Below are 48,722 nucleotides of genomic sequence, written 5' to 3'. Positions count from 1 at the left end.
TGTAACTGGAGTTTCTTGTCTTTCTGCAAGTAAAGCCATAGGCACATCGGAATCTACAAAGTCTATCTGTGTTATTTGCAGTAAATCCCTAAGGCTCACTTCTGTTTCAGTATAAAGTATACCTACCTTGGTACTTAACCTAACAAATCTATGGTTAACTCCAAGATTAGAAAGTCCTGTTTCTATATCCCCTGTATAAGCTATGAAATACTTTGTTGTAGTAGGCGCTATGTATCTAGGTATCACTTTATCATCCCCTTCCGTATATGTATCATATATTATATATATGTTTTTTGAGGCGCTATAATAATAAGAAATTAAAAAGACTAGGATTTTATCCTAGTCTTTTCATAAATTACTTTTTCATCATATTTTGCATCATCATATTTTGATACATCCACATATAGTAGCAGTTCATCATATGGTTCATTTCATCCATATCCATATTCATTGGCATTGTCATCGGCATACTCATTGGCATATAGCCATTGCCATTACCACATGTTGGATATTTTTTATTCATTTCACCCATATAATGCATTGGTGCTAAGTTGTACATTGGTTGTACATATCCATATCCATTACAAGGACATATCATTGTATCAGGACATTCAGTTTCTGCTCCCATTACATCTTTATAATCACATTTATTATATTCTACTCCCATTACTCCTGGATAATCATTATGATGATTACATCCACACTCGTTATATTCTGCTCCCATTACTCCTGGATAATCATTATAATGATTTTTATGACATCCACAATGATCTTCTACTCCTAAAACTTCATCACATTCAATTTTGTAATCTTCTATACCAAGAACTTTATCTTTACATTCTTTAGCCTTTTTGCCACATTCCATCATCATATATTCACATTTTTTAGCTTTATCTTTAAATTCATTAGCTTTAACTAATGCTTCATCAAAACAATCCTTAGCTTTTTCGTCAAGGCATTTAGCTTCGTCGAATAAATCCTTAGCCTGTTCATTTAAATCTTTAGCTTTTTCAAATAAACATTTAGCTTTTTCACATGCTTTTTCAGCTTCAGCTCTTACAGCCTGTGCTTCTTCAAACAGACATTTAGCTTTTTCAGCTAATTCTTTAGCTGCACATTTTAATTGTCTAGCTTTCTCAAGATATTCTTCAGCTTTTACTTCATTGCACATAGCTTCTTTTTCTAATGCATTAGCTTGTGCCCCTAGTACTTTAGCTTTATCGTCAAATTTTTTAGCCTTATCAAAAGCTTCAGCTGCTAAAACTTCAGCTTCCTTAGCTTTACAGAATAACTCTTCAGCTTTAGCAGCTAAATCTTCACATTGTTCTACTCCCATAACTATTGGTGCAGGCTTACATTCGCAATTATTATAGTAATTTCCCTTAACGCCATTATCGCAATAATTAGCTTTAACTTTTTTCTTCTTCATATCATAACCCCTTCGCTGTCATATTAACTTAGTCAAGCTATAGGTGCTTGCCTACTATTAATATATGAAGTACATGCTTAGTGGTTACAACAAAATAGCTTTATTTTCTATAGAACTTCTCATACAAAGTTCTATAATACGTATAACATCTCTAGATTGTTTAGGGTCTACCTCTAGATCTTCTTCTCCCAATATAGCTTTATATATATTTTCATAAAAAGCTTTGTAATTTCCTTTTTCACTTTCTATTTTTCCAACAAAATGAATTCCATTAATATCACAGTCTAATTCTCCCCATGTGTCCTCTAATTCTTGACCAAAGGTGTCTAAGTTTTTAGGTGTATATCCTTGCTTTAATAAATCTTCTTGATTGTCAATTCCATACTTTATAAAAGATCCATTGCTACCTAATAATATATATCTAGGTAATTTTCCTCTTACAAGCATACCAGCCTTTAATGTAACTTTTAGATTATCATATCCTAATATTATTTCAAAATTTTCATCAGCCTGAGCTTCTTTTCTTTGTTTTCTAATATCAGCATATACTTCATTAGGAAGTCCAAATGCTACTAATGCTTGGTCTATAAGATGACTTCCTAAATCGTATAATATTCCAGATCCATCTGTGTTTTTTTCTCTCCAATTATCTTTTATAAAATTTCTATATCTATCAAAATGAGCTTCATATTCAACTATATCTCCTAATAACCTGTTGTTTATTACTTTTTGGACTGTTAAGAAGTCACTATCCCATCTTCTATTTTGATATACACTAAGAACTTTATTTTTTTCTTTGGATAGTTGTATCAATTCGTCAGCTTGCTGTGATGTTACAGTAAATGGCTTTTCTACAATTACATTCTTATCTGCCATTAATATCTGCTTTGCTAATTCATAATGATATTTATTTGGTGTACATACAAAAACCAAATCTATATTTTGATCATTTAATATCTCTTCTATATTATCTACTATATTTATTTTGGGATAAGATTTTAAGATTAATTCTTTTGTATTTGAGTTTGAAGTTAATATTTTTGAAAGATTAAAATAAGGTAAACTGTTTAACATAGGTCCATGGAAAATTTGACCAGAAGAACCAAAACCTACTATTGCTACATTTAATTTTTTTTCCATAATTTTTCCCCTTTTTACATACTTATTATGTTATGTAAATTATATATTATTTTACAAAAAATTTCCATTTAACTTTTCTATATCCATAAGTTGGGTTTACTATAATTTTTTACATACTATATTATTTCTTTAATTACACAACATAGAAATAAGATAAAATTATGAAATAAAATAAAGACAATGGATATCTAAAACAACAATATTTAGGAGGTATCACAATGGAAAATAAATATAATATGAATGAACAACTTAATAATTATGAAAATAAGGCAGAAAATGTTGTTCATAAAGGTCAAAACATGGCTAAGGATGCAGTAAGTAAAGCAGATAATGCAGCAACTAATATGATCCATTCTGCTAAAAATGCTGTTCATAATACTGTAAATAAAGCAGAGAATCTAGCAGAAGATATAATGAACAAAGATGTTATAGAAGAGGCTGAAGATATAGTAAATAATGCATATTCAAATGTGAGTTCAGCTGTTCAAAATACTATGAACTATGTTAAACAACACCCTATGTTAGCTGCTACTGCAGTTCTAACTGCTGCAACTATGATGAATACTACAACTAGACAAATGGCTAAACCTTTAGCTAAATATGCAGTAAAACATCCTGCAAAGTTAATTTCAAGTGCTGCTATGTTAGTTGCAACACAACAAATGGCTAAGCAAGCTACTAATTCCGCTATGAATCAAATGAATCAAATGAATTCAATGCAATAAGTATTACAAGCTGAGTTATACTCAGCTTCTTTTTTAATTACAAAGATATTATTGACATTTTACCATATAGTCCTTATAATTTACTCTGTAATTGTAGTTATTACAATTATTACAAAATAAGTTAGAAAGGAAATATATAATAATGAAAATGTCATACAAAACAACGGATACTTGTTGTAAAGAAATAATATTTGAAATAAATGAAAATAAAATAATAGAAGAAGTTCAATTTATAGGCGGATGTCCTGGTAATTTATTAGGGATGAAAAAATTGGTTGAAGGTGAAACGGTAGAAAGTGTAATAAATAAATGTAGTGGTATAACATGTGGATCTAAATCTACATCATGTCCAGACCAACTAAGCAAAGCTTTGAAAGAATTCTTACTACAGTTAGATAAAGCTATTTAGCAAAAAAGTAGGCATAATCATGCCTACTTTTTTCTTAAATATTAAAATTCTTCACTAAATATTTCAAAATAAGCTTGTGTAGCTTTGCATACAGGGCATATTAGAGGAGCACTTTCTCCAGTATGTATATAACCACATATTCTACATATCCACTCTTCTTTTTCATCTCTTGTAAATACTGATTTATTTTCTACATTATTAGCTAATTCTGAAAATCTTTGTTCATGATGAGCTTCTATAACTCCTATCATTTTGAAAGAAGCTGCTATTGCTTTAAATCCTTCTTCTTCTGCTATCTTTGCAAATGATGGATATACATCTGAATGCTCTTCATGTTCTCCTTTAGCTGCATATTGCAAATTCTGTACTGTAGTCCCTATACCAACAGGATATCCACCTTGTATATCTACATTATAAGGAAATTCTTCTCCTTCTAATCCATCTTTTAAGTGATTAAAGAATACCTGTGCATGAGCTCTCTCATTTTCAGCTGTTAATTTAAATACTTCAGATATTTGTTCATATCCTTCATCTGAAGCAATTTTTGAATACATAGTATACCTATTTCTAGCTTGTGATTCTCCAGCAAAACCTTTCATTAAATTCTCTAATGTTTTTGTACCTTTCAAACTTTTCATAAGAATCCTCCTTTTATTTAAAACGTATACCTTAAAATTATATTCATTTACTTACTTTTCCATACAATTATATAGTAAATCTAAGGTGTTAAATATAACTTACCTATAATGTATTTCCGAGAAATCGTCTCCTAAATGTTCAAATCCCCAATCAGCTTGGTCGTTATACATAAATTTAACTCCTTTAATCCATCCTTCTTTGTAATTTCTTTGCAAAAACGTCTCAATTAACTTAGTTGCTGTTTGTCTACCACCATAGGAGCCTTGGAAATAATAAGTTGACCAACTAGATTTATTATTAACATCTTCTTTTAAATTTATGAAAGCTATATTATCTTCTATCTTAACAACTTCAATAGGGAGGCTTGCAAAATATGATTTAGATAAATAATCTGCTATAGACTTTAATTTTTCTTCCATAGATGTATTTGTATATATCTGTATATAATCTTCTACCTCTATTATTTGATAATTATCTTCATTTATTGTATACACTGGCAACGATACTACTTCAGGCTGTTTATTTTCTTCCTTTAATAAAGTCACGTTATCCTGAGCATTGTAAGTACATCCTGTTAGCATAGTTATAATCACACTTATAGATATGATAATTGGCAATAATCTTTTTTTCACAAATATTCCTCCTTGAATTCATCTAAAATTAATATATAGTGCTATATAAGATTATTACCAAGTTTATGAAATAATATAAAAGAAATCTCTAGCATTAAATGCTAAAATAGAGTTTGATAATTTATTTATTAAATACAATGAAATCGAAGGTTTAACTAAAAATAAGCCTTCTTACTCTTAGTAAGAAGGCTTATTTATTTATCTTTATTTATCTTTATTTATCTTTATTTATCTTTATTTATCTTTATTTATTTTCCTTTAATAAATCTCTAATTTCTGCAAGAAGAAGTTCAGTTTTTGGTGCTGATTCCACTGTCACAACCTCTTCTGCTTCTTTTTTCTGCTTTAACTTGCTTAATACTTTAATAAATAGAAATATACAGAATGCAATAATTAAAAAGTCAAAAGTAGTTTGTATAAATTTACCATAGTAAATAGCTAACTCATTGTTATTTGCAGATGCTGGAGTTACAACTATTTTTAGATCTGCAAAACTAACTTTACCTATTATTATACCTACTAAAGGCATTATAATATCATTTACAAGACTTGTTACAATTTTACCAAATGCTCCACCTATTATAACCCCTACTGCCAAATCAATAACATTGCCTTTAACAGCAAAATCTCTAAATTCTTTAATCATTTCTTTCAAAACATACACCTCCAAAATTATGTCTATTACTATTCGTTCATTTCTATTTCTTCATTATTAACTTTTTTGTCAGATCTACCATTTAAAAACACTCCTGTTGCTATAAATAGTCCAGCAAATATTTTTATAAAACTTATATTTTCCTTTAGTATTAAAAATGCCAATATCATAGAAAATACAGGAACTAAATTTATGTATAAAGATGTTTTACTTGGTCCTATTTTTTTAATTGAGATTTGTTGAATTAGGTATCCGCCAACAGATGCAAATACAGACATATAAATTACAGATATCCATCCTGTTGCTGTTGTATTAGGTATATAAACCCAAGGTTTTTCCATTACAACAAATGGTATTAAAACTATTACACAAACTAAAAACGCATAGCTAGTTATTTTTATAGGGCTATAATTTACTGATGCCTTTTTTGAAATAACAGCATAAGATGCCCAACATATAGCAGCTATTATCATAAGTAAATCTCCAGAGTTTAACTTAAAGTTTAATAATATACTAAAATCTCCATTAGTTATTATAAGTATTACTCCAAAAAATGATATTAATATGGATAATACATTTCTAGCTTTTATATGCTCCTTTAAAAATATTATTGCCAAAATAGTTGTTATTATAGGATTAGTAGCATTTATTAATGAAGAATTAGTAGCAGTTGTATATTTAAGTGCTGAAAAGAAAAATATATGGTATCCTACCATTCCAATAATTCCAAGTGCTATAAATGTAGGTAAATCATTTTTACTTATTTTCCAATCTTCCTCTTTTTTTATCATTATTGCAAATATTAGTATAGTGGCAAATAAAAATCTAAAAAAAGTAAGTGAGAATACAGGAAACTCCCCTATAGAGAATTTTCCTGCAATAAAGGCTCCTGCCCAAAATACAGAAGCAATAACCATAAGGTACTTATCAATATTTATTTTCATATAATTCCCCCATTAGTTTTTATTTATATTAAGTTATTTCTATAAATCTATTTATTTCACCTTTTAATTATACACTATAAAAAGATACACAGTTTAATGTGTATCTTTTTATAGTGTATCTACTTAGTTTTTTTATTATTATTTTTATTTTCTTTGTCTTCTTTTTTATCTTCTTTATATTCTTTTTTATTCTTATTTTCTATATTACTATTGTTAATTTCAATTATCATTTTATTTTTAGTATCACTTTTATCATTTTTTTGTTTATTATCTTTTTCATCTTTTTTAACATCATTTAAAATATTATTGGAATTTTGATTTTCTTTATTATTTTGAATAGTTTTATCTATTTTATTACTATTTATATTTGAGTTTTTAATAGTTTTATTATCTTCTGTTTCTTTTTCTTTATTAATTTTCATTTCTTTAGTTTTGTTTTTTAAATTTTTTTCACTTTTGTTTTCAGTTTTTTTATCTATACTATAATCTATATTTTTTTCTTGCATATTTTCTTTGAATTTTTCTATATCTAATTTACTTTCAACTTTATTATTAGTTTTTATCTTAACGAATAAATTATTTTGATTATCAGTCCCTTTTGATGCATCAACTATTTGAGTTAAACCATCATTTATATCTCTATTCCTTAATTTTAAAGATTCTACCACAGGTTCAGATTCTTCTTTAGTATGTACTTTTATTATTTTATTAAACTTATTAATATAAATTTTTGTATCTATATTATCAAATTTAACAATTAATGAATTAACTGGTTTGTAATAAGCATATGAAGTACCTGCTAAGGCTACACATAAAAATACTGAAGCAGCAGAAACAAAGTATTTAATATTATTATGTTTCATATAAACCTCTCCAGTATATATCTCTCCTATAGAAGGTTGATAGCTTTTAATTTTAACTTTCTCAAATTCACCATTTTGTGTCATTATGTAGGTTACATTGCCTTTAATCTCCATGACTATACCAGTTTTAGTTTTCATTATCTATCACCTCACTCTCTAATTTTAAATTTAAATACGACTTAATATAATTATAATTTTCATTAGATAAAATTATTATTAAAGCTAGTATATATCTCCGCCACTTTTCTATATACTTTCTGTTTTTACCAGTTAAAATAATTATTTGTTTTACAGGCAATCTCTTTTTATTTTTTATATGCTCTACAATAGAATTATCTTTGATACATCTAAATACTATAGTCAAAATTTCATCTCTAGTGTCTCTATGAGATGGTGATGAGTTTACAAGGTCTGAAAAAGCAAGTTGATAATCTATAAGTTCAGCCGATAGCATTTTAATTTCTTCTTTCCTTAATTTATTTTCTATCTGTTTTTCATGTTCACTCAAAGATAATCTACTATCTATATAATTTTGCTCATTATCATCATCATTTGAAAAAACCAAATAATCGTTATTTTTTCCTTTTCTAAAAAAGTCTATAAGAGCATTTCTCATAACAACTTTTGCATATGAAAAGAAATTTCCTTTACTTTCTTTATAATTTTCACAAGCTGAATTAAATGCTATAAGAGCAATACTAAGTTCATCATCATTTTCCCAGCATAATCTTTTTTTACATATATTATTTGCTGTATTTTGGACAAATGTCTTATTTTCTGCTATAAATTTATCTCTGTCTTTGTTAACTAGCATAGTGATTTAAGACACCACCTTCCTTCAATTAATATATACGAGTATATCAGTTTTTTTTAGTAGGTACAAAAAAAAATATTTTTTTCCAAAATTACCTATAAAATCCAATTAATTTACGTAAATATAACTAACTCTAAATATACGTCTATTAATTAAACTAAAACAAGGAGGTTGATATAACTATAAAAAATATATTAAGTTAACCCAAGGTAAAAAATTAATTTTTAAAGTGTGTATACTTCACAAAATGATTACCCTTGCCCACACACTAGGTATGTCATCTGTATACACACTTTATTTTTTATATATCAAATTAAATTTTTTTAAAATCAAGTATTAATATTGCACATTAATATATATTTTCCCATATAAATATATGTATATGGGAGGTGGTATAATGGAAAATAAACAACCTAAATTAAAAAGAGAGCTTGGTCTCTTAGCCGCTATTTCAATTGTTGTTGGTAATACAATTGCATCAGGGATATTTGTTATCCCTCAAAATTTAGCTGCAAATGCAAACCCAACATCAACAATGGTTGCATGGGTAATTACAATTACAGGATCACTTCTTCTAGCGCTTAGCTTTTCAAATCTTGCATCAAAGTTTCCTAGTACTGGAGGATGTATAGTTTATACGGAAAAAGCATTTGGTAGTTTTGCAGCTTTTTTAGTTTCATGGACCTACTGGATAGCTCTTTGGGTTGGAAATGCAGCAGTAATTACAGCTATGATTAGATATGTAGGATATATCGTTCCAATTGTAGGCGACAATAAGTTAATAGGGTTTATAGTTGCTTCACTTGTTTTATGGGGAATTACATTTATAAATATATCTGGTGTTAAAAACGCTGGATCTTTTCAAATAATTACAACTATTTGTAAACTTCTTCCATTACTAATATTTGTAATATTAGCAGCCTTTAATTTTCATCCTGAGTATTTTACTGCTTCATCATCTCCAGAAGTTTCTTCTATAAATACTGTACCTTCAGCAATTGCTGTGACTTTATGGGCACTAGTCGGTTTTGAAAGTTCAACAACAGTAGCTGGCGAAATAAAAAATCCTGAAAAAAACCTAAAGAGAAGTACATTATATGGAACTTTAATAGTCGCAATTGTATATATTCTTGTAAGTGCTATGGCAATTGGGGTAATGCCTCAAAGTGAACTTGCAAAATCTGAAGCTCCAATAGCTGATATGATGAATTTAATGACTGGTAGTACATGGGGAGGAGTTTTTATATCAATTGCAGTTATAGTTTCGACAATAGGCGCTTTAAATAGCGGTATTCTTATTGCTGCAAGATCAGCATTTGCCGCCGCTGAAAATAATTTATTTCCAAAAATTTTCGGTAATATTGATAAAAAATTTTTCACACCTAAATCATCACTTATAATCTCCGGTATTGCTATGAATATAGTCCTTATTATGAATTGCATTAATGGATTAAACTCAGCATATAATTTCTTAATTTTACTTGCGACTCTAGCATTTTTAGTTGCATATGGAGCAGGTTCTGCTGCAGAAATTGTTCTTATTGTTCAACATGATAAAAAGATTAGTGTTGGTAATTTTATAAAAAATTCAATACTCCCTCTTTTAGGATTTGTTTATGTCCTATATGCTATTTACGGTTCTGGTGCAGAAACAGTTATGTGGGGATTTATATCAATGCTTATTGGTATTCCGCTTTATATTTATATACAAATTCAGAAAAAAAACACATAAAATTATAAAAAAACCTACATATGTAGGTTTTTTTTATGAAATGATTTATTATTCATTTGGTTTTAATAACAACTCTTTTATATTTCTTTCTTTTATACATACTGATAATATAGCTTTTAAAATAACAACTGTAATAGGTCCTAAAATCAAACCTGCTGCTCCTATTAATTTAAATCCTACGTATATTCCCATTAGAGTTAATAATGGATTAACTCCAATTTGACTACCTATTATTTTAGGCTCTATCATTTGTCTTATTATAAGTATTAAAGCCCATAGTACAATTAATGAAACGCCAGTAAACAATTCTCCTACTAATAATTGATAAACTGCCCATGGCATAATTATAACTCCTGTTCCTAATACAGGTAGTAAATCTACAATACTTACTATTATAGCCAATATTAACGTATGGTCTATTCCTATTATTGAAAATCCAATAAATAATTCTGTAAATGTTATAGACACTATTATTATGTAAGCTCTTATTAGTTTGCCTATAGATCCAAAAACATTATTTTTTATACTACATATATTTACATACCACTTCTCAGGTAGCTGAGTACTTGCCCATTTAATTATATTTTCTCTATAACTTGCAATAAAGTAAGTAGACATAATTGTTGCTATAATAAATAGCAAAATTTCCGGAAATGAACTTGCCGTATTAAATGCTCCCTTTAAAATTACATCTGTAATTTTAGCTACATTGCTAAGTACATTATCAAGTATTCCATTTATATTTTGCATTATTTGTGTATATAAATCCAAATATTCTGGGCTTATATCTTTGCTAGATAAACCATTTATAGTATCATATGTTTGTCCTACAAAATGAGGAATATTAGACAATAGACCTCTTATTTGTCGCACAAATTTTATAATAATAGTTGTTATAACAAAACCGATAACTCCTAAAATAATTACTATACTAAGTGCTACAGATGCTTTTCTAGGAATTTTTGCTTTATCGACTAGAAATTTTATAATAGGTTCCATAAGTAATGAAAGTATTAAAGCTAAAATAAATGGGGCTATATAAGTTATAGATTTGTAAATAACTACTATACCTATTACCATCCCAATAATTATTCCTAATAATTTTTTTAATTTTTTCAAATCTAAAGTATAGCTTTTCTCCATAAGATTACCTCCTATATATTTACAATACAATCTCAATTGGAAAAACTATCTGAGAAAGGCTTATATAAATTTAGTATATATCATTGTTATTTTAAATTATATCATGGATTTCTTCAAGTGATATTACAAAATTTACAATTTTGTTATTTATTGAACTTTATTTACTTTAACCAATTAATGGGCTTACAGTTAAAACTATAAGCCCATTAATTATTATATTAATTTATGATCTACTTGTATTATTAATTGCTCCTTTATTACCATAAGCTCTATTTATAGCACTATATATTATAACCCCTGCTATACAGTTTATTAAACTTGCAGGAAGTACCACAGTAATGAATAGTATGCTAAACTTAGCTGGAAGGCCAGCTATAAGAGAAGCAATTGATAAAAATACCGATCCGCTTATTATAGTTCCTATTAGAGAATTCAAGATAACTTTAATTTTATTGTTTTTTATAGGTTTTAAAGATTTTAAAAATACAAACATAATATTTACAGTTATTATTTTATCTAAAAAATTAGGTATCTGTCCGCCTGGAAATCCTGTAGTAGCTGCTGATATTAATCCTGCTACTATTCCTGCACAAATACAAGATTTATAATCATCATTTAAAACCAATATTATAAGTAGCACAGCCAGTAAAAAATCAGGCTTCATTCCTAAAACAATTGGTGGAGTTATCTGATGAAGAACTGCTCCTACCGCTAAAAATACAGAATTTAAAACCATTTTTTTTGTATTCATATTTACCAATCCCTTCAATAATAAAATTTAATATACTTGCTAAATTAATAATTGTATTTTTAATTATAGTTCACAGCATATCATCACCTCCTCAAAATTCGCTTCCTTGAAATTAAAAAACGCCCTCTACATAGTTCAACTATGTAGAGGGCGATATATACATACCGTGGTACCACCTCTGTTGGCCTTCTATAAATAAGAATAGCCCACTTATTCTGGTACGAGATAAAATCTGATACCATATCCTTTTAACGGCGGAACCCGGGCAGCATACTAGTATAAAAATACGTTCAACTAACCTCTCGTAAGTCCATTCAATACAACCTATCGTACTGGTTCTCACCATCTCCAGCTCTCTGTAACGAGTTAGCAATACCTACTACTCTTACTCAACGATTTTTAATATTTTATTTTAATATTATATATATTACTTATTTTAATAAATGTTACAACTTTTTGAGTTATTTGTCAATAATTTTATATAATCTACTGGCATTTGTGTGGTACTTATATATTATTTCAAAGAAAAATCTTTTTTCATTATCTAAAAGGTCTTTCATTTTATTTAAAAATCTAAAACACTTGTCTATATATTTATAATCATTTGGCTTTATAGGTAAAAAACATTGTAGTTCATCTCCATAGTTTTTAGATGGTCCGTCTTGTAATTCATCACCTGATGGATTATAAATCCATTTATTAATATATATGCTAAAATAATTAAAATAGTATGCTATTCTTAGTCTATTATCCTCATTTTTATTAAACTCTTCAATTTGTTTAGTTCTTATTGCTTCTGACATCATTCCATAGAAAAACTTCTCTAGCTCATCTGCTAAATCAGTTATTTTATAATGATAATTTATTGAATCACTGCTAAACTTTTCAGTTATAGAATCTCTATTTCTAACGTCATTTATATGTTCATATTTTTGTATATCTGAAATCATTAGATATCCTCCTATTCTAATAAATATAAATGTAAAGAGTACTATTCAAACAGTACTCTTTACATTTTCTCACTTTTAAGTTTTTTTAATACATCAGGAAAATCACCTAGTATTGCATTTTGTAAATCATCCACCATTTTTTTATCTTTATTTACTATCCATCTACCATTTTTTTTATTATATGTTAAGTGTAATTTAACTTTATTTTCTATATAAGGTGTTTTCGGATCATTTATATTATTCATTATAATATCTGTCATTCTATCAAAAGCTGTCTTATTTAATTGCAGATAAGTTTTTCCTTCAGAAATATTTCTTCCTTCTTTTATAGAAATATATTTAGATATACCCGGGTAAGATTCCTTTAATATATGTTTTGAATCAACAGTTTTTATATTTATAACTACAGTTGATTTTTCTCCTTTAGTATTAATTGAAACTATATTGTACTCTATTTTAGAAGTAATAGTTCTTAATAAATCTAAAGCCTTTGATGGATTTGGTATATCATCTTGTAGATTTTGTGATATATATTCACTTATAATATCTTCTTGTTTTATTGACATATAATCTTCAATTTCACTTATTCTAAATTCTTTTATAGCTTCTAAATATCCATTTACCGAATCCTTAATATCTTGATTATATGAACAACCTACTATAGCCAAAGCTATAGCAATAAATAACGCTACAGAGTAAAGTCTTTTTGTCATATTCTGTCCTCCTTTTGAGAGAATTCCCTATATTATACTATTATAATATTACTTATTAGTTTAATAAAGTATTATTTGAATTTTCACACAAATATATAAAAATGTCAATATAACAGTATTAATATTATGTATAGAACATTAACACTATACCACTGTATATAATCATAGTCAATTATCTCAATTACAAAAGGCACTTGTATTATAGATTAATCCTATAAAACAAGTGCCAATCGCTGTTAATTATTAATGACAGCCACAATCATCTCCACAACCACATCCACCTTCATTATGGTCATGCCCACATCCGCAACCATGTTCGTGATCATGGTTATGCTCAGGAGGATTTGCTAACATATGTTGTAATTCTTGAACCATTTGTTCGTAATTTGGCATTTTTTCATCAACATAGTATTCTCCAGTTGCATCATCATGTCTTATTAATAATAAATTGTCTTTATTAGCTAAAACTATTCTTCCTGCTGTAACAACTTGATCAAAGTATCCTAACTTATCTATTGTTTCATCAAGTTCTCCAGATTCTATGTCTATTGGAGTATTTTCCTCTAGGCATTCAATTACCATAATTGGGTTATAAAAATCTTCTTCATCTATATAACTTACTAATATGTCTATAGTTCCTTCCTCATTTTCTTCAAAATCAGATAAAGACACATCTAGTTCTATACCTTTTTCAGGAACTTTAAGCTCGTTTTTTAAATAATCTACCATTTTTTGACGTACCATTTCTTTAGACATTTAAATTTCTCCTCTCATATATGTAATAATTACTATTTCTTATTTATTATTTACCATTTAGTATATAGGTTAAACCAATATTTTACAATAATTAAAGTGCAATCTAATTAAAGATTGCACTTTTATACTACTATTACGTCCATACATCCATTATTTATAGCTATATCATTTAATATATCCATATATTCATCGTCAGGAGATACTGATTTTATTTTGTCTTCTCTTACACCTATAGATCTATACTTAATTATTTTATATCTTATATTTCGGTCAATAGATACTATAAGTTTACTTATAGTATCTACGTTATATTCATTATCTAATATATCAGGAACTATTACTGTTCTTACTTCATATAGTTTGCCTATAGACCCTAGGTAATTAGCATTTTTTAATACAATTTTATTATTCATTCCTGTAAGCATTTCATGTTCTTTAGGATCAAATGACTTTATATCTAACATTACATTGTCTATTAAATTAACAAGCTCTATGTCATTAGCAAAATCATAGGTTCCATTTGTATCCACAAAAATACTAAGACCTATTTTCTTTATTTCTCTAAATAATTCTACCATAAAATCTCTTTGTAAAGTGCATTCGCCACCAGATACAGTTATTCCTGAAATAAATGTCTTATATTTCAAAATTTCATTTACTAACTCATCTACAGTCTTTTTCATAACCTTAGGACTACTATTAGTTTTACATCCCTTTAAACAATAATCACAATTTTTGCAGTTATTTTTATCGTATTTTATTTTTTTTGATTCTAAGCTTAAACAATTGTAATTACATGAATTTATACATAACCCGCAATTATTACATATATTTATAGTTTCTGGGTTATGACAATAAAGGCAATCAAAATTACATCCTTGAAAAAATATTATACTTCTATTTCCAGGACCATCTACAGAACTAAATGGAAGTATTTTATTAATTAAGGCTTTCATATTATCTAACCTTTCTTTCTAATATCTTGCTGTTTTTAACAGCTCCAAGACCTAAGGCAACTGTGTCTTGTAAAACTTGTTCTCCTTTATTTAATTTTTCTATATCAGATTTTTTTACTAGATAACCAGTTATTCTTATTACATCTGCATCACTAGAATATAATGAAAAGTATCTCATTCCATTATTAAATGCTCCATTTATTATATCTAATATATACTCTGGATTATTATTAGTTGTCATATCAAATGGGAATATATCACCTATTCCTGATGGAAAGTATTTATGAAATCTTGAACTTTGTAATAGATGAACAAAAAGTTCTGGCTCTTCCCCTATAGGAATTCTACACCCTGGACTAGTCCCTTTATCAGTCTCTATACCAACTTGAGCATGTAAAACAAAGTTTCCTTCTGTTATACTACAATATTTATTCTTATGGTTTTTAACTTCTTCATTTAATTTTTCTATTATTTTTACTCCTAAGTCATCAGCTACTTTATTATGTCCAAATCTATCATTCTCATTTGTAGCATTAAGTAAGTTGTTTACACATTCAGCAAGTCCAATCAATCCAAACATAGCAGTAAATTTATCTTTATTTATAAGATTTTCTTTAACTAAAAAATTACTTTCAAAGAAATTACTTTCTTCAACAATAAACTTTATTCTTTCATCTATATAATAATTCATAAGTTTTGCTGCATGTGGAAGTATATTTTCTAAGAAATCTTCTATACCACTAGCTTTATTACTTAATTTATTTAAATTTAATCTAACTAATGTATAACTTCCTCCCCCAATATTAAGTCCATTATAACAACTTACTATTGCATATTCTCCATTTAGGTCTTTTCTAAATATCTCATCGTTAGCAAAGCTTGGCTTTGCAGTTTTTAAAGCTGTTTTTATACTTTCTATAGCTAATTCTTTTGGAGTTTCTTTTGAATATTTTAATGTTATATTTGGAATTGCATTTTCGAGTTCTCTTTCTGCTTTTAATATAATTCTTGCTGCCTTTGAATCTCTAGGTCCTATATTTCCATGGCAAAAGGAATCTGTTATAGTTCTATCTATATGAGTTAAAAACAATTTTATTGCTTTATAACTTTCTTCTTCATCTACTATAAAAGGATCTAATAAAGTATCTATATTTCCTATATATACTGGAAAAGATGTTATTGATGGAACGTGTTTATACAAAATAAGTAAATTATTAACTGCTTCCCATATATCCTTTGGAGGATTTAGCTTTAAAAGTTTACTTCCTTGTTTCATAAACTTCTCATAATCAGCAACTATATATCTAGGTCTATAAGGTGCATTTCCTTCATTTAAATCACATATTATACCTTCTTCTCTATAATCTTTAACTTCTTCACCTATATTTAATATATTTAAGCTATTTTCAGCTTCACGAGCTAAATTTAACACCTTTTGTTCATATGTTATAGTTTTATCTTTTATAATATTTAACACATTATTCATGATGTCACTCCTTCTAAAGTATTTTTAATAATAAAGGGAAGTGAAATATTATAGCATTCTATAATTTTGTCACTCCCCTTTATTATATAATTATTTTATATAAGCTTTATACTCTTTTTCTGTTGACGGAACTTTTATTTCACCATTTTTTATTTTTTCTTCTTGTTGTTTTGCAAAATCTAATATATCTTTAGGTACAAGTTTCTCAGTAGTTGGAGCTAATCCTACTGCTCCTTCATTTAATCCATATATTTTAGCTTGTCCACCACCAAAGTTATTATCCTTTAATTCTTTAGCTGTTTCATAAACACCAACATCAACTCTCTTCATAGCTGAAGTTATAACATTATCTTTAGCTAAATCATTTTGATCTCTATCAACACCTATAGCATATTTATTAGTTTCCTTTGCAGCTTCTATAGCTCCAGTTCCAACATTTCCTGCTGCTATAAATATTACATCTGTACCACTTGAATACATTTGGTTAGCTATTGACTTACCTTTTGCTGCATCTGAGAATGAGTTTGCATATTGAGATATCACTTCAACTTTAGGGCTAGCATCTTTGACTCCAGCCATATATCCATATTCAAATCTTTGTATTACTGCAGATTCCATACCACCTATAAATGCTACTTTATTTGTTGTAGTCATTTTTCCTGCAACTAAACCTACTAAATATGATGCATCTTTTTCATTGAATAATATACATTTTAAGTTTTCTGGAATTTCTTTTCCTTCTTCTTCATAATTATAATCTATTATGGCAAATTTTTGTTCTGGATAGTCTTGTGCTGCTTGATAAATAGCCTCTGCCATTTTATATCCAACACCTATTATTAAATCATTTTCATTGTCTACCATAGTTTCTATGTTAGTTACATAGTCAGAATCCTGTTTTGATTCTAAGTAGTTTACATCTATTCCTAACTCTTTTTCAGCCTTTTCTAAGCCTTCCCAAGCTGATTGGTTATAAGATTGGTCATTTACTCCACCTACATCTGTTATCATACCAATTTTAACATTTGCATCAGTTTTTGCATTATCAGTTTTTCCTGCACATCCAACCAGCATAGATGCTCCCAATACCATAGTTAAAATTACACTGCTTATTTTCCTTTTTAATTTCACTTAATTACACACCCTTTCTTTGTCGAAAAATCGATTTCGCAGTAAAATTATACCAAATATTATGTTATCAAGCAATATAGTATTTTATATCGTATATATTATATGCACAAATTAAAAAAGGTTGCAGTTTGCAACCTTAATTTATTATTATTTTAGTTGTAGAAGGCATATAATAATAAAGCCATTTTGCATTATCTGTAGCTAATCTTATACAGCCTAAACTTAATTCTAAGCCTAATCTATCATCTTTTATAGTTACCTCATCTGTATTATATAGTATAGAGTGGTAATAATAATCATCAAATATTTGAATTACATATTTAACCATATACGTTTTATCTCTATAAACAGGGTATTTTATCCCTACTTCATATAAACCTACTATAGTCTGAGATACTTGTTTTCCTATTGTACATAACCACTTAAATTTTAATTCCCACTTATCATTTATTTTTTCAAAAACATAGGTGTGCCTGTTGCTAAGCTTTGTATATATAAGATAATTCGTTTTACTAGTAATATTATTGTTATTTAAATAATTTACTAAATCTCTATCTTCTTGTAAAACTATATCATCAATTAGATACTCACTCGATACATACCCTACAATATCATTGTATTTTATATTACTCCAACCACCTTGTATAGACAATACTTCAACTTGTTCTCCTTTTGGAATACCTTTTATTATCTGGTGATTAGTTCCCGGTCCTTTTCTGATATTTAATAAAGAAGCATTTACAAATTTAAATATAGAAATCACCCCCCACTATTATACTATTAGATTCTATGTTTAATAGTGATAATTTCGGCATATTTTTGCATGAAAAGATAGATAACTAAACCCACTTAACTTTTTATTAAATCATTGCAATTTTTGTCGAAATATGTTATTCTATTTTTAGTGGTTATCCCCCTGATAACCTTAAATTCTCTATTCCCAATACCCCTTTGAATAGAGCAATAACTAGGCCTTACTTCTAAGAAGTAAGGCCATTTTTTTAATAATCCCATTTATTAACTTGTATTTTACCATTCCCTTTAAACATAATCAAATCCTCATTTTTATTAGGATATACACGACTAGTAAAAACCTCTTCTCCATCATTTATAAAAATTTCTATTGATGATGAATCTGAAAATATATGTATTTTATCTAATTTATTTATTTCTATTGATTTATCTTTTCTACCATACCCACTATTACCAAGGGAAATAGTCACTTTATTACTCATATCGTCATATTTAATATCTATTTCTCTTCTCAGTCTTATTTTAAAACAACCTTGTATATCTATTATATCTACTATCATCTCATATACTTCGCCTTTTAGGCTTTCATCAATTGTAACACAATTTAAGTTTATTTCTTTTTCTATTTTATTTTTTCTAAGCATTTTAATTTCATCTATAGGTGTTTGAACTATTTTTTCTTTATGTAATTTTATTTCTCTTGGTATTGATAAAGCATTTTTCCAACCTCTAAATACAGTAGGATCTGTGTGTTTATTATGTTCTTCATAAGTTCCCATACAAGCTATTAATATATTTCTTCCCTTGCTATCTTTATATATATTAGGTAAATAAAAATCATGACCATTATCCAACTTGTTAAATCCAAAATTTTTATAAATATAACTATTTAAATTAAGTTCGCCTACAAAATATCCAGTTGTATAAGTCTCATTATTTTCACTATCTTTTTTGTATAATGATAAAGTAAGTATATGTTTACCATCTATTTTTAGTATATTAGGTGACCTTAACAGTATGTCACTATCATTATAATCTATAGCCATGTTAGATAAAAATCTCCATTTTATTAAATCCTTAGATTTATATAAAAGTACGTCTATGGTACTATTTGAATTAGATTTACCTCCTATTATCATATAGTAGGTTTCATTTTCCTTCCATACATACGGATCTGATATTTTACTAAATGAATCTGATATTATATTATATGACTCTAATATTTCATCAGATGCATCTGCTATAATATCTGTATTTCTAAGGATGGTTTTTACATTTTTAAAATCCACTCCATCTTCACTTAATATATGGATTACACTTTGTATTCCTGTTTTATTATCATCGGAAGTATAAAACATATTCATATTTCCACCATCTACTAATACTGCCCCAGAATACACACTATCTACATCGTAATTTCCACAAGGATATAGTTGTATACTTACATCGTTCCAATTTATCAAATCTTTTGAACTAATATGAGCAATAAAATTCATACCATCTTTCACTCCAAATGGTGAATACTGATAAAAAACATGATGTTCATCATTAAATTCACAAATACCATTCGAAGCATTTAACCATCCTGTAGGTGGCATTATGTGATATTTCAATCTCCAGTTATCACTATATCTATCGTCATTATTTAACTTTATAAATCCTCTTATTGTGTTATTAACCTCTTTGTTCAAATTATCCATTAGTACCCCCTAAAAGTTACGATACCGGTTTCCTGAAAAACAAAATAAAAACGAAGAAAATAATTATAACAATTAAATTCCTCGCTTCTTCTATTCTACACTATATATTAGTTAAATGCTATACATTTTCCACGTTTTTATTACTAAATTTTACATTATTGATTATTATGCGACTTAGTTAGCATTTTAATCAATTTTTTTATTATATAGAGTACATTATATTTTTAACAATTTTGAAAGCTTCTTCTTTAGAAGTTATATAATTATAGTTGTTTTCTTTAAACTTTCTCAGACTATTGTCAGATTCTTCAGTTACTATCCATACGTTATTTTCTTTTATCATATATATTTTAATATTATTTTCTTTTAAATACCATAAATAATGTTCTTCATCAATTTTATTATATTCCCAATCCAAATCTTCTTCTATACTACCTAAATCATTTATTATCTGCATTACTGAATCATATCTATTATCTAATCTTATTGCCAAAGATTTTTCTATTATGAATCTCAACTTATCTGGTATATGAGGCAAATACATATTTCTCTGTGGAAATTGCCCATACATTATGCCTAATTTCAATTCATCTAAATCTTTATATATGCTCATTTGTTTATCATACTCTTTATTACCATTACACATTCTATATAAGGTTGTTCCTATTTGATATATGTCAACTTTCGTTGTTATATTAGTAGTTGTACATTGTTCTGGAGCTATATGCTTATAATATACATTCCTAAGATTTGCCATGCCATAATTATTTAGCCATCTCGATGATCCAAAATCAGCTAAGACAGCTTTGTTTGCATCGCTTATTAGTATGTTAGTAGGCTTTATATCACAATGCATAAGACCCTTTGTGTGAAGATAATGAACAGCTGATAAAAAATCTAAGGAATATTTAATTATTTCTCTTACGGTTAAGCACCTACTATTTAATATACTATTTAACGAACCTTTCTTATAATATGGCATTGTTATATATATATATTCATTATCATATGACCCATGAACTATATTTACTATATTCGGATGACTTGTATTATATATTTTTTTAGCTTCAGTAAAGTAACTTAACGGATTATGAAAATTCGATTTCTTTATTTGTTTCAATATAAAATATGTTCCCAATTGAGGATCTTCAACTAAATATAAATTTGAATTAGATCCTTCAGAATTTAACTTTTCTACAACTTTTAAATTTAATTTTGTGCATATTTCCATATCTCTACCCCACTAGTTGAAAGTAATTCTTGTATTACACCCTCTAACTTTATTAAATTTATTATATTTTCATCTTTTATATCTTTTTCAATTATTTTTATACTTGCACTTTGAACACTATATTGATTTATTGCAGATATAAGTGTATTTCTTATAAAACTTAACTTATCTGGGATATCTAAAGCTTTAGGCACTACTAATTTTGAAGAATACAAAATTTCTTTATTATACTGTAATTTTTTTGATATTGTATAATATATCTCCTCAGGAGAAACTTTAATTCCTATATCTACCATGATGATACATCTCCTTAAAAATACTGTCCTATAAAATTATATGTATTTACTAAGGTATGTGTTCATTATACTAAAGTTTCTATTTCTTCCTTTAACTTTAAAAATAACTTGGCTGTAGCCAATGTATCACTAGCTGCTCTATGCGCCTGGTCATTTACTATATTATAGTATTCACAGGCTGTTTCTAATTTTTTATTCTTTCCTTTATAACTTTTATTTTTCTTCAACAATTCTAGAGTACATATAAACTTTGTTATAGGCTCTAGATTTTGTAATTCTAAATAATAATTTAAAAACTTTAAATCAAATTTAGCATTGTGCGCTATTATAGTTTTCTCTCCTATAAAGTTTCTAAACTTAGGCAAGACTTCTTCTATATATTTTTCATTTATTACCATTTGATTAGTTATTCCTGTTATACCAGTTATAAATTCTGGTATATAAGATTTAGGCCTTATAAGTCTTGAATAACTTTTTACTATTTTACCTTCTATTATTTCTGTTATTCCTATTTCTATTATTTCGCAACCTTTATATGGATCAAGTCCAGTTGTTTCTAAGTCTACAACTATATAATTATTCATATTATATCTCCCACTAGTATAAATTTATTATTTTTAAAATATAATCTTTATTTTCATTTTAAAAATTTCTAAAATAAAATAAATTTATATATTATTATATTTGGTAACGTTTTTTACCATGACTTTTTTCGACATTTTTCAACTTTTTATTGAAATTTATATAATATTGTATTACTATATAATTATTATTACTATTATTTTGAACGGTAAAATTTTTATATTGAGGTGGTAACTGTGTTCTTAAATCTCGAAAAATCGTCTTTATCTTCAAGTGAAATAAAAACAGAACATACTAGGATTAATTATTATAATTATAATTTATCTCAAGATGGTGTATTTGATCCTGATAATAGCTGCCGTTTTTACGTTATGCTAAGTGGCGAAATGGAAGTATCTCTAGATTCTCAAAATAAAACTATTTTTAATCAGAATCAATTTATCATAGCTCAACCTAATACAGAATTTGATATCTATATTAAAAAAGGTACTAAATTATTTTGCTTTGATATAACTGAAGATCTTATAAATAGTATTTCTTGTAAAGTATCTTTAGATATTGAAAATATAACGGATTCGTTGAAAAATTCTAAATTATACCAACAAGATTTGTCTCAAAATATGACCTTATCTACGTTAAATATATTTAATACTTATTTTTCATCTGATGAAGATAAGCCCTTTTTATTAGATATATATATTCAAGAACTTATATATTATACTTTTAAAAAATTAAACTTGTCAATAAATTAAAGAGAAAACCCTTAAGATACTACTTAAGGGTTTTCTCTTTATCTTCTTGATTTTGATACTCTTCCTAGTGGCGATGTCCCTGTTCCTCCTCCTAGTGGTGATGTTCCTGTTCCTCCCCCTAGTGGCGATGTTCCTGCTCCTCCCCCTAGTGGCGATGTTCCTGTTCCTCCCCCTAGTGGTGATGTTCCTGTTCCTCCCCCTAGTGGTGATGTTCCTGCTCCTGTTCCTCCTCCTGGCGTTCCTGCTCCTGTTCCTCCTCCTGGCATTCCTGCTCCTGTTCCTCCCCCTAGTGGCGATGTTCCTGTTCCTCCTCCTGGCATTCCTGCTCCTGTTCCTGCTCCTATTTGATTTATCATGTTTGCAGTCAATGTTGGTGTAAAAGTCATGTAACCAATTCCTGGAAGAAATACAGTTGTCCCTGGCATTAGAGTCATATATCCCATTCCAGGTACATATAATATCCCTCCACTAGGTGCTTGATTTCCACCGGGCAATTGACTAGTAAAACCTTGGCCACTTGGTTGTTGTCTTTGCGCGATATAACTCATAAAATAAGGGTTCATCATATTATAATACATTACATTCTCCTCTTCTTTTATATATTTTTATGCAAGATATAATTACTTGCTAAATTATTTTATGCCTAGCAAAATAATTATGTTACTGTATATAAGCCTATAGACACAGCAAAAAACCTCTAAGGACAACTCCTTAGAGGTTTTATTTATAATTACATCATAACGCCTATTCCTAATAATACTACAGATAAAGCTGCAATTATACCTACAAGTGGCATAACAAATTTTAACCATTTGTCATAAGTTATACCAACCATAGCTAATGATGCTAGTATTAATCCTGTTGGTGTTATAAAACTTATTAAACCTAATCCATATTGATATGCATTTACAACTACATCTCTTCCTACTCCAACTACGTCTGCTAGAGGAGCCATTATCGGCATAGATAAAACTGCAAGGCCAGATGAAGAAGATATAAAGAATCCTAATATGTTGTAAACTACAAACATAGTTGTAGAGAATAATACTCCACTCATGCCTGAAACTACAGTGCTTAAGCCATTTAATATAGTATCGCTTATCATACCAGCATCCATTACTATAGTAACACCACGTGCCAAACCTATAATAAGTGCAACACCTAGAAGTTCTGATGCACCTCTTACAAATTCTCCAACGAATTCTTTTTCTTCAAGTTTAGCAAGAGGTATCATTAATAACGTAACTCCTAAGAATAAGGCTGTCATTTCTTGGAACCACCAACCTATTTCCTTAACTCCATATATCATAATTCCAAATGCTGCAGCAAATAATATTAACATTATTTTTCTTCTTATATTAAAAGCTGGTATATTTGACTCATCATACTCTGATAAAAATCTTTCTTCTATTTCTGTTTTTTGTGTATATACTAAAGACTTAGTAGGATCTTTCTTAACTTTTTCAGCGTATCTTATTATATATATTATACATATTAATGTACCTATTAATAACATAGCTACTTTTAATCCCATTCCATCCGTCCAGTTTATACCTGCAGTATTAGAAGCTATTATGGTTGAAAATGGGTTAACTGTTGAAGCCATAGACCCTATAGATGAACCTATATAAATAGCTGCTATAGCTACTATTGCATCATATCCTGCAGCTAAAAATACTGGTACTATTATTGGATAAAATGCTATAGTCTCTTCAGCAAGTCCAAATGTTGTTCCTCCTAAAGCTATTAGGGAAGTTATTATAACTATTAGCCACTTTTCATGACCTTTCAGAGCTCTAGATAATGCATTTATACCTGCTGTAAATGACCCTGTATGATTTACAACTCCAACTAAACCACCTATAACTAATACGAATGCTATTATATCTATAGAATCATATAGCCCTTGTATTGGAGCATTTATTAATTGAACTATTGCACCTGTTAAAGTTCTTGATTCTCTTTCAACATTTTCATAAGTACCTGGTATTGCAACCGGCTTATATATAGACCCATCTGTAAATTTTTCAACTTGCGTATTTACACCTAAATCATCTAAAGTTTTTTGCGTTGCATCATACTCTTTCATATCTCCAACTGGAGATTCCACTACAAATTTGTTTATTTCCCCATCATAAGTAAGCTTAGAGTACTTACCTGCTGGTATTAAGTAAGTAAGACCCATTACAAGAATCATTACTATTAATATCACAGTATATGCTGAAGGGAAAGAAATTTTCTTTTTCTTTTGAATTGTGCTCATAATTTCACCTTCCTTTTTTAATATCATTCAAATTATAACAATCTTATACATTATTGTAAATAATTTTACAATATTTAGTATTAAAATATATTATTGTTAAAAAAGAAAAAGACTATGAGAAATTATTTATTCTCATCGTCTTTTATTCTTCCCATTTTATATCCTATAATTCCTATAATAAAATGTATTAATATTCCGGTTATTAAAAATGTTATATTTTTACTCATTCCCCATACAAAATAAGATAATCCATAAACAGGACCTATGTAAACTATTGATAAAAACCCTAAAATAGTCATAATTGCATCCGGACCTGTTATTATCCAAACGCTAGATATAGCTACAAGTATGCCTATAGCCCAAAATACTATATTAAATTTTAAAAATGAATTATCTTTGTATTTTCCACATAAATATCCGTAAACGCCCCAAGACATTAGAGCTATTAAAGATGATATACCATTTATAGTTAAAGGTCTTTGACCTGCTAGTAGTAAAGCTATTAAAAAATTTGTAAATCCAATAGGTACCGTAGAACATAATCCAAATAATATATGTACTATGTATGTCTTTATATAGTTCATTATTTTACCCCTTACATTAGATATTTTACTCTTAATAAACTATATTAGAATTTTTTTAGTTTAATAACTTTTTTGCAATAAAAAAGTTGCTAAGATTTTTCTTAGCAACTTATATAGTACTATCTTCTAGAATTATCTGCTTCAAAGCTTCCACAATCTGTACATTCAACTGTTTTAGCATTATTTTCATGCTTTACAACTCTTATTTGGTTTAATGAACAATACTCTTCTTTTTTAGCATGGAATCTACATTCTGAAACATTACATCCTATACTTCTGTTTATATTATGCATAATAAATACCTCCTTTTATTTTTATGTAACCTTTCGGCTCAAATATATTATGTGTAATACTCAATTTATATATGTATTTTTTTATAATCAAAAAAGAACCTAATATAGAAATCAGGTTCTTTTTAATAAATTTAAGCTAAAGCAACTTCTTTCATTGTAACATTTACTTCTTCTACACATACTTCTAAATTACTATCAATACATTTTAATATATCAACAGATATTTTTATATTTTCCATTTCAGATGGAACCATATGATTTCTTTTTTTCTCTAGTATTATTTTATCTCCACATTTAACTACTAGTTTTTTGTTACTATATATTTCTCTAACTCTCATAAGTAAACTAACTTCGTCTTCACTATTTACATCTATATATTGAGGTACTATATAGTTTACCCCTTCACCTTGAATGGTTTGTATTAATTTACTTTGGTTAGCATGTATATCAAGTGCATATAGTGCAGCATTTTTTCCAGCTATTCTACTTTCTTTAGTAACAAAATCAACTAGATCATGAACATGAACTACATTACCACAAGCAAATACACCTTCAATATTAGTCTCCATTTTATTGTTAACTATAGGGCCTCTTGTTCCCCTGTGAAGTTCTACTCCCATATCACTTGATAATTCATTTTCTGGTATTAACCCTACTGATAATAAAACTGTATCACATGGTATAAAGGTTTCTTTTCCTTCTATAGGATTTTTAGTATTGTCAAGCTCAGATATAGTTACACCTTCAACTCTACCATCTCCATGTATATAAGTTATACCATGTTGTAGCAGTAATGGTATATTAAAATCATCTAAACATTGAACTATATTTCTGGTCAATCCACTAGAATGGCTACCTCTCTCAATTACAGCTTTAACTTTGGCTCCTTCTAAAGTCATTCTTCTAGCCATTATTAATCCTATATCTCCAGATCCATATATTACTACTTCCTTACCTGGAATATACCCTTCAATATTCATAAATCTTTGTGCTGCACCAGCTGTATATACTCCAGCTGGTCTAGTACCAGGTAAATCTATAGCACCTCTTGTTCTCTCTCTACATCCCATAGCCAAAACTATTGACTTCGCATTTATATAATTTACACCATTTTCACATAATACAACTATATTTTTATTTTCATCTACTTCAAGTACCATTGCATTTAACATATACTCAACGTTATTTTCTTTTGCCATATCCACAAATTTTTCAGCATATTCTGGCCCTGTAAGTTCTTCTTTAAATTCATGAAGACCAAATCCGTTGTGTATACATTGGTTTAGTATTCCACCCAATTCCCTATCTCTTTCTATTATAATTACATTTTTAGCCCCTGTTTTTTTAGCTTCTACTGCAGCCCCTAGACCTGCAGGTCCACCTCCTATTACAACCACATCATACTTCATATTAATCACCACCTAGCTTATTTTTTGTATACTTCTAGTAGCTACTATATTAACTCCTGTACCAAGTACATCTTCTATTATTATGTCTCCCACTTTTATAGGAGCATTTACTCTTACTTTATTTAAAATATCCATTAGATCAAAAACCATTTCTTTAGGTATTGAATCAGAAGTTTTAACTGGAAGCATGTGAAGAACTGATCCTTCTATCTTTACAGTAGAAGTTAACATTCTTTTTGGAGCTGTAATTTCTTGTATTCCATATTTTTCTCCTCTTTTACATGTGTTTCCCTCTACATTAAATCTATCATCTATTTTAGTAATAGTCATTCTGCATCCCATAGGACATACTATACAAGTTATATTACTTTGCATTTATTTTCACCTCCTAAAATATTAAGCATTTGCTGTTTCTTTTCTTTCTTCTTTCATCTTTCCTAGTATCATCTTAGAATTTTTCTTATCCTTTATGACATCCTCTATAGATATATTTAGTTCTCTAGCTAATATCTCAACTACTCTCGGTCCACAAAATCCACCTTGACATCTTCCCATTCCTGGTCTTATTCTTCTTTTTATCCCATCTACAGTTTTTGCACCTGCTGGCCTATGAATAGCATCTACAATCTCAGCTTCTGTAACCTGTTCACATCTACATATTATTTTATTGTACTTTTCATCTGCTTTTATTGCTTCTTCCCTTTCTTCTTTAGTCATATTTCTAAATGGTTTAGCCTTCTTTCTATATGGATTGAAGCTTTCATTTTCTATAAATTCTAACCCTTCATTTTTTAATATGTGAATTACATATTCAGATATAGCTGGAGCTGCTGTTAATCCTGGTGATTCTATACCTCCAACATTTATAAATCCTTTACATTTATTTGATGCAAATATCATAAATTCTCTAGTATTAGGAGTTGCACGAAGTCCGGCAAAAGATGTTATGGTCTTTAGTGCATCTATTTTAGGTATTATTTTTTGAGCAGAATTAGATATAAATTCTAATGAATAATCAGATACTGATATATCTTCTTTATCATCTACTTCAACTGCTGTTGGTCCAAGTAATACGTTATTATGTGCTGTCGGAGTTATTAGTACCCCTTTTCCTTTATTACTTGGGCATTGAAACAGTACATGATTTATTTTTTTAGATTCTGATTTATCTAAAACTCTATATTCTCCTTTTCTAGGTATTATATAGTATTCATCTCCACCTATCATTTTGTTTATTTCATCTGCATATACTCCTGCTGCATTTATAACATAATTAGATTTTATAACTCCTTTAGTTGTATCTATATAAAAGCAATTTTCTTTTTTCTTTATGTTTATAACATCGTGTTCGGTTTTTAACTCTACCCCATTTGTAATAGCATTTTCCATAAGGGCATAGTTTAGATCGAATGGGCAAACTACACCAGCACTTTCACAAAGTAGTACTCCTATAACTTTATCTGTTATATTAGGTTCTAAAATTTTAATTTCATTTTTATCAGTTATCAGTCTAAGGCCTTCTACACCATTAGCTAATCCCCTTTTATAAAGTATATCTAGAGTTTTTATGTTTTCTTCATCAAAAGCCATTACTAAAGATCCAATTTTTTTAAATTCTACACTTAACTCTTGACATAAATTTGTGTACATTTTATTTCCTTTAACATTTAGTTTAGCTTTTAAAGTTTCTTCTTTTGCATCGTATCCACCATGGACAATAGCACTATTTGCTTTTGTTGTTCCTTGACATACTTCAGTTCCTTTTTCTAATACTACAGTTTTAAATTTATATTTTGATAATTCTCTAGCTATACTGCAACCTATAACTCCACCGCCTATTATTGCTATATCATACATGTTTTTGCCTCCATTTCATTTATATATAAATTTTTGTATTTTTCTGAAAACGCAAAAAGAGAGCCAAAAACTTAATATCTTAAGTTTATAGGCTCTCCGTATTCTCCATTGCCATAAATTTATTTAATTATTATATTACATTATACTATAAATAACTTATTTTGCCATATAATTTTTGAAATTAATCAATATATTTTACCATATGGTAGTATTTCTTTTGATTTATATATATATCCTTATCCACTTCATAACCTAATTTTTTATACAATTTAAACGCTGAATGATTTTCTACGTCTACACACAATGCTAGTTTATTGTATTTTAAATTTTTGGCGTTTTCTTCTATGGATTTTATAAGTTCTTTAGCTATGCCCCTACCTTGATATCTTTCATCTACAGATATAGTATCTATATAGTATTCATCTATATCTGCTTCTTTGTCTACTTTAAATTTTGGGTCATTTTTTATTTCTCTTACTCTATCTTCTATAGGTTTATCTATAATATGTGCATCTTTACCATGATAAGACAAAACAAGACCTACTACTTCACCATTTATTTCTTTTATTATTATATTTTCATGGCTTAGTCTGTTTCCCTTTTTTTCAAAATAGTATTTTAACCCTTCTATTACCTCATCATGTTTATCTCTTCCAGTTAACATGTTTGCTATATCATGAATTGCATTTTCTATTAAAATTACCCCTTTTTTAGAATCTTCCTTTCTAGCATATCTTATCAAAATATCACCTCAATTTTAATATATTATATTACCTTATACTAAAGTATATATTATATTTTTAATTTTAAAAACTTTATTTATATATAAATATATGTGTCACTTATAGAATAACTAACTTCATATTATAAACTAGGTTAATAATATATAGGGAGTTGATAAAATGGAAGTTGGGTTTCGTGCGAGTAATGGCATGTATGTAGAGGTAGAAAGAGGCCTTGGTGGATTACTAGTAGCTACAAGAAATATATTGACTACGTTAATAAAGTTTGTACCAATTGTTCTTCCAGATAACACTATAGCCTTGCAAGCTTTTGATTTGCGTTTTGTAACTGTAAATCCACAAACTAATAGACTTGAAGCAACTTCAGTTACGCCTATAGGCTTTTCTATAATAATAGAAGTGCCTGGTCTTATAAATAAGGTGTCTATAAAAGCTCCTAATGGAAAATATGTATATTTAAATACTACAAATGGAGCTTTAGAAGCTATAGGAAATACTGTAGAACCAAGGGGTTTATTTGATTTTTTATTTTTAGCAGATGCTCCACAATTAGATGAATATACTCAGTCTATTTCAGGTAAAGATGTAGCCCTACAAGCTTCAAATGGAACTTATGTCACAGCACAACCTGGTGGCGGACCTTTATCATCTGGAACAACTACTATTGGCCAATATGAAACTTTTAGATTTGAGTATATAAAATCTAATCAAGCTGCAATATTAACAGCAAATAATAATTATGTAACTGCAGTTAATGGAGGCGGTAGTATTTTAGTTGATGAAGCTACACAAATAGGAATCTTTGAGACATTTAATATTTATATTTTGACTAATGATAATAGAATAGCAATACAGACAGCTGGAAGTAGACAGATTGTAGGAATTAATTTAATGAACGGTCCTTTAGCTGTAAATAGACCAAATGTAGGGCCTAGAGAATTATTTAAAGTTATATTTTTACCTTAAATAAATAATTTTAACAAATAGTGCAAACAATATTTATATAAAAAATGTAAATATTGGAGGTTGTACTAATGATTTATATTTATAATTGCTACGGTGGTACGCACTCCTCAGCACTTGCTGCAGCCTACCATCTTAAAAAACTAGATCCTACTCGTGAACCAACTAAAGAAGAAATATTAAATACTCATAATTTTAATACACTAACAAGAAAAGATTTTGGAAAATTATACTTTAAGGGAATAGATGAAGATGGAAACAAGGTATATACAATTGGAAGAGGCCGCTCTAAATATTTAGTACCTGGTTTATACAGTATGTCTCAAAGGCTTCAAGAAGAACATATATTAAACGATCAAGTTGTATTTACCAATACATCTCCTACAGTACCACTTCCTATGACATTTGGTGGATTAACTTCTCGCTGGATGAAAATAGATTTTATAGGTGTACCTTTATTAGTAATTGGAGCTAAAAAATCCTACAAAGATATAGTTGCATTAGTTGATTTTGCAAAAGAAACAGGTCGAGCTAGTGATAAAAGTGTTCAAATACTTCCAACTGAAAGTTATTTACACAATCTAAAAAAACAAAGCAAAAACTAAAATATGTAACAATTATAATCTTCTTAGCTATTTTATAATAAGGAGGATAATTATTTAATATGCATAAGGAGATTATAGTTACTTTAATTTTGATTACAATATTTATTATCACCATTATTTTTTGTATTACTGAATTTATATATAATGTATGTATTAATAGAGTTCGAAGTTTTAACTTAAACTATTTTCAAAGAAAAGTTGTAGAACTCATCAATAAAGAAAGAAGAAAATCTTATCTGAAAATAATCGATATGAATTCTAATCTTAATCATGTAGCAATTTTAAAATCCGATGATATGGCTGTTATAAATTATTTTAACCATATCTCTCCGGTATATGGATCACCTTTTGATATGTTAGATAAGTTTCATATACAATATAAGTATGCTGGAGAAAGTATCTATAAAGGCTTTAATAAGCCAGAAGCTTTAATAAAGTCTTGGTTAAATTCTCCTAACTATAGACAACTTATACTAAGTCCTAAATATCAGTATGTAGGAATAGGAATATCTAAAAATGATAAAGGAATATATTACTGCATATCAATATTTATAGGTGAATAACAAAAGTGAGTTAGAAATTTCTAACTCACTTTTTATTATAAATTAATTATTCTTTCCATCATTTATTATTTCCTTTATAGCTCCTATACTTCCTAATAGACCTTTAGATTCATAAGGTATAAATACCTTATTATTTCCTTTAGCCATTTCATTTAAAGCTTCTATATATTTAACAGATAACATAGCTTCATCTATATTAGCATTTCTTAATGAATCATATATAAATGCTATCTTCTTAGCTTCAGCTTCCGCAACCTTCTCTATAGCATTTGCTTCCCCTTCTGCACGCCTTATCTTTGATTCTTTTTCAGCTTCTGCATCTAATATAGTTGTTTGTTTTTGAGCTTCTGCTTTTAGTATTTGAGATTCCTTCAACCCTTGTGCTTCTGTTATTGAAGATTGCTTTTTACCTTCTGCTGTAAGTATCATAGCTCGCTTTTCTCTTTCTGCTCGCATTTGCTTTTCCATAGCTTCCCTTATATCCTCTGGAAGTTCTATATTTTTTATCTCAACTCTTTCTACTCTCAATCCCCATTTATCTGTTGCCTCATCTAATATCACACGAAGTCTATTATTTACATCATCCCTTGATGATAGAGTTTTATCTAACTCCATTGTACCTATTATATCTCTTACAGTAGTAGTAGTTAAATATCTTATTGCCTGAACTAAATTAGCTATTTCATAAGTTGCTTTAAATGGGTCTGTTATTTGATAATATACTACAGTATCTATATTCATAGTAACATTATCTTTAGTTATAACAGGTTGTGGTGGTGAATCTATTACTTGAGTTCTTAGATCTATTCTTCTAACAACTCTGTCTAATATAGGAATAATAAAATTTAGCCCCGATTGGCCTGTTCTATGATATTTTCCAAGTCTTTCTATCATAAGAACCTCAGATTGTTGTATTATTTTAATTGAAGATAACGCCAGTACTACAACTACGATTACCAATAACACTGTAAAGAAGATTGGAATCAAAGATAATATATACATTAATATTTCCCCCTTTTATTAAATTTTTTCAAATAATTCTACTGACAACTTAACACCTTCTATTTCCTTTACTATAACCATTTGCCCTTCTTCTATAGTTTCTTCTAATTTACTTTTAGCAGTCCAAATATCTCCGTTTATCTTTACTAAACCATATTCATGAGGCTGTATTTTCTTTGTAACAACCCCTACCTTATTAATAAGAGCATCTACATTTGATGATTTAACCTCATGATTTACTTTGAAATATCTCTCAAGTACTGACCTCCCTTTTAATAAACCTATTGTTGATAATATACAAAATACCATTATTTGAACTGCTATGTTATCTACAAAAAACGAAACGACTACAGTTAGAAATGCTGCTATTGAAAAGAAAATCATAAAAAATGAAGCTGTTGTAATTTCAACTATTAAAAGTATACACCCTATAACAAGCCAAATCCCCCACATATAATCACCCCCTAATATTGTATTCATTAAATACTAAATAGAGACTACTTATTAAGATCTGTACAAAAAATGCGCAAAAAAGACTACCTTTTGGGCAGTCTTTTTTATATGCTAATATTAATCTTATTTATTTTTTAGTTACTAATTTTAATTCAACTGGTACGTATTTTTCAACAGTTTCACCTTTTATTACTTTATCAGCACTTTCAACACCTAATTCACCTATTAATGTTGGTTGTTGTGCTACTGTAGCAGCCATTTTACCATCTTCTACAGATTTAACTGCATCGTCAGTTGCATCAAATCCAACTACTAATACATCAGATTTACCTGCATCTTCTAAAGCCTTTAAAGCACCTAAAGCCATTTCGTCATTTTGTGCAAATACTGCAACTATATCAGAGTTAGCTTGTAGTAAGTTTTCCATTACTGATAAACCTTTTGTTCTATCAAAATCAGCTGGTTGTTTAGCAACTAATTCTATTTTGCTTCCTTTTATACCATCTTCAAAACCTTTACCTCTATCTCTTGCAGCTGAAGAACCTGGTATACCTTCTAATTCAATTAGTTTACCACTTCCACCTAATTTTTCTATTAAGTAGTCAGCAGCCATTTTTCCACCTGCTACGTTATCAGAAGCTATATGAGTCACAACTTCTCCACCATTAGCAGCTCTATCTAATGTTATAACTGGGATATTAGCTCCATTTGCTACTTGAACTGAAGCTGCTGCTGCATCTGAATCAACTGGGTTTAACATTATTAAAGAAGCACCTTTAGTAGTTAAATCTTCCATGTTTGATAATTCTTTAGCTGGGTCATTTTGAGAGTCTAAAACTACAAGTTCATATCCTAACTCTTTAGCTTTAGCTTCAGCACCTTCCTTTAAAGATACGAAGAATGGGTTGTTTAAAGTAGATACTACTAAACCTATTTTCTTAGTTTCTCCTGTATTAGAAGAATCGTCTTTTTTTGCACAACCTGCTAAAAGCCCAAGTGCAAGTACTGCAACCATTAACATTGAAAAAAGTTTTTTCATTGGTTAATCTCCCTTTCCTTTTTTTAATTTTTATACATAAAAGCTTAAGCTTTTAAGTCAACTTATCTTTTTCTATCTAATAATACCGCTATAAGTATTACTATACCCTTAACTATCATTTGATAATACGATGAAACATCAAGTATATTAAGTGCATTATTTAATATACCTATTATTAAAGCACCTATAACTGTACCTATTATTGTACCTTGTCCACCTGATAAACTTGTTCCACCTAGAACAACTGCTGCTATAGCATCAAGTTCATATCCACTACCTGCAGTTGGCTGAGCTGAATATAATCTAGCTGTAACTATAACCCCTGCTATTGCTGCTAATATCCCACTAATTGTATAAACATAAGTTTTTATTTTGTCAGTATCAAGCCCTGATAATTTAGTAGCTTCTTCATTTCCACCAAGTGCATATACATATCTTCCCATTTTAGTTTGAGTTAATATATAAAAACATAATGCAAATGCTAATACCATTATTATTGCTGGAGTCGGTATTCCTGCTATTTGTCCTCCACCTATTTTCCCAAATGATATAGCGTTGTTTGATGTTCCTATTGATACTGGCTTTCCATCAGTAAACACCAATGTTAATCCTCTAAGAATTGTCATAGTAGCAAGAGTAGCTATAAATGGTTGTAATTTTCCTTTACTTATAACTATTCCATTGGCAAACCCTGATACAGCACCTATAACTACAGCAACTATAGTTGCAACTATAACACTACTTCCTGATGCCAACATACTAGCTGCTACTGCACCACTAAAGGCAAGTATTGATCCAACAGATAAATCTATTCCACCTGTTAATATAACAAATGTCATACCTGCTGCTATGATAGCATTTATAGATGTTTGTCTAAATACATTTAATAAGTTTGAAACAGTAAAAAAAGTTGGACTTAATACAGATACTATTATTACCAATATTAATAATCCTATTAGTGATTTATATTTTATTAGCAAGTCTTTAACTGAATTTTTATTTTCAGCGGTACTCTTACTCATCATTATACCTCCTTGGTGCTAACGGCACTTTTCATTATATTTTCTTGAGTTGCATCTTTTATGTCAAATTCACCTGATACTCTGCCTTCACTTAAAACCAATACTCTATCACTTATTCCAAGTATTTCTGGCATTTCAGAAGATATCATAATTACTGCCTTACCTTCTTTTTTGAACTCATTTATAAGGTCATATATTTCTTTCTTAGCCCCTACGTCTACTCCTCTAGTTGGCTCATCAAGTATCAGTACCTGAGGATTTGTCATAAGAGCTTTGGCTATTGCAACTTTTTGTTGGTTTCCTCCACTTAAATTCTTTATTATTTGATTTTGACTTGGAGTTTTTATATTCATCTTTCCTATATAATCTTTTACTTCTTTACTTTCTTTCGTTTTATCTATTTTTCCCGAACTTATAAGTTTATCTAATGATGATATCGTTATATTTTCCTTTACTGAGAGACCAAGGATTAAACCATCTCCCTTTCTATCTTCAGATACATACGCTATACCATTAGATAATCCATCTTTAGCCGACTTATTTTCTGTTTTATTTCCTTTTATATAAATTTCTCCACTTTGTTTTTTGATATGACCATATATAGTTTTAGCAAGTTCTGTTCTTCCACATCCCATAAGACCTGCTATACCTAATATCTCTCCACTTTTTACGTTAAAGGATACATTATTTACATATTCGTTTGATAAGTTTTTAACTTCTAATACTACATCACCTATTTTGACATCCACCCTTGGAAATTGTTCCGTAAGTTTTCTACCAACCATCATTTCTATTATTTTATCTTCTGTAAAATCAACAACCTTAGCTTCACCTACATACTTACCATCTCTAAGAACTGTTATATCATCACAAATTTCAAATATTTCTTTTAATCTGTGAGATATATAAACAATTGCTTTTCCATCTTTTTTAAGTTCATTTATAACTTCAAATAAACTTTCCGTTTCTTTATCTGTAAGTGCATCTGTTGGTTCATCCATTATTATTATCTTAGCATTTAGCGATAAAGCCTTTGCTATTTCTATCATCTGCTGTTGTCCTACACTTAAAGATCCAAGCAAGTCTTTAGAACTCTTATTAACATTAAGTTTTTTAAGTAATTCATCTGATTCTTTGTATAACTTAGACCAATTTATATTTCCAAATGCAGTTTTAGGCTCTCTTCCTAAAAATATATTTTCTCCTATAGTAAGATGAGGAATTAAGTTAAGTTCTTGATGTATTATTGCTATACCCTTAATTTGAGCATCCTTAGGTCCCTTTATATCTTCAAGTCTTCCTTCATAATATATTTCTCCACCATCTTTTTTGTAAACTCCACTTAATATCTTCATAAGTGTAGATTTACCTGCACCATTTTCTCCAAGTAGTGCCATAACCCTACCTGTATATAGCTCTAAATTAACTCCATCTAGGGCTTTAACCCCAGGAAATACCTTTATTATATCTTTCATTTGAAGTATAGGTTTCATATTTGTTTCACCTCTTTTAAAAAACTACGCCAGATTTTAGTATTATGTTAGCATATGGTGCATATTCTCCAGTTCTAACTATAGCCATCGATTCTTTAGTTAAATATTTAAAATTCTCATGGTTTACTTTAGTAATTTTTATATTTTCAAATCTTTTAATAATCTCATTGTATAAATCATTATTTATTTCTTCCATTTCGCAAGCTATTACAACTTCTTCAACTTCTAATTCCTCAAGTACTGTATCTAATGTATCTATAAACGATGGTGTCCCTTTTTTTAATGCTAGATCTATTCTTTGAACATCCTTTGGTATAGGAAGCCCACTATCACATATAGTTATACTGTCTGTATGTCCCATTTTAGACACCACATAAGATATATCACTATTTATTAAAGTAGATTTTTTCATATTTATGCCTCCTTGAAACTTTCTACATCTTTAAGTGTTGGAAGTGAAATTTGTGCTCCTTCTTTCATTACACAAAGTGCACCTACCTTAGATGCAAAATCCATAGCTTCTTCTATGTTTTTATCTTGAGATAAAGCTACTGCAAGTGCTCCTGTATAACTATCTCCTGCTGCAGTTGTATCTATTGCATCTACCTTATATGCTTTTTTGAATTTATAATTTTCTTTATTTATATATAAGCTTCCTTTAGATCCTAGAGTTACTATAAGCTCTTTAACTCCTTTTTCTATCATAACTTTTGAAGCTATTTGTATATCTTCTTCATTATTTATTTTAACTCCACTTAATATTTCAAGTTCGGTTTCATTTGGTGTTAATAAATCTACATTTTTTATTATTTCATCTTCTAATTTAACTGCAGGTGCTGGATTTAATATTGTATATTTCCCTAATTCTTTAGCCTTTTTAAGGGAGTATTTTATAGTGTCAAGTGGAGTTTCTAATTGAACTACTAATATATCACTTGTTTTTATTGCATCTATAGACTTATCTATATCTTCTTCTTTTAGTTTATAGTTTGCACCAGGTGCTACAACTATTGAGTTTTCAGCATTTTTATCTACAGTTATAAGTGCTACACCTGTTGATATATCCTCTATTTTAATATAATCTGTATTTACATTATCTTTATTTAAAGCATTTATTAGAGTTTGTCCAAATCCATCATTTCCTACTTTTCCTATCATTTTAACATTACCGTCAAGTCTTGCTATTGCAACTGCTTGGTTTGCTCCCTTGCCTCCAGGCACTTCTTTGAAGCTATTTCCTATTATTGTTTGACCTTTTTTAGGCATATTATCTACATTTACTACTAAGTCCATATTAAGACTACCAATTACACATATATTTTTCATTCGTTTCCTCCTTGTATAGAAGAATCTGATAATATTTTCTTCTTTGTAGTTGAGTTTCTTATTATAAATTCCGGTGCAAATATTTTGTGCTTTATATTATCACACCTATTTTCTAACACATCTATTAATAGTTGTGCAGATTTATAACCAATTTCATAGGCTGGCTGTTTTACTGTAGTTAAAGGTGGGTCTATAATATTCGCTATATTTATATCGTCAAACCCTGTAACACTTATATCTTCTGGAACTCTTTTATTATTTTCTTTTAGTGATCTTATAGCACCTATTGCTATTAAGTCATTTGCACAACATATTGCACTATAATTTACGCTCATATCAATTTCATTTATTATTTCTTGACCCCATTTAGTGCTATAATATCCTTCTAAAATATAATTTTGTCTATATATAATTCCATCTTCTTCTAAAGCTTTTTTATATCCATTTAATCTATCTATTGAAATGTTGTTTTCTAATGGACCTGATAGATATAATATATTTTTATGGCCATTTTTTATTAAATGCTTAGTAGCTTCATAAGTGCCTTGTAAGTTATCTACTTTAACAGTTCCTTTTACATTTTCTATGTTTATATCTTTATCAACTAAAACTATGGGAACTTTTATGTTTTTATATTTTTTGTCTTCACTACTTGACTTTGATGATGGTGCAAATACTATTCCATCTATCATTTTTTCTACTAGCATATCTAAGTAAATTTCTTCTTTAGAAACTTTATCATCTGTATTGCAAAAAATTAAATTATAGCCTTCTTTACTTGCTTTATCTTCAGCCCCTCTTGCTATTTCAGTGAAAAATGGGTTTCGTATATCGGGAATTATAAGACCTATGGTTTTAGTTTTTTTTGTAACCAAACTTTGCGCTAGCTTATTTGGAACATAATTATATTCTTTCATTAAATTTAATACCTTTTGTCTAGTTGCCTCACTTATGCTTTGATCTTTATTATTTATTATTTTTGAAACTGTCGTTTTAGAAACTCCAGCTAAATTAGCTATATCTTTAATTGTTATATTCAATTAAATCTCCTCCATTTAGGTAACCGATTTACTTAACCGGTTACCTAAATAATATCATACACTATTTATAGTATGCAACACTTTTTGCAAACACTTTCTACATAATTCGAGTTATTTTTTATTGTAATGTTATATACTTATTATCTCCATCTGTGCATCACATTATATTGATTTATAACAAATAAACAAGAGCATTTAAATGCTCTTGTTTTGTTATTGATTTGCCTCTTTTATATAATATTCTTTTCTTTCTTCTTTTTTATCTTTATAATAATCTTTAATTTCTTTTATTTTGTTTTTTATAGTTTTTTCTCTAGATCCTAAATCTTCTAGTTCATTTTCCATATCTACAAGCAATTGTTCTACTTTCATGTCACATTGATCTTCAATATCACTTATTTTATCCATGTATTTAAATCCTATTTTCATTTTAGAAGTTTTATTTTGCTTTTCTTCAGGTAGTGATTTATATTCTCTTGCTGCTATTGATATAAGTCCTTTTATTTTTTTATCATAATATAATTCCAACTTATCAACTTCTTGTTTATATTTTTGAGTTATTTGACTTTCATTATCTACTAAAAGACTAGTAGTTTTATAATTGCTATATCCATCAAAGACTAAAATAGATAATAAAATTACTAGTGTTAAAAAAAATAATTTTTTCATATTATCACCTCCTTTAAATATTTTCGTATTTATAATTTTATCCAATTTTGCATTAAAATATTAAAATAAAAATAAGACTGCTTTTTTAGCAGCCTTATTTATCTTATTATTAAAATTTCTACATTAAAACTTAAATCCCTTTATATTTTTAAAATTATATTTTATATCTTATTTATTTTTATCTTCGTTTATTATCTCTTTTATAGCTGCTACACTTCCTAATAGGCCTTTAGACTCATACGGTATAAACACCTTATTATTTCCCTTAGCCATTTCATTTAGAGCCTCTATATACTTAACAGATAACATAGCCTCATCTATATTAGCATTTTTTAATGCATCATATATAAATTTTATCTTATCAGCTTCTGCTTCCGCTACTTGTTTTATAGCCTCAGCTTCCCCTTCTGCTCTTCTAACTTTTGATTCTTTTTCAGCTTCTGCATCTAATATAGTAGTTTGTTTTTGAGCTTCTGCTTTTAGTATTTGAGATTCCTTTAACCCTTGAGCTTCTGTTATTGAAGACTGTTTTTTACCTTCTGCTGTAAGTATCATAGCACGCTTTTCTCTTTCTGCACGCATTTGCTTTTCCATAGCTTCCCTTATATCTTCTGGGAGTTCTATATTTTTTATCTCAACTCTTTCTACTCTTACTCCCCATCTATCCGTTGCTTCATCTAATATTATACGAAGTCTATTATTTACATCATCTCTTGATGATAGAGTTTTATCTAACTCCATTGTACCTATTATATCTCTTACAGTAGTTGTAGTTAAATATCTTATAGCTTGTACTAAACTTGCTATTTCATAAGTTGCCTTAAATGGATCAGTTATTTGATAATATACTACAGTATCTATAGCCATTGTTACGTTATCTTTAGTTATAACAGGTTGTGGCGGTGAATCTATTACTTGTGTTCTTAAATCTATTTTTTTAACAACTCTATCTAATATAGGAATTACAAAGTTAAGACCAGATTGAGCTGTTTTGTGATACTTTCCTAATCTTTCTATCATAAGAACCTCTGATTGTTGTATTATCTTAATAGATAATGATGCAAATACAACAACTAATAATAATATAAATAAAACTATATAAAGCATTTGTATTACCCCCTCTTATTATTTATCTAAAATTACTGATACTTTTACACCCTCTACTTTTTTTATAATTACTCTTGACCCTACTTCTATAGTATTTCCTAATTCACTTTTAGCAGTCCATAGTTCTCCACTAACTCTTACTTGTCCATAATCATCAGATGTTATAGTTTTTGTTACTATTCCTTTTTTATCTATAATAGCATATATATTTGAATGTTTAATTGTTTTATTTACTTTAAAATGTTTTTGAAGTATTGGTCTTCCAAATACTATGCTTATTAATCCTAGTAGCGCAAATATAAATATTTGAATTGATAAATCTTTTACAAAGAATGCTATCATAGCTGTTATGAAAGCTGGTATGGTAAAAAATATAGTTATAAAACTAGTTGTAAACATTTCTATTATTAATAATAAACACCCTAGTATGGCCCAAAACAACCACGAACTTAAAAAATCAATCCACATGTTCAATCACCCCGCTTTTAAATCTATTATATACTATAATAGTTCTAAATTACTACATTTTTAAACAAATAAAGAGGCTATCCCTTATGAAATAACCTCTTTGTTTACTATTTTATTCTAGCTACATTAGTTTTTATTGCAGCTTCCTTAACTGCATTAGCTACATTAGTAGCAACTTCTTTATCAAATGCCTTTGGAAGTATATTATCTACATTTAAATCTTCTTCTTTTATAGAATTTGCTATAGAGTAAGCTGCTGCTATTTTCATTTCTTCATTTATTTCTCTGGCTCTTACATCTAATGCACCTCTAAAAATTCCAGGGAAAGCAAGAACATTGTTTACTTGATTAGGAAAATCAGATCTTCCTGTACCTATTATAAATGCTCCACCACTTTTTGCATCATGTGGCATTATTTCTGGATTAGGATTTGCCATGGCAAATATTATAGCTTTTTCATTCATGCTTTGTATCATTTCTTTATTTAACACTCCAGGACCTGAAACACCTATAAATACATCTTTATTCTTTATAACATCTACTAGAGTACCCTTTTCATTATTTATATTTGTTATCTCAACTATCTCTTTTTGTGCCCAGTTTAAATTTTCACTTTCTTTATGAAGTGACCCTTTTCTATTACATAAAACTATATTTTTTGCTCCCAAGCTCAATAAAAGCTTAGATATAGCTATTCCAGCAGAACCTGGTCCATTTACTACTATTTCAATATCTTCCATTTTCTTGTTTGCAAGTTTTAATGAGTTTATAAGTCCTGCAACTACAACTATAGCAGTACCATGTTGGTCATCATGAAATACAGGTATGTCTAATTCTTCTTTTAATCTATTTTCAATTTCAAAACATCTAGGAGCTCCTATGTCTTCTAGGTTTATTCCACCAAATACTGGTTCAAGTAATTTAACAGTTCTTACTATTTCATCTACATCCTTTGTATCTAAACATATTGGAAATGCATCTACATTTGCAAAACTTTTGAAAAGTACTGCTTTCCCTTCCATTACTGGTATTGATGCACTAGCACCTATATCTCCAAGTCCTAAAACTGCAGTTCCATCACTTACCACTGCTACTAAATTTGATTTTGATGTATATTCATAAACTAAATTTTTATCTCTAGCTATTTCAAGACACGGTTTAGCAACTCCTGGTGTATATGCTATTGATAAATCATCTTTATTTTCAACGGCTACTTTACTTTGTACTTCTATTTTACCTTTATGATTTCTATGTAATTCTAAGGCTAATTGTGAATAATCTTTCATTATTTTCTCCTTCCAAGTTGTGTTTTATATATTATTTTTTATATTTTTCTCTACCTAACTCATATATACTATTTCCCTTACAGTCTATAGCTACTATAACTGGAAAATCATAAACTTCTAATTTTCTTATAGCTTCTGCCCCTAAATCTTCATATGCTATAACTTGTGATGATTTTATTGAATTTGATATATATGCCCCAGCCCCACCTATAGCTGCAAAATATACAGCATTATATGTTTTTAGGCCATCTACCACAATATCATTTCTAGACCCTTTACCTATCATACCTTTAAGTCCAAGTTCAAGCAAAGGTATAGTTAAATCATCCATTCTATAACTAGTTGTTGGTCCTGCAGACCCTATAACTTCTTCAGGTTTATTTGGAGTAGGCCCCACATAATATATAACTTGATTTTTTATATCAAAAGGAAGATTTTCTCCTTTACTTATAGAATTTATAAGTCTTTGATGTGCAGCATCTCTAGCAGTGTATATTACTCCACTTATACTTACCATGTCGCCGCATCTTAATTCTTTTATTTCATCTTCATTTAAAGGTAAATTTATTTTTTTAACTTTACTCATATTTAAATCTCCTTCTCTTCATGTCTGGATGCATGGCAGTTTATATTTACTACAACAGGAAGTCCTGCTATATGAGTTGGGAATGTTTCTATATTAACAGATAGTGCCGTTGTATTTCCTCCAAAACCTTGAGGTCCTATTCCTAGTTTATTTATTTCTTTTAATAAATTTATTTCTAATTCTCTTATATATTCATGTCCATTATGGCTTCCTATTGGTCTAAACAAAGCTTTTTTAGCTATTTGTGCTGCTTTATCTATAGTACCACCGATTCCAACTCCAACAACTATTGGAGGACATGGATTAGGCCCAGCAATACTTACAGTTTCTACTACAAAGTCTTTTATTCCATTTATACCATCTGAAGGCTTTAACATTTTACTTCTGCTCATATTTTCACTTCCAAAACCTTTAGGAGCAAATTTTATTTTTATTTTATCACCTTCAACTATGTCGTAGTGTATGATAGCTGGAGTATTATCATTGGTATTTTTTCTAAGTATTGGGTCTACAACTGATTTTCTCAAGTACCCTTCTTTATATCCTTGTCTAACACCTTCATTTATAGCATCAGTTATTTTTCCACCACTTATTATAACTTCTTGTCCTATTTCAACAAAAAATACAGCCATACCAGTATCTTGGCATATAGGCATATTATTTTCTCTTGCCATTTCACTATTTTTTATAAGTATATCTAATATATCTCTACCTATTTTACTTTCTTCTTTTTCTTTATTTTCTTTTATTGAATTTATAACATCTTGTCCTAGATTTATATTAGCATTTATACACATTTCCTTAACTACCTTTATTATTTCATTTATATATATAGTTCTCAAAATTATCACTCCTAAAATAAATTTCTTATACTACAATGTACATTTTACCACTTTTTTATGTATTTTAATAGCAATTAGCTGAACAATATTTATATTTAATTAGATATTGTTTGTTTAAACACAAAAACCCTTACTTCAATGTAAGGGTTTTTGCGTTTATATTATATTTATTTTTTATCTAAATAGGAAGCTGCATTTAATGCTGCAACTTGACCTTCGCCAGCAGCTTTTATATATTGATACGGTTTACCAATACAATCCCCAGCTGCGAAACATCCCTCTATATTTGTTTTCATGTTTCTATCGACTTTTATATGCTCATTTTCAGTTTCAACACCTGGCATTAAATGTTTAGGTGATACACTGTCTTTTAAAACAAATACGCCATCAATGTCTATTTCACTTTTTCTAAGAACTAGTTTGTCAGCGAAATTTTCTCCTGTTATTTCTAGAGGATAATCTTTTATTATTTCTATATTTTCATTTATTTTATAATCGCCTCTATAAACAGGTACATAATAAACCTTTGATGCTATTTCACTTAAGAAATTAGCTTCTTCTTCTGCTTCTATATTATAACCTACTATAGCAACTTTTTTCCCTCTATATAGTGGTGCATCACAAGTAGCACAATATCCTACACCTCTACCTAAGAACTCTTCTTCACCTTTTATAGGCTTTGTATATTCTACTCCTGTTGCTAGTATTATAGAAGTCGATTCATACATCTTATCGTTTACCATTATTGTAAAATAATCGCCCATAGCATATATATTATTTACTCTCTCTTCAGTTATATTTATATCCATTTTATCTATATGTTCTTTAAAGCTATTCTTTAGACCTTCTCCATTTATATCATGGAGCCCTAAATAATTATTAACCTTTGGTGCTTTAGTAACTTTAGAACTTAATTCATTTGATCCGAATACTATTATATTTTTATTTCTTATTTTAGCATTTATAGCAGCAGAAAGCCCCGCTGGACCACTACCTATTATAGCTATATCGTATCTCATAAGTACCACCTCAATCTTATAAGTGAGATTCTAGTTTAGCTTTTATGCTTTCCTTTGGTTGGAATCCCATTATAGTCTCAACTGCTTTTCCACCTTTAAATACCATCATAGTAGGAACACTCATTATTTTATATTGTTGTGCTAGTTCCATACTCTGATCAATGTCAACTTTTAATATTGTTACTTTACCTTCCATTTCAGTACTTAGAGCATCTAGTACAGGAGCTACCATTTTACAAGGTCCACACCATGTAGCAAAAAAGTCAACTAAAACAACACCATTATTATTTATAACCTCAGTTTGAAATTCGTTAGTATTTATTACTCTTGCCATAATTAGCCCTCCTAAATAAAATATTTATCTTATATATAAGATACCTCTAATTCATATATACGTCAATATCGTAATATATAAATATTATGTGTTTTTTAGAGTATCTATTTCATATATACACTAATATCATTAGTATTTAACAAAAAATTTATTTTATATATGTTTTTTACTTTTAAATCTTAACATATTTTGTATATTATTGTATCTATAATTTATAAATGTTATTTTCTATTGATATACAAGGGGTTTAAAATCTTTTTTAGGTCTATATTTTTTTATATTTTTAATTACTTTCATTTCATTCTCACTTATATTTAAATTATTAATATATCTTAATTTTTCACTATCTTTTTCGAAATATTTTCCTTGCTCTATAACTAATTCTTTTATTATAACTTCTAATTTACTTCCATCTTCAAATAAATATACTCCTTCTCCACACTTAAAGTCATATGCCCAACTTCCTACATACTTATAATTATCTTTTGATATAAATGTTCCTTCTCCATGTTTTTTCCCATCTTTAAACTCTCCATTATATTGATCTTTGTTAGAATAAATATATGTTCCCTTTCCATTAGGGACACTATTTTTCCACTGCCCTTTATATCTATCTCCATTTGAACATATTAATGTTCCATTGCCTTTTCTATATCCATATCCAAAATCTCCATCATATTTATCTCCATTTGAGTATATATAAGTTCCTTTTCCATGCGGTACATTATCCTTCCAATATCCTGTATATGTTTCTTTATTTAAATTTGTGAATGTTCCTATTCCATTTCTTTTTCCTTCTTTAAATTCTCCTTCATATTTCGAACCATTTGTATATATATATCTTCCACGTCCGCTTTGCAAGTCATTATGCCACTGACCTATATATTTATTTCCTTTTGAAGATGTAAAAGTCCCCATGCCTTCTTTTTTTCCATTTACAAACTTTCCTTTATACATGTCTTTATTTATATATGTATACGTTGCTAATCCCTGCATTTTATCATCCTTAAAATCTCCATCATAAATTGCCCCATTTAAATATATGTATTTTCCTATGCCATCCATTTTATCTTCTTTCCATAACCCTATATATCTATCTTTATTTTTAAATAAACAGGTTCCTAGCCCATGTCTTTTGCCGTTTTTAAATTCACCTTTGTATATATTTCCATCATTATAATAATAAGTTCCATTTCCGTGAGGGCGATATTCTAGCAACCCACCCCTATATTTATCTCCATTTTCATACTCAATAATTTCATTTTGTTCATTTTTTTTAGATAATTCTTGAGCCTTTTTAATGCTCTTATTTATTTTCTTCATTTTGCTATTATGTATTATCCTTCTTATAGGCAATATAATAAATAAGCATAATAATAGCGATCCCATAGATATAAGTACAACATCGAACAATAATATATCCACCTCATCAAACAACATACCCACCTCTTTTTAACTTTATTATTAATATATAGGATAAAAGTCTTAAAAAGATGCGCTATATAATATGACAATTTATCTTTATTTGTTTGACTATTTTGTCTAATTTTAAATGAATATTTCCCGAGAAATACTTTTGTATCGAATTCAATCATAAAAAGAAGAAAATACAAGAGAAGAGATGTCTTAAGCCATCTCTTCTTCTAATAAAACATTATTTTTTTTCACTATTTCTGCTTTTTCAAGTGCATTATAATGAAGATATCCACCTATATGTAGTATAGTATCCCCTATCTCAGGGTCTATTTTCATTCCTCCCATACATGGATAACTGTGCCAGTATTTTGCAACAGTTTTTTTAGCTTCTTCTCCTAATTTTTTGCCGACCAGATGTTTAGCTACATTATATCCATTTCCACATGGTGCAGATATAATTACATCTACCTTTTTTATTATATCCTCATCATCTACATAGAATTTAAATTTAGGTTTTCCTACTTTAAATTCATCTATAAATTCATTTATTATATTAAATTTCCCATGTTTTAGAGCACAAAATGGCTTAGGAAAATCATATTGAATTCCATATTTTATACATTCTTTTATAGTTTCTTCTCGGCTCCATCTACTGATCCAATTGCTATCTTCACAAGGAACCAATAGTGCTCTTATATTACTTTTTTTCATAAGCCTTGGCAGTTCTACTAATATGTCTTCATGTATTCCTATAGCTATAAGTAAATCTGTTTTTTTAAGAGTATAAGAAAGATACGATGTTGGATTATCTAAAAATAAAGGATTTACATCGTCTAAATATACAATCTCAGCTATATTTTTTGAAAAATCCAAGTTGTATTTTCCTCTACACCAAAAGCATTTTTTCCCACAAACTGTACATGCTTCTTTATCATCAGTTATATGTGGTATAAACTTAACATTAGCAAACCTAGTATCTTGCTTCTTTTCAAACAAATTCTTCGGAAGTTTATCGCTTTTTTTAGAACATATAATAGATATCTCCATAGTTACCCCCTATTTTTTATATTTTCCCAATTATATTATATCAAACATATTTTGTTAACTTCGTAACATAAGGTACAAAAAGTCTTTAAATGATAACGTTATAAAAAAATA

General features: G+C 28.4%; 55 protein-coding genes and 1 other annotated feature. Of the genes, 7 read left to right on the top strand and 48 right to left on the bottom strand.

The features are described 5' to 3' along the window. The 3 genes from ACUSRV_RS07785 to ACUSRV_RS07775 form a co-directional block, all read right to left on the bottom strand. Positions 1 to 246 (bottom strand): hypothetical protein (locus ACUSRV_RS07785; RefSeq protein ID WP_490141369.1); only part of this gene is annotated, 246 nt, incomplete at its 3' end. A 109-nt stretch (positions 247 to 355) separates the two neighbouring features. Next, entirely contained in the window at positions 356 to 1,429 is a 1,074-nt protein-coding gene (locus ACUSRV_RS07780; protein ID WP_490141368.1) for a hypothetical protein, read from the bottom strand. Positions 1,430 to 1,513: 84 nt separating this feature from the next. Next, the gene (locus ACUSRV_RS07775; RefSeq protein ID WP_490141367.1) at positions 1,514 to 2,569 is read right to left on the bottom strand and encodes a Gfo/Idh/MocA family oxidoreductase; all 1,056 of its coding nucleotides are present in this window, start codon (positions 2,567 to 2,569) and stop codon (positions 1,514 to 1,516) included. A 218-nt stretch (positions 2,570 to 2,787) separates the two neighbouring features. Here ACUSRV_RS07775 and ACUSRV_RS07770 point away from each other — a divergent pair, with 218 nt between their 5' ends. Both ACUSRV_RS07770 and ACUSRV_RS07765 read left to right on the top strand, forming a co-directional pair. Then, complete coding sequence (locus ACUSRV_RS07770; protein WP_490141366.1) at positions 2,788 to 3,294, top strand: hypothetical protein; 507 nt, start codon at positions 2,788 to 2,790, stop codon at positions 3,292 to 3,294. Positions 3,295 to 3,436: 142 nt separating this feature from the next. Further along, positions 3,437 to 3,703: a TIGR03905 family TSCPD domain-containing protein gene (locus tag ACUSRV_RS07765; RefSeq protein ID WP_490141365.1), complete on the top strand. Its 267-nt coding sequence runs from the start codon at positions 3,437 to 3,439 to the stop codon at positions 3,701 to 3,703. Between the two features lie 41 nt (positions 3,704 to 3,744). On the opposite strand, the gene rbr is transcribed toward ACUSRV_RS07765, so the two are convergent. The 6 genes from rbr to ACUSRV_RS07735 all read right to left on the bottom strand — a co-directional run bounded on the left by rbr (position 3,745) and on the right by ACUSRV_RS07735 (position 8,250). Then, positions 3,745 to 4,341: a rubrerythrin gene (rbr, locus tag ACUSRV_RS07760; protein WP_490141364.1), complete on the bottom strand. Its 597-nt coding sequence runs from the start codon at positions 4,339 to 4,341 to the stop codon at positions 3,745 to 3,747. A gap of 99 nt (positions 4,342 to 4,440) precedes the next feature. Continuing rightward, complete coding sequence (locus ACUSRV_RS07755; RefSeq protein ID WP_490141363.1) at positions 4,441 to 4,974, bottom strand: hypothetical protein; 534 nt, start codon at positions 4,972 to 4,974, stop codon at positions 4,441 to 4,443. Between the two features lie 244 nt (positions 4,975 to 5,218). Next, the gene (mscL, locus tag ACUSRV_RS07750; protein ID WP_490141375.1) at positions 5,219 to 5,620 is read right to left on the bottom strand and encodes a large-conductance mechanosensitive channel protein MscL; all 402 of its coding nucleotides are present in this window, start codon (positions 5,618 to 5,620) and stop codon (positions 5,219 to 5,221) included. A gap of 38 nt (positions 5,621 to 5,658) precedes the next feature. After that, a complete protein-coding gene (locus ACUSRV_RS07745; protein WP_490141362.1) occupies positions 5,659 to 6,573 on the bottom strand; it encodes a DMT family transporter in 915 nt (304 codons plus the stop codon). 119 nt (positions 6,574 to 6,692) lie between these two features. After that, entirely contained in the window at positions 6,693 to 7,574 is an 882-nt protein-coding gene (locus tag ACUSRV_RS07740; protein WP_490141361.1) for an anti-sigma factor domain-containing protein, read from the bottom strand. Further along, a complete protein-coding gene (locus tag ACUSRV_RS07735) occupies positions 7,564 to 8,250 on the bottom strand; it encodes a sigma factor (RefSeq protein ID WP_490141360.1) in 687 nt (228 codons plus the stop codon). The genes ACUSRV_RS07740 and ACUSRV_RS07735 overlap by 11 nt, the downstream gene beginning before the upstream one ends. A gap of 397 nt (positions 8,251 to 8,647) precedes the next feature. Between ACUSRV_RS07735 and ACUSRV_RS07730 the strand changes: the two genes are divergently transcribed. After that, the gene (locus ACUSRV_RS07730) at positions 8,648 to 9,982 is read left to right on the top strand and encodes an amino acid permease (RefSeq protein ID WP_490141359.1); all 1,335 of its coding nucleotides are present in this window, start codon (positions 8,648 to 8,650) and stop codon (positions 9,980 to 9,982) included. A gap of 48 nt (positions 9,983 to 10,030) precedes the next feature. Here ACUSRV_RS07730 and ytvI read toward each other — a convergent pair whose 3' ends face one another. From ytvI to ACUSRV_RS07665, 13 genes are all read right to left on the bottom strand, one after another. Then, positions 10,031 to 11,125, bottom strand: a complete 1,095-nt coding sequence (gene ytvI, locus ACUSRV_RS07725; protein WP_490141358.1) for a sporulation integral membrane protein YtvI — start codon at positions 11,123 to 11,125, stop codon at positions 10,031 to 10,033. A gap of 223 nt (positions 11,126 to 11,348) precedes the next feature. Then, positions 11,349 to 11,876 (bottom strand): tryptophan transporter, encoded by a 528-nt coding sequence (locus ACUSRV_RS07720; protein WP_490141357.1) that lies wholly within the window; start codon positions 11,874 to 11,876, stop codon positions 11,349 to 11,351. Positions 11,877 to 12,019: 143 nt separating this feature from the next. Further along, positions 12,020 to 12,278 (bottom strand) — a binding site (T-box leader). A gap of 59 nt (positions 12,279 to 12,337) precedes the next feature. Beyond that, complete coding sequence (locus ACUSRV_RS07715; protein ID WP_490141356.1) at positions 12,338 to 12,826, bottom strand: hypothetical protein; 489 nt, start codon at positions 12,824 to 12,826, stop codon at positions 12,338 to 12,340. A 59-nt stretch (positions 12,827 to 12,885) separates the two neighbouring features. Then, positions 12,886 to 13,539: a hypothetical protein gene (locus ACUSRV_RS07710; protein WP_490141355.1), complete on the bottom strand. Its 654-nt coding sequence runs from the start codon at positions 13,537 to 13,539 to the stop codon at positions 12,886 to 12,888. A gap of 243 nt (positions 13,540 to 13,782) precedes the next feature. After that, positions 13,783 to 14,295 (bottom strand): type I restriction enzyme HsdR N-terminal domain-containing protein, encoded by a 513-nt coding sequence (locus tag ACUSRV_RS07705; protein ID WP_490141354.1) that lies wholly within the window; start codon positions 14,293 to 14,295, stop codon positions 13,783 to 13,785. A 122-nt stretch (positions 14,296 to 14,417) separates the two neighbouring features. Next, complete coding sequence (locus ACUSRV_RS07700; protein WP_490141353.1) at positions 14,418 to 15,251, bottom strand: YjjW family glycine radical enzyme activase; 834 nt, start codon at positions 15,249 to 15,251, stop codon at positions 14,418 to 14,420. A 1-nt stretch (position 15,252) separates the two neighbouring features. Next, on the bottom strand, positions 15,253 to 16,737 hold the full coding sequence (locus ACUSRV_RS07695; protein ID WP_490141352.1) for a YjjI family glycine radical enzyme: 1,485 nt from the start codon (positions 16,735 to 16,737) through the stop codon (positions 15,253 to 15,255). Positions 16,738 to 16,827: 90 nt separating this feature from the next. Then, complete coding sequence (locus ACUSRV_RS07690) at positions 16,828 to 17,868, bottom strand: BMP family lipoprotein (RefSeq protein WP_490141351.1); 1,041 nt, start codon at positions 17,866 to 17,868, stop codon at positions 16,828 to 16,830. 136 nt (positions 17,869 to 18,004) lie between these two features. Further along, positions 18,005 to 18,631: a L,D-transpeptidase family protein gene (locus ACUSRV_RS07685; RefSeq protein ID WP_490141350.1), complete on the bottom strand. Its 627-nt coding sequence runs from the start codon at positions 18,629 to 18,631 to the stop codon at positions 18,005 to 18,007. 238 nt (positions 18,632 to 18,869) lie between these two features. Beyond that, the gene (locus ACUSRV_RS07680) at positions 18,870 to 20,321 is read right to left on the bottom strand and encodes a glycoside hydrolase family 32 protein (protein ID WP_490141349.1); all 1,452 of its coding nucleotides are present in this window, start codon (positions 20,319 to 20,321) and stop codon (positions 18,870 to 18,872) included. A gap of 202 nt (positions 20,322 to 20,523) precedes the next feature. Further along, positions 20,524 to 21,552, bottom strand: coding sequence for a serine/threonine-protein kinase (locus ACUSRV_RS07675; RefSeq protein WP_490141348.1), 1,029 nt, complete (start codon positions 21,550 to 21,552; stop codon positions 20,524 to 20,526). After that, entirely contained in the window at positions 21,531 to 21,848 is a 318-nt protein-coding gene (locus ACUSRV_RS07670; protein ID WP_490141347.1) for a hypothetical protein, read from the bottom strand. The genes ACUSRV_RS07675 and ACUSRV_RS07670 overlap by 22 nt, the downstream gene beginning before the upstream one ends. A 65-nt stretch (positions 21,849 to 21,913) precedes the next feature. Beyond that, complete coding sequence (locus ACUSRV_RS07665) at positions 21,914 to 22,432, bottom strand: 3'-5' exonuclease (RefSeq protein ID WP_490141346.1); 519 nt, start codon at positions 22,430 to 22,432, stop codon at positions 21,914 to 21,916. Positions 22,433 to 22,666: 234 nt separating this feature from the next. On the opposite strand from ACUSRV_RS07665, the gene ACUSRV_RS07660 reads away from it, so the two are divergent. Beyond that, positions 22,667 to 23,182 carry a hypothetical protein gene (locus tag ACUSRV_RS07660; protein ID WP_490141345.1) on the top strand — a complete coding sequence of 172 codons (516 nt, stop codon included), beginning with the start codon at positions 22,667 to 22,669 and terminating at the stop codon, positions 23,180 to 23,182. Between the two features lie 38 nt (positions 23,183 to 23,220). Here ACUSRV_RS07660 and ACUSRV_RS07655 read toward each other — a convergent pair whose 3' ends face one another. The 8 genes from ACUSRV_RS07655 to ACUSRV_RS07620 form a co-directional block, all read right to left on the bottom strand. Next, positions 23,221 to 23,760: a hypothetical protein gene (locus ACUSRV_RS07655; RefSeq protein WP_490141344.1), complete on the bottom strand. Its 540-nt coding sequence runs from the start codon at positions 23,758 to 23,760 to the stop codon at positions 23,221 to 23,223. 152 nt (positions 23,761 to 23,912) lie between these two features. Next, positions 23,913 to 25,445: a YfcC family protein gene (locus ACUSRV_RS07650; RefSeq protein ID WP_490141343.1), complete on the bottom strand. Its 1,533-nt coding sequence runs from the start codon at positions 25,443 to 25,445 to the stop codon at positions 23,913 to 23,915. 122 nt (positions 25,446 to 25,567) lie between these two features. Then, positions 25,568 to 26,029, bottom strand: coding sequence for a hypothetical protein (locus tag ACUSRV_RS07645; RefSeq protein ID WP_490141342.1), 462 nt, complete (start codon positions 26,027 to 26,029; stop codon positions 25,568 to 25,570). Positions 26,030 to 26,148: 119 nt separating this feature from the next. Next, on the bottom strand, positions 26,149 to 26,322 hold the full coding sequence (locus tag ACUSRV_RS07640; RefSeq protein WP_490141341.1) for a DUF1540 domain-containing protein: 174 nt from the start codon (positions 26,320 to 26,322) through the stop codon (positions 26,149 to 26,151). A gap of 131 nt (positions 26,323 to 26,453) precedes the next feature. Then, the gene (locus ACUSRV_RS07635) at positions 26,454 to 27,731 is read right to left on the bottom strand and encodes an NAD(P)/FAD-dependent oxidoreductase (protein WP_490141340.1); all 1,278 of its coding nucleotides are present in this window, start codon (positions 27,729 to 27,731) and stop codon (positions 26,454 to 26,456) included. Positions 27,732 to 27,743: 12 nt separating this feature from the next. Then, positions 27,744 to 28,106 (bottom strand): DUF1667 domain-containing protein, encoded by a 363-nt coding sequence (locus ACUSRV_RS07630; protein ID WP_490141339.1) that lies wholly within the window; start codon positions 28,104 to 28,106, stop codon positions 27,744 to 27,746. Positions 28,107 to 28,127: 21 nt separating this feature from the next. Next, positions 28,128 to 29,588, bottom strand: a complete 1,461-nt coding sequence (locus ACUSRV_RS07625; protein ID WP_490141338.1) for an NAD(P)/FAD-dependent oxidoreductase — start codon at positions 29,586 to 29,588, stop codon at positions 28,128 to 28,130. 181 nt (positions 29,589 to 29,769) lie between these two features. Next, positions 29,770 to 30,330, bottom strand: coding sequence for a GNAT family N-acetyltransferase (locus tag ACUSRV_RS07620; protein ID WP_490141337.1), 561 nt, complete (start codon positions 30,328 to 30,330; stop codon positions 29,770 to 29,772). A gap of 160 nt (positions 30,331 to 30,490) precedes the next feature. On the opposite strand from ACUSRV_RS07620, the gene ACUSRV_RS07615 reads away from it, so the two are divergent. From ACUSRV_RS07615 to ACUSRV_RS07605, 3 genes are all read left to right on the top strand, one after another. Next, the gene (locus tag ACUSRV_RS07615; RefSeq protein ID WP_490141336.1) at positions 30,491 to 31,297 is read left to right on the top strand and encodes a fascin domain-containing protein; all 807 of its coding nucleotides are present in this window, start codon (positions 30,491 to 30,493) and stop codon (positions 31,295 to 31,297) included. Between the two features lie 68 nt (positions 31,298 to 31,365). Next, positions 31,366 to 31,899, top strand: coding sequence for a DUF3189 family protein (locus ACUSRV_RS07610; RefSeq protein WP_490141335.1), 534 nt, complete (start codon positions 31,366 to 31,368; stop codon positions 31,897 to 31,899). 59 nt (positions 31,900 to 31,958) lie between these two features. Continuing rightward, positions 31,959 to 32,462 (top strand): CAP domain-containing protein, encoded by a 504-nt coding sequence (locus tag ACUSRV_RS07605; protein ID WP_490141334.1) that lies wholly within the window; start codon positions 31,959 to 31,961, stop codon positions 32,460 to 32,462. 42 nt (positions 32,463 to 32,504) lie between these two features. Here ACUSRV_RS07605 and ACUSRV_RS07600 read toward each other — a convergent pair whose 3' ends face one another. The 18 genes from ACUSRV_RS07600 to ACUSRV_RS07515 all read right to left on the bottom strand — a co-directional run bounded on the left by ACUSRV_RS07600 (position 32,505) and on the right by ACUSRV_RS07515 (position 48,611). Beyond that, positions 32,505 to 33,464 carry an SPFH domain-containing protein gene (locus tag ACUSRV_RS07600; protein ID WP_490141333.1) on the bottom strand — a complete coding sequence of 320 codons (960 nt, stop codon included), beginning with the start codon at positions 33,462 to 33,464 and terminating at the stop codon, positions 32,505 to 32,507. 18 nt (positions 33,465 to 33,482) lie between these two features. Continuing rightward, positions 33,483 to 33,917, bottom strand: a complete 435-nt coding sequence (locus tag ACUSRV_RS07595; protein ID WP_490141332.1) for an NfeD family protein — start codon at positions 33,915 to 33,917, stop codon at positions 33,483 to 33,485. 127 nt (positions 33,918 to 34,044) lie between these two features. Beyond that, positions 34,045 to 34,956: a ribose ABC transporter substrate-binding protein RbsB gene (rbsB, locus tag ACUSRV_RS07590; protein WP_490141331.1), complete on the bottom strand. Its 912-nt coding sequence runs from the start codon at positions 34,954 to 34,956 to the stop codon at positions 34,045 to 34,047. 62 nt (positions 34,957 to 35,018) lie between these two features. Beyond that, on the bottom strand, positions 35,019 to 35,978 hold the full coding sequence (gene rbsC / locus ACUSRV_RS07585; RefSeq protein ID WP_490141330.1) for a ribose ABC transporter permease: 960 nt from the start codon (positions 35,976 to 35,978) through the stop codon (positions 35,019 to 35,021). 2 nt (positions 35,979 to 35,980) lie between these two features. Continuing rightward, entirely contained in the window at positions 35,981 to 37,471 is a 1,491-nt protein-coding gene (gene rbsA / locus ACUSRV_RS07580) for a ribose ABC transporter ATP-binding protein RbsA (protein ID WP_490141329.1), read from the bottom strand. A gap of 16 nt (positions 37,472 to 37,487) precedes the next feature. Next, positions 37,488 to 37,883, bottom strand: coding sequence for a D-ribose pyranase (gene rbsD / locus ACUSRV_RS07575; protein WP_490141328.1), 396 nt, complete (start codon positions 37,881 to 37,883; stop codon positions 37,488 to 37,490). A 2-nt stretch (positions 37,884 to 37,885) separates the two neighbouring features. After that, positions 37,886 to 38,797 carry a ribokinase gene (gene rbsK, locus ACUSRV_RS07570; protein ID WP_490141327.1) on the bottom strand — a complete coding sequence of 304 codons (912 nt, stop codon included), beginning with the start codon at positions 38,795 to 38,797 and terminating at the stop codon, positions 37,886 to 37,888. Then, complete coding sequence (locus tag ACUSRV_RS07565; RefSeq protein WP_490141326.1) at positions 38,794 to 39,837, bottom strand: LacI family DNA-binding transcriptional regulator; 1,044 nt, start codon at positions 39,835 to 39,837, stop codon at positions 38,794 to 38,796. The genes rbsK and ACUSRV_RS07565 overlap by 4 nt, the downstream gene beginning before the upstream one ends. Before the next feature lie 213 nt (positions 39,838 to 40,050). Then, positions 40,051 to 40,506 carry a hypothetical protein gene (locus tag ACUSRV_RS07560; RefSeq protein WP_490141325.1) on the bottom strand — a complete coding sequence of 152 codons (456 nt, stop codon included), beginning with the start codon at positions 40,504 to 40,506 and terminating at the stop codon, positions 40,051 to 40,053. A gap of 168 nt (positions 40,507 to 40,674) precedes the next feature. Further along, positions 40,675 to 41,613 (bottom strand): SPFH domain-containing protein, encoded by a 939-nt coding sequence (locus tag ACUSRV_RS07555; RefSeq protein WP_490141324.1) that lies wholly within the window; start codon positions 41,611 to 41,613, stop codon positions 40,675 to 40,677. A gap of 18 nt (positions 41,614 to 41,631) precedes the next feature. Next, on the bottom strand, positions 41,632 to 42,081 hold the full coding sequence (locus ACUSRV_RS07550) for an NfeD family protein (protein ID WP_490141323.1): 450 nt from the start codon (positions 42,079 to 42,081) through the stop codon (positions 41,632 to 41,634). Positions 42,082 to 42,188: 107 nt separating this feature from the next. Next, positions 42,189 to 43,367, bottom strand: a complete 1,179-nt coding sequence (locus tag ACUSRV_RS07545) for an NAD(P)-dependent malic enzyme (RefSeq protein ID WP_490141322.1) — start codon at positions 43,365 to 43,367, stop codon at positions 42,189 to 42,191. A gap of 31 nt (positions 43,368 to 43,398) precedes the next feature. Then, on the bottom strand, positions 43,399 to 43,953 hold the full coding sequence (locus tag ACUSRV_RS07540; RefSeq protein WP_490141321.1) for a Fe-S-containing hydro-lyase: 555 nt from the start codon (positions 43,951 to 43,953) through the stop codon (positions 43,399 to 43,401). 2 nt (positions 43,954 to 43,955) lie between these two features. Further along, positions 43,956 to 44,795: a fumarate hydratase gene (locus ACUSRV_RS07535; RefSeq protein ID WP_490141320.1), complete on the bottom strand. Its 840-nt coding sequence runs from the start codon at positions 44,793 to 44,795 to the stop codon at positions 43,956 to 43,958. A 167-nt stretch (positions 44,796 to 44,962) separates the two neighbouring features. Continuing rightward, complete coding sequence (locus ACUSRV_RS07530) at positions 44,963 to 45,814, bottom strand: NAD(P)/FAD-dependent oxidoreductase (RefSeq protein ID WP_490141319.1); 852 nt, start codon at positions 45,812 to 45,814, stop codon at positions 44,963 to 44,965. 16 nt (positions 45,815 to 45,830) lie between these two features. Next, a complete protein-coding gene (gene trxA, locus ACUSRV_RS07525; RefSeq protein WP_490141318.1) occupies positions 45,831 to 46,148 on the bottom strand; it encodes a thioredoxin in 318 nt (105 codons plus the stop codon). Positions 46,149 to 46,376: 228 nt separating this feature from the next. Continuing rightward, a complete protein-coding gene (locus ACUSRV_RS07520; protein WP_490141317.1) occupies positions 46,377 to 47,588 on the bottom strand; it encodes an MORN repeat-containing protein in 1,212 nt (403 codons plus the stop codon). Positions 47,589 to 47,774: 186 nt separating this feature from the next. Next, on the bottom strand, positions 47,775 to 48,611 hold the full coding sequence (locus ACUSRV_RS07515) for a DUF166 domain-containing protein (RefSeq protein WP_490141316.1): 837 nt from the start codon (positions 48,609 to 48,611) through the stop codon (positions 47,775 to 47,777). Positions 48,612 to 48,722: the final 111 nt, after the last annotated feature.

It is taken from the genome of Sporacetigenium sp. TC11 (assembly GCF_058146105.1).
The sequence above is the reverse complement of the archived record's forward strand: the minus strand, read 5'-3'. Positions and strand labels throughout refer to the sequence as shown.

Bases quoted from the DNA above. Each gene is read 5' to 3' on its own strand.
- ACUSRV_RS07780 (WP_490141368.1), bottom strand. From the start codon at position 1,429: ATGAAGAAGAAAAAAGTTAAAGCTAATTATTGCGATAATGGCGTTAAG.
- ACUSRV_RS07775 (WP_490141367.1), bottom strand. From the start codon at position 2,569: ATGGAAAAAAAATTAAATGTAGCAATAGTAGGTTTTGGTTCTTCTGGT.
- ACUSRV_RS07770 (WP_490141366.1), top strand. From the start codon at position 2,788: ATGGAAAATAAATATAATATGAATGAACAACTTAATAATTATGAAAAT.
- ACUSRV_RS07765 (WP_490141365.1), top strand. From the start codon at position 3,437: ATGAAAATGTCATACAAAACAACGGATACTTGTTGTAAAGAAATAATA.
- rbr (WP_490141364.1), bottom strand. From the start codon at position 4,341: ATGAAAAGTTTGAAAGGTACAAAAACATTAGAGAATTTAATGAAAGGT.
- mscL (WP_490141375.1), bottom strand. From the start codon at position 5,620: ATGATTAAAGAATTTAGAGATTTTGCTGTTAAAGGCAATGTTATTGAT.
- ACUSRV_RS07745 (WP_490141362.1), bottom strand. From the start codon at position 6,573: ATGAAAATAAATATTGATAAGTACCTTATGGTTATTGCTTCTGTATTT.
- ACUSRV_RS07740 (WP_490141361.1), bottom strand. From the start codon at position 7,574: ATGAAAACTAAAACTGGTATAGTCATGGAGATTAAAGGCAATGTAACC.
- ACUSRV_RS07735 (WP_490141360.1), bottom strand. From the start codon at position 8,250: ATGCTAGTTAACAAAGACAGAGATAAATTTATAGCAGAAAATAAGACA.
- ACUSRV_RS07730 (WP_490141359.1), top strand. From the start codon at position 8,648: ATGGAAAATAAACAACCTAAATTAAAAAGAGAGCTTGGTCTCTTAGCC.
- ytvI (WP_490141358.1), bottom strand. From the start codon at position 11,125: ATGGAGAAAAGCTATACTTTAGATTTGAAAAAATTAAAAAAATTATTA.
- ACUSRV_RS07720 (WP_490141357.1), bottom strand. From the start codon at position 11,876: ATGAATACAAAAAAAATGGTTTTAAATTCTGTATTTTTAGCGGTAGGA.
- ACUSRV_RS07715 (WP_490141356.1), bottom strand. From the start codon at position 12,826: ATGATTTCAGATATACAAAAATATGAACATATAAATGACGTTAGAAAT.
- ACUSRV_RS07710 (WP_490141355.1), bottom strand. From the start codon at position 13,539: ATGACAAAAAGACTTTACTCTGTAGCGTTATTTATTGCTATAGCTTTG.
- ACUSRV_RS07705 (WP_490141354.1), bottom strand. From the start codon at position 14,295: ATGTCTAAAGAAATGGTACGTCAAAAAATGGTAGATTATTTAAAAAAC.
- ACUSRV_RS07700 (WP_490141353.1), bottom strand. From the start codon at position 15,251: ATGAAAGCCTTAATTAATAAAATACTTCCATTTAGTTCTGTAGATGGT.
- ACUSRV_RS07695 (WP_490141352.1), bottom strand. From the start codon at position 16,737: ATGAATAATGTGTTAAATATTATAAAAGATAAAACTATAACATATGAA.
- ACUSRV_RS07680 (WP_490141349.1), bottom strand. From the start codon at position 20,321: ATGGATAATTTGAACAAAGAGGTTAATAACACAATAAGAGGATTTATA.
- ACUSRV_RS07675 (WP_490141348.1), bottom strand. From the start codon at position 21,552: ATGGAAATATGCACAAAATTAAATTTAAAAGTTGTAGAAAAGTTAAAT.
- ACUSRV_RS07670 (WP_490141347.1), bottom strand. From the start codon at position 21,848: ATGGTAGATATAGGAATTAAAGTTTCTCCTGAGGAGATATATTATACA.
- ACUSRV_RS07665 (WP_490141346.1), bottom strand. From the start codon at position 22,432: ATGAATAATTATATAGTTGTAGACTTAGAAACAACTGGACTTGATCCA.
- ACUSRV_RS07655 (WP_490141344.1), bottom strand. From the start codon at position 23,760: ATGTATTATAATATGATGAACCCTTATTTTATGAGTTATATCGCGCAA.
- ACUSRV_RS07650 (WP_490141343.1), bottom strand. From the start codon at position 25,445: ATGAGCACAATTCAAAAGAAAAAGAAAATTTCTTTCCCTTCAGCATAT.
- ACUSRV_RS07645 (WP_490141342.1), bottom strand. From the start codon at position 26,029: ATGAACTATATAAAGACATACATAGTACATATATTATTTGGATTATGT.
- ACUSRV_RS07640 (WP_490141341.1), bottom strand. From the start codon at position 26,322: ATGCATAATATAAACAGAAGTATAGGATGTAATGTTTCAGAATGTAGA.
- ACUSRV_RS07635 (WP_490141340.1), bottom strand. From the start codon at position 27,731: ATGAAGTATGATGTGGTTGTAATAGGAGGTGGACCTGCAGGTCTAGGG.
- ACUSRV_RS07630 (WP_490141339.1), bottom strand. From the start codon at position 28,106: ATGCAAAGTAATATAACTTGTATAGTATGTCCTATGGGATGCAGAATG.
- ACUSRV_RS07625 (WP_490141338.1), bottom strand. From the start codon at position 29,588: ATGTATGATATAGCAATAATAGGCGGTGGAGTTATAGGTTGCAGTATA.
- ACUSRV_RS07615 (WP_490141336.1), top strand. From the start codon at position 30,491: ATGGAAGTTGGGTTTCGTGCGAGTAATGGCATGTATGTAGAGGTAGAA.
- ACUSRV_RS07610 (WP_490141335.1), top strand. From the start codon at position 31,366: ATGATTTATATTTATAATTGCTACGGTGGTACGCACTCCTCAGCACTT.
- ACUSRV_RS07605 (WP_490141334.1), top strand. From the start codon at position 31,959: ATGCATAAGGAGATTATAGTTACTTTAATTTTGATTACAATATTTATT.
- ACUSRV_RS07600 (WP_490141333.1), bottom strand. From the start codon at position 33,464: ATGTATATATTATCTTTGATTCCAATCTTCTTTACAGTGTTATTGGTA.
- ACUSRV_RS07595 (WP_490141332.1), bottom strand. From the start codon at position 33,917: ATGTGGGGGATTTGGCTTGTTATAGGGTGTATACTTTTAATAGTTGAA.
- rbsB (WP_490141331.1), bottom strand. From the start codon at position 34,956: ATGAAAAAACTTTTTTCAATGTTAATGGTTGCAGTACTTGCACTTGGG.
- rbsC (WP_490141330.1), bottom strand. From the start codon at position 35,978: ATGAGTAAGAGTACCGCTGAAAATAAAAATTCAGTTAAAGACTTGCTA.
- rbsA (WP_490141329.1), bottom strand. From the start codon at position 37,471: ATGAAACCTATACTTCAAATGAAAGATATAATAAAGGTATTTCCTGGG.
- rbsD (WP_490141328.1), bottom strand. From the start codon at position 37,883: ATGAAAAAATCTACTTTAATAAATAGTGATATATCTTATGTGGTGTCT.
- rbsK (WP_490141327.1), bottom strand. From the start codon at position 38,797: ATGAAAAATATATGTGTAATTGGTAGTCTTAATATGGACTTAGTAGTA.
- ACUSRV_RS07560 (WP_490141325.1), bottom strand. From the start codon at position 40,506: ATGAAAAAATTATTTTTTTTAACACTAGTAATTTTATTATCTATTTTA.
- ACUSRV_RS07555 (WP_490141324.1), bottom strand. From the start codon at position 41,613: ATGCTTTATATAGTTTTATTTATATTATTATTAGTTGTTGTATTTGCA.
- ACUSRV_RS07550 (WP_490141323.1), bottom strand. From the start codon at position 42,081: ATGTGGATTGATTTTTTAAGTTCGTGGTTGTTTTGGGCCATACTAGGG.
- ACUSRV_RS07545 (WP_490141322.1), bottom strand. From the start codon at position 43,367: ATGAAAGATTATTCACAATTAGCCTTAGAATTACATAGAAATCATAAA.
- ACUSRV_RS07540 (WP_490141321.1), bottom strand. From the start codon at position 43,953: ATGAGTAAAGTTAAAAAAATAAATTTACCTTTAAATGAAGATGAAATA.
- ACUSRV_RS07530 (WP_490141319.1), bottom strand. From the start codon at position 45,814: ATGAGATACGATATAGCTATAATAGGTAGTGGTCCAGCGGGGCTTTCT.
- trxA (WP_490141318.1), bottom strand. From the start codon at position 46,148: ATGGCAAGAGTAATAAATACTAACGAATTTCAAACTGAGGTTATAAAT.
- ACUSRV_RS07520 (WP_490141317.1), bottom strand. From the start codon at position 47,588: ATGTTGTTTGATGAGGTGGATATATTATTGTTCGATGTTGTACTTATA.
- ACUSRV_RS07515 (WP_490141316.1), bottom strand. From the start codon at position 48,611: ATGGAGATATCTATTATATGTTCTAAAAAAAGCGATAAACTTCCGAAG.